Genomic DNA, 55,588 nt, shown 5'->3' with positions numbered 1-55,588 from the left:
GCCTCCAGCGGCATCGCCGACACCGCCTACTTCGGCGCCGAGGCCGAGTTCTACATCTTCGACTCGATCCGGCACGGCACCGGCATCAACGAGGGCTACTACCACATCGACGCGGTCGAGGGCTCCTGGAACACCGGCTCCCACACCGGCGAGAACGGCGGCCCCAACCTGGGGTACAAGACCCGGCCGAAGGGCGGCTACTTCCCGGTCGAGCCCTACGACCACCAGAGCGATCTGCGCTCGACCATGATGAGCAACCTGACCAAGGCGGGCCTGGAGCTCGAGCGGGGCCACCACGAGGTGGGCACCGGCGGGCAGGCGGAGATCAACTACAAGTTCGACACCCTGCTGCGGTCGGCCGACAGCCTGATGCTGTTCAAGTACATCATCAAGAACACCGCCTGGGCCGAGGGCAAGAGCGTCACCTTCATGCCCAAGCCGCTGTTCGGCGACAACGGCTCCGGCATGCACTGCCACCAGAGCCTCTGGATGGACGGCGAGCCGCTGTTCCACGCCGAGACGGGTTACGCGGGCCTGTCCGACATGGCGCGGCACTACATCGGTGGCCTGCTCAAGCACGCCCCGTCGCTGCTCGCCTTCACCAACCCGACCGTCAACAGCTACCACCGCCTGGTGCCCGGCTACGAGGCACCGATCAACCTCGTCTACTCGGCCCGCAACCGCTCGGCCTGCACCCGCATCCCGATCTCGGGTGACAGCCCCAAGGCCAAGCGCATCGAGTTCCGCGTGCCCGACCCGTCGGCCAACCCGTACCTGGCCTTCTCGGCGATGCTCATGGCCGGCCTCGACGGCGTGAAGAACAAGATCGAGCCCCCGGCGCCGGTCGACAAGGACCTCTACGAGCTGCCGCCCGAGGAGGCCCTGGGCATCGAGAAGGTGCCCGCGTCGCTGGACGCCGTCCTCGACCGGCTCGAGGTCGACCACGAGTACCTCATCGACGGCGGGGTGTTCACCCCCGACCTGATCGAGACGTGGATCGAGTACAAGCGGGAGAACGAGATCGACCCGATCCGCCTCCGCCCGCACCCGCACGAGTTCGCGATGTACTACGACATCTGACGAAGACTACCCTCTGGCCTGCAATTTCTCGTGGTCAGGGTTCACCAGTCCGCACCCAGTCCGCACGAGCCGCCAGTACTGCCCCCACGGCGGCTCGTGCGGACTCGTCACTGTCGGGCCACAGATGGCCGTAGGTGTCCAAGGTCGTCTTCGCCGACCCGTGCCGGAGCCGATGTTGGACGACCTTGACGTCGAGGCCGCTACCGATGAGCAGTGAGGCCAAGTAGTGCCGGAGGTCGTGAAAGCGGAACGCTTCCGGCAACCCTTCGACCTTCGGTCGCGCCGCCCGCACTGCCCGTTCGATGGCCCACGTTGAGGATTGCCGGCCAGCGCCGTCCGTGACGACGTAGTCGCCGCCCCACCTGGCCACCGCTGCGGAAAGCTCGAGCGCAAGCTCGGACGGAATCGGCAGCGGCGTCCGGCTGGTTTCGGACTTCAGCGGCTCGCCGTCCCGCTGCTGCACTGGGCTGACGATGCTGCGCATGAAGTCGACGTCCGCTACCCGCAGGCCGACGGCCTCGGCGGTCCGCAGACCGACGAAGGCGCCGAGCAGGATCGCCGGTCGCAGGTGCTCGGCGACGGCATCGTGCAGCGCCCACACCTGCTGAGTGGTGGCGACGTAGGCGCGGGGCTTGCCAGCGCCCGGAGTCGTGCGTCGGGAACAAGGGTTGCGCGCCAGGATGCCGTCATGGACGGCGTCGCTCATCAGCTGCGACAGCCGGTTGTGGAGCGCGTAGACGTAGCTGTCAGCAAGTCCGTCAGCCTTGAGCCTGGCCGTCCAGGACTTCACGTCCGACGGGCGCACCGCGGCCAAGGGACGGTTGCCGAAAATGGTCGTTATCTGCGCGATGTGCACCCGCGCCTGTCGGACGGTTCTGGGACGTCTACTGGCGTAGCCGGAAAGCCACGTCTCACACCACTCCCCGACCGTCGTCTTGACCGCGGCGGGGTGCACGTACGTCCCCGGACCATCTCGGCCGTCTGCTCGTCGAGCCACCGCTGCGCGTCTCGCTTCAGCGCGAAGGCCTTGGTGACCTCATGTCCAGAGGTATCGCGGAGGTGCGAAAGGTAGCGCAACCCCTTGCCGTCGCGCGCAGTGGGAACGAGCTTCCCGGTCGCGCGGTCCCGCCGCCGCCACCGGTCAATGACTACGGCCATCGGGGGCCCTCCTTGTCCTCCTCGGCTCGGCCGTCCCGGGCGACAGAGCGAGCAATCCAGGTCACAGGCACACGTTCGCCTGCGGGTCCGACACAACACTCGACGTCAAGGCCGCTTTCGCTTGCTCTGATCGCGTTGGGCATGGACCGAGGCATGGACGTCGTCGCGGCGCGCGACGTTCCCGGCGGGACGGAGTGGGGGTCATCGGCCGCGGGAGGGACCGATGCTGGGACGGGGCTCGAACAGCGACGGGGGCTCGGGCCGCGGCCGAGCCACACCCGCAGAGGATCTGGGCGGCGGCGGGGCGGATGCGCGGCGCTGGCGCCGTTTGTCGTCGCGCTCTGCGCACCAGGCGTCGCGTTCGACGGCGAGCCGATCGGCGGGCTGGGCCAGGAGCGCCGGCTCGGAGGTCAGCTGCGACATCCGCGCGCGTGCCCCGGTGAGCTGCTGGCGAGCGGCGGCGATGGCCTGTTCGGTGTCGGCCAGCCGCGCCGCGGGGTCGGGGGTCCAGGCGAGGCGCCCGTAGCGGGCGAGCCGGTCCTCGTGCTGACGGCGGGCGTGGGCCAGCGCGGCCCCGGCGTGCCGGTGGGCCTCCTGGGCGGTGACTGCGGTCGCGCGCAACTGAGCGTGCTCCGGGTGGGTGTGTTCGGCGTGGTGGCGGGCGTAGGAGTCGAAGGCGGTCCACAGCCGCGGTCGGTCGTCGGATCGGTCAGCCAGGCGCGCGATCTGCTGCGGGTCGGTGGGCATGGCCGGCAGGTATGGCCGCCAGGTCTCCGCCCAGTCGACCAGCTGCTCGCCGGCCCGGTGCACCGCCGCCCGTCGAAGCCGGAGCCGGCCGGGACCGTCGAGCACGACCCGTGCGGCGTCGCGGGCGGCGGCACGCCCGGTGTCCCAGCTGCCGAGAAGGGTGTCGCGGATCCGGTCGGTCTCGGCGGCGACGGCCGCGCCGCTGGCGTCGACCCGCGCCGCGGCGTGCCGGGCCTCCATCCCGGTCTGCTCGTACCAGGCTTCCAGCGCGGTGAGCTGGTCGGCGTGTGCGGACTCGAGCGCGACGATCTCGCGCAGCGCGTCCCGGCGCGGCAGGTCACGGGCGAGCCCATCCAGGCAGCACTGCTCGACGGTCCACGCCTCGCGCAGGTCGGCGAGCGCCTGCTCCAGCGGCCGGGGCGTGGCGTAACGGGCGGCCTCGGCGGCGGCCAGCCGGGCGGCGTGCGCCGGACCGAGATCGGCGCGGTCGCGGGCGAAAACGGCGAGCCACTGCTCCCGCGCCTCGGCGGGATCGGCCGCCACGAGGTGAGCGGTGTTGGCGGTGCGGCCGCGGGTCATCCCGACGTAGGCCGCCGCCGCGCCGATGTCCTCACCGACCACCAGGTGCGCGGCGGTCACCGTGTCGCCCTGGGCGCCGTGCGCGGTGGTCGCGTAGGCCAGTTCCACGTGCGCGGTGACGTAGCCAGCGGGCAGCACCCGCGCCCGGGTCACAGGCGGGGTGACACTGCCGGGAACGTCCCCGCCGACAGGCTCGACAGGGGTGGCAACCAGCGCGCCGTTTCGGCCCACGGCGGTGACGGTCCAGGTGTCGCGGTTGGCGACGCCGAGGTCGCGGTCGTTGCGGCGGGTGGCGATCCGGTCGCCGACGCCGATCCGCTCCCCGGCCCCGGTGACCACCGCCGCGACGTCGTCGACCCGGCCCTCGGTGACAAGTCGGTCCCGAATGGCGGCGCCGATTCCGGCCGCCTGCTCACGTGTGCCGACCACCACAGCCACCCGTTCACTCGCGGTGTAGCCGTCGGCCACGCCGGCGGCGAGCGCCTCCCACAGCACCGCCGCGTCGGGGTACAGCCGGATCTGCCCACGGGCGAGCAGCGCGTCGAACACCGTCCCGGGGTTCGTGCCGGCGCGCATCGCCAGCGTCAGGTCGGCGTAGTCGGTGTCCAGGATGGTGCGACCGGTGGCGTCGATGCGGGTGAAGCGGTGCACCCCGAGCAGGGTCAGGTGCTCGGTCGGGTCGACCTGGGCCGCGGCGAGGTCGAGGACACCACCGCGACCGACCGCCGGCAGCTGATGCCGGTCACCGAGCAGGGCGACCTGCACCTGGCACTCGTCGGCGACCGTCAGCAGGGCACGGGCGGTGTCCTGGTCCAGCATGCCCGCCTCGTCCACGACGAGCAGGTCACCGGCCCGCAGCCGCGCCCTCTCCCGGTCCGGCATAGGCGCGGCCGGTGACCAGGTCGGTGTGGCCGAGCGGGAGGCGGCTCCAGGCGCCGTCGCCATTCCACCGGTAGCCGTACTGGTAGGCCAGCCGGGCCGCCGACCCGGCGACCGCGCCGACCTCCGCGGCGGCGACCGTGGCCGCCTTCAGCGTCGGGGTGACGACCACCAGCCGGCGCCCCTGCTCGGCGAGCAGGTTCCTGGTGGCGGCGAGGGTGGTGGTCTTGCCGGCGCCGGCCGCGCCCTCGATCACAACCAGGCGCCGCGGGCCGGCGAGCGCGGCGACCGCCGCGGCCTGTCCGGGATCCAGCCGGGTGGCACCGGCTGCGACGTCGACCGGCGGGATCGGGTCGGTGTCCGGGATGCCGGCCGGGCGGTCGGTGGCGCGGGCGGCGAGGCGGGCGGTGAGGTCGGCCTCGACGGCGAGCACCGGTGGCGAGGTCCAGGCCCGGATGTGCTCGGGCGCGCCGTCGCGGTCCAGCAGCGGCACGCACCGGGACATCGTGCGGGCGGTGAGGTCTTCGGCGAGCTCGATGCGCACCGCCGGGTCGGTGACGATGCCGGCGGCGGCGAGCAGCTGTTCGACCTCCCCGCGTACGTCGGCGGCGTTCCACGCCGAGCGGGCCGCGGCCAGCCGGGCGAGCACCCGCTGCACCACCTGCTCCCGGTCCAGGCCGCCGACCGGCGTGGGTGTCAGGCCGACCGCAACATTCCGGTCGCGGTAGCCCAACGCGGCCAGCTCGGCCAGCCACCGTGCCGTGAGGTCCTCCCCGGCTGCGGCCTCACCTTGTCCGGGCGGCCCGCTGCCCACGCTCGCGCGTCCCAGGAGCGGCGCAACCCCGGGCCGGGGTGCTCGCCGGGATGCGCCGCGGTCCATTCTCGTTCGTAGGTGTCGATGTTCCGGGCGATCTGCGCGGTCCGCGCGCTGAAGGCGCCCACGAAATCCGCCAGCTGCCGTATCTCCCCATCGGCACCCAATACATATCCGTGAGCGGCGAGCGCGGCCCGGAAGTGCAGATCGCAGGCGACCGCGGCGTGCCCGATACCGTTGATCGCAGCGAGGAAATCGCGAATACCGACGGTGTGCAGGCCGCGCCATTTCCCGGCCGCGAACACCCGGGCGTTGATCTGCAGGTGCAGATGCCGGTGCGGATCCCCGGCCCGCGACGTGTAGTGCGCCACCGTCACCGCCTCGGCCACCTCGACCGGCACCTGCACCTGCCCGCCGCGCGGACCGACCCGGGTGGTCGCGTGCTCCCCGAGCCAGCCGATGATCTGCCCGGCCGCCCGTGCCTGGGCCGCGTCATACGCCGTCGCGACGTTCGGATGCAGCGCCGCCGCCAGCGACCACGTCTTCGGGCCGTTGACCACCACCTCGACGAACCGCACCGCATGCCCGTCGCCGCGCAGCTGCCCCCGCGGCTCGCCGGTACCGGGGTCACAGCCGGCCACCCACGTCTCGTAGGCGTCACCGGTCAGCGGCGCCAACTCGCTCACCCGCCCGCCGGCAACGCTGAACCGGCGCGCCACACCGGCACCCTCGGCGAGGTAGTAGTCATCCGTCCGGCCCCGGTCGGCCTCCACGTACTGCCGGGCAGCCGCCGGTGAGCCGGCGTAGATCTTCATCCCGCCATGCATTTTCAACGCCACCCGACAATGACCAACAAGTCACCCCTATAGACGCCGATGGCCCCGCAATGCGGGGCCCGATCTACCTCCGAAGGTAGCATGCGTGCCGTTCTTCAGTGACATTTTGACGTTCATTAGTAACAGTTTGAGTGTTATGGGTCAGGGTTGGGCGTTGCGATAAGTAGGTCAGCTTAGCGATGTCTGATTGGCTTCTCATGGCGGTCGTTGATCGCTTTCACGATGACGACTGGCCGGTTCTCAATGATCCTGGCGTTGCGGTTCGCGATGGCCCGGTTCGTCGTCATTAGCGATTCCTGGGTGACGGTGACGTGGGTGTTGAGCGGCCCGGTGGTCGTCGCTGCTTCCCGGACAGGGGTGTCCCGCCTGTCCTACCCGTGCGGGACTGGTCACCGGGCGGGTCTTACGGGACCGCGGTCGAGGGGCGCTGCGTTGTCCCGCGATGTTCCCTTTGAGGTTCTCTCAAGTGAGACGGTTGAACCGAGAGACGGTCGCCGCCGTCTCTGTGGCTGCTGGCACGCCGCGTCGAGCGCGTGATCCAACGACCAGCGCAGCGAGGCACTGATTTCCGCCGAGACGGACCAGGGGCCATAGCTGCGGCGGAGTGCCTGAGCGTCGGATGGCCCGTCGACAGGGCCCCCTGCCCCACCGAACTCAGGGCAGGGGGCGCTGTCGTCGGTCCCGGGCTCAGCGGACCACGACGGTCAGTCGGTTACCCGGCTGGCAGGAACGCCACGTGTGGGTGGTCCATGTGGTTGGCCGTGGCGGATCCGCGGTCTTCCATCGTCTGCCACGCCCAACCGGTCCACGGACCGGCGATCCGTTGCCGCCAGATCACGTTCTCGACGCCGAGTCGAGCCGCGTTGTCGATCACGTACTGGGCGACGGCGTCTCCCTTGGCCCGGTCGGTGTAGACCATGAAGTCAGCCGCGCGGCCTTGGGTGGGGCTGTGCCCGGGGCGGGTGAGGACGGTGGAGACGCCGAACCGTTCGGCGATTTCTTGGACGGCGGGTCGGACGTGCGGGTCCCACGCCCCGTAGGCGCTCGAGGACGCAGCCGGCCTGGGTGACGGCGCCGGCGTCGGGGCGACGGCAGACCGGTCCGATGCTCGGCTGGCGCGCTCGGGGGCCGCACTCGGCGCGGCGGCCGGGGCCGCGTTCCCGCTGAGGACGAGACGTTGACCGACACGCAGGACGTTCGGGTCCGCGCCGATGACCTCGCGGTTGAGGGCGTGCAGCTGCTGCGCGGTGGTGCCGTGGCGGGCGGCGATCTTGTTGAGCGTGTCTCCCGCGCGCACGGTGTACGCGCCCGAGCCGCTGACCGCTGACGGCGTCGAGCCCGAGCCCGAGCCCGAGCCGCCGATGGTGAGCACCTGACCGATGCGCAGGACGTTCGGGTTGGGCCCGATCGTGTCGCGGTTGTCGGCGTAGATCGTTCGCCACGAGGTGCCGTGGCTGGCCGCGAGCTCGCCGAGGGTGTCGCCGGAGCGGACTGTGTGGTCCCCGGAGTGAGCCTGGGCGGGGGCGATCATTCCAACGGAGACGGCCGCTGCTGCCGCGACGACCACGGCGGGTCGTGCCACGGCCGCCACGACAGGGTTGCGGGTGGGACGGCGGTGCCGTCCCTTGTAGCGCTTGGACATGGGTGGTGAGCCTCTCGCCGCCTACGGAGTTAGCTGTCGGGTTCGGGCGAGAGCTGCCCGGCCGCATTCTGCGGCTTCACCCCAAGGCCGGAAGGCCTGGTCCTACGAGGTGGGTCCCCCGCCCTGCCCGTCGTTTTCGACAGGACCGGTGCGACGGTGGGCAGGTTGGGCGGTGCCGTCATCCGGGTCCACCGCTCGGCGAACCTCAGCACGGTATGCAGACCCCGGACGCAGGCAGCAACCCTGAGCCAGCTTTCCCGGGTTCGCCCGCGAGGATTCACAAAGCGTTACCGGGACCCTGCACCGCGTGTGCTTGTCAGCTCCGGCCGACCGCTTCTTCCGGGGGATAGCCGGTCTGAGAAGTCCCACGTCCGGTTGATGGCGATCAACCCGTAGATGACGCGGCGCCATAGCCGGCGGTCAGCCGTAGGCGGGCCCGGCCCGGGCCGGGCCAGGCCGGCACCTCCGATCACGATGTGCACGACGTTGTGGAAGCCGTTGATCTCGAATCCACGTCAGGCGGTCGTTGGTGGCGTGGGTAAAGAAATCGTCGAAACCGGGCGATGAAGACGCCGACGAACCCGACCAGCAGGTAGACAACGCCGACGGCCAGGCCAGCGTCTGCGGCCCGCGGAAGGATCCTCGAGCGGGACGCTGCTCAGGTTGGTCACCGGCCGGTCGTGCGTGGTGATGTGGTCGTGGCCGCGCCGCGCCGCGGTGCGTTGCGGCGACGCCGTTCTGGCGCCACCTGCACCGGCCAGCCCGACCGGGGGCGCGCGGCCTCCGGACACCGGTGTGGTGATGCGGTCCGCCTTCGCCAGACTGTCGGAATGATGTCCGAGGAGCCGGTCTTCGCCCGCGACGCGGCGACGGCGGCGTATTACGACCAGCGCGCTGAGGAGTACGACGAGTGGTACACCGGGCAGGGCCGCTTCGCCGAACGGGACCGGCCCGGTTGGGGCGCCGAAGTGGAGGCGGTGGTGACCCTGGTCCAAGCGCTGCCGGCGGTCCGCACCCTGGACGTCGCCTGCGGCAGCGGCTTCCTCACCCGCCACCTGACCGGCTTCGTGGTCGGATTGGATCAGAGCCTGGCGATGGTGGCCCTGCCCAGTCCCGCCTGCCGGGTGGACGCGCTCTCACAGGTGACGCGCTGGACATGCCCTTCGCCGACGGCGCATTCGACAGGGTGCTGACCGGCCACTTCTACGGGCACCTGCCCATCGGTGAGCGAGGAGCCTTCCTCGCCGAGGTCCGGCGTGTGGCCGGTGAGCTGGTGGTCATTGACTCCGCCCTGCGTCCAGGAATCGACGCCGAGCAGTGGCAGGCGCGGACGTTGAACGACGGCTCCCGGCACCGGGTGTTCAAGCGCTACCTCGGCGCTGAGGAACTGGCCGACGAGATCGACGGAGAAGTGCTGTTCGCGGGCAGCTGGTTCGTCGCCGCCCGCAGCCGCTGAGCACTCTGAAGCGGCCAGGCGCCCAAACCGCCTCCAGGCAGCGCTGTCCGGCAGTCACTCAGGGCGCCGCGGTTGCCTCGGTAGCCGAACCGGCCACAGCTGTGGCCAGCTCGATGAGCGGCCAAGGCCGCGCCGCAAGGGGATCCTCTGCGGGACGTCCTTGTTGGTCCGTCCACCTGCCCGAATGTTGCCGTAGCGGGTTCGTCCAGCGGGACGTCGCAGAAGGCCACCTACTGCGAGCCGCTGATCCGGCAACTGGCAGCCATCGGGCGGCGTGATCCAAGTCGTGTGGACGCTGGGAGGCGCGGCTCTCGGTTGGTATCAAGACGTGGCTGCAAGGCACCCACCGAGGCGTGTCCAAGGAGCACCTGCAGCACACACCGGCGGTGAGTCCGGTGGCGTGCAGAAGGGCCCGCCGCAGATGTGCATGACGAAGAGGCACCGTAGCGGCGGCTCACGGAGCGTCGGCGGAACTACCCTGAGGCGATGGCCACGGACGCCCCCATTGGCAGACCGTCAGTCACGAGCACCGGGACTCCGAGTGCCCGCACAATCACCGACGGCGCGACGCCAACGACAAGGGGGTCATCTGCCTTCGGTGCGGCCAGGCTGTCGAGCCGACACCGACCTACGCTCTCAGGCTCGAAGCCGCTAGGCGGCAGCGGCCGAACCGCGACCGGCGCGGACGTAAGCGGCGGTGAGCGATCCTCTACGGGTGTCGCGAAGTCGACTGTGATCGCGTCGTGCTGTCCGACCGCCGGCATCGGTGCCTACGTTGGGTCGATAGCGATCAACAGCATGCTCTTGCGCCCTCGGGCGGGCGGAAGTAGGCATCCCCGGCCTTGGGCCGCGGGAGCTGCTGCTGCGGCATCGGTGTTGCTCGCGGGCTGCGGGACCAGCGATAGCGAGGCTGAAACCAGCAGCCTGGGCAGTGCTGCAGCGCTCATTGCTTGCTCTGACCACGCCTTCTGGGGGCCGTGGCGAGCACAAGTCAGGAGGCCGACGGCGTGCTCGTGACCTTCGACATCGAGGAGTGGGTTCACCCCATCTCAGGCCCGTCGCAGATCACGCTTGTGGCCGATGACCCGGCCCAGCAGGTGGGAGCTCCGGAATGGACGCTCTCCGAACGAGTCTTCGTTCTTGACGGCAGAGACTCGCCGCTCGACAGGTACGCAGCAGAAGAGGCGGAAACCATCATCACGGCATGGGACGAGTCGAAGTCCACGCCCTCCTGTCCAGATCAGTATTGACAGTCGGACCCACCACACCTTCCGTCTACGGCTGCAGGAAACGGTTACGTCTCGGGGCTCGCCCGGCGGTCGATACCGAGCGTGGCGACGAGGTCCTCGTGGAGTTCGAACCAGACCCGGTGGCAGGAGTCGACGTCGGTGCGGTCCACCCAGCCCGTCTCACCTGACCGAGCGCGCGTCAGTGCGGCGCTGAAGCGGCTGTCGTAGCCGCCGAACCGGGTGAGGATGAGGGCAAGTCGCTCGACCAGTGGAGCGAGGTCCTCGTTGACGGCTTCGAGGACTGCCAGGACGTCGTCGTCCCAGGCGGGGTCAGTGTGGTCGTTGGGCGACAGTCGGTTGCCGGGGGCGGGTCTGAGCTGCCAGTCGGTACAGGCCTGCAGCACACGACCGTTCAGCGGCAGGAACGCGTCGTGGGCGTCGCGGACCTGTTCCGCCCGGCCGGTACGGGCGAGCTCGGCCGCCAGCTGGCGCTCGCTCTCGCGGCGGCCACGGTCGGTCAGGGACCAGCCAGCCGTGCCGGCGAAGGCGGTGTGGGTGACCCACCCGTTCGCCTCGGCGTCGAGCAAATGCTCGCCGGTCTGGGCATGGTCGAGCTCGAACCGCCGGGCGACCGCGGCGGTGTCAGCGAAGCCGAGGACGCGGACAGCGTGGATCGCCAGCAGCTCAGCGGGCGAGGCCTGGGTCACGACTCGGGGTCCTGCCGCGCCGCCAGGCGGGTGTGGTGCTGCTGACAGGCCTGCGGCGACCTGAACCCCATGGCCGACGCGATCTGCGACCAGGTCAACCCCGCTGCTCGGGCGGTGAACAGCAGCCCGGCCCGAGCTGGTCGACCTCGGCGCGGGCGGCAGGCACCAGCGCCAGAGCGCGCAGCAGGTCCTCGGGCTGCAGGTCTGCGGAGCGCCACAGGGCGAACTGCAGGAGGTCGACCGCCGCCGGCGGGACCGACGCCGGCCGCCACGGACGCTCGGTCACCGCCCCCGCGGCGAGCTCGGACAGACGCGTCTGAGCCTGCTGCTCACGCGCCGCCTGCCCCTGATCGTCGAACGATGCGGGCTGAGGCGAGCCGTCATGGTTGCCGACCATGGCCCGAGAGTGCAGGATCAACGAATAGTTGTCAACGATACGTTGAAGGAGAATTAGGGTGCTCATCCCGCTGCGGGACGCCGAGGCCGCGACCTGCGGCGGCAAGGCGGCCGGACTCGGGGCGATGTTGCGCGCCGGCCTTCCGGTGCCCGACGGGTTCGTGGTGCCGTTCGCCGTCTACCTCGCGGTCGCCCATGAGCTCGCACAGCGCGATCCGCTCCGCGGTGGCCTGGCGTTCACGGCTGAGCTGTTGCGGGACCGGTCCCTTCCTCGCCCCCTGCTCGAGGCCTTGGGCCTGGCGCTCGGCCGGCTCGGTGCCCCTGCGGTAGCGGTGCGGTCCTCGGCGACGGGTGAGGACTCCAGGCAGGCGTCCGCGGCGGGGCAGTACGAGACGACGCTGGCTGTGCACGGACTGCCGGCCGTCGCTGATGCGGTCTGCACCTGCTGGGCGTCGCTGCTCTCGCCCCGGGCGACTGCCTACCGGTCCCGCACCGGCCCCGCCGACTTCTGCGGCGAGGAGCTGGCCATGGCGGTTATCGTCCAGCGGCACCTGGACGCCGACGTGTCGGGAGTGATGTTCACCCCGACGAGCTCGGACGGTGCGACCGCGATCGACGCCGCCTGGGGACTCGGCCCCGGCGTCGTCGCCGGTACCGTCACGCCCGACACCTATCGAGTCGCTGCGGACGGCACCGTCACCAGCACTGTGGCCGACAAGCGCACCCGCCTCAACCGGATCGGCACGCACCTGCTCACCCGCGACGTCCCGGCCGAGGACCGCCGGCGCACCACCCTCGACGAGGGCATCGTACGTGAGCTCGCCGCGCTGGGCGCGCAGGTCGTCGAGACGCTGCGGGGTCCGCAGGACATCGAGTGGGCGGTCGCCGACGGCAGGGTCTGGCTGTTGCAGGCGCGCCCGATCACCGTCGCACCTCCACCCATGGGCCCCGCGACCAGCCCTCGATCAGGACCAGTTCTCCTGACGGGGATCCCCGGCAGCACCGGTACCGCCACCGGCGCCGCCCGAACTGTGCGAGGCCCGGACGACTTCGCCCGGGTGCGACCAGGCGACATCCTCGTCTGCCCCTTCACCGATCCCGCCTGGACACCGCTGCTGCGGCTGGCCGGCGGCGTGGTCACCGAGACGGGAGGCGCGCTCTCTCACGCCGCCATCGTGGCCCGCGAACACGGCATCCCGGCCGTGCTCGGACTCGCAGGAGCGCTGACGTCCATCCCCGACGGCGCCACCGTCACGGTCGACGGCACGACCGGCGCCGTGACCACCCGCTGAGCCATGGCCACTCGACACCTCTACCTCGCGCGGCACGGCGCCGCAGACGCGTTCGGAACCCTCACCGACACCGGACGCCAGCAGGCACAACTGCTGGGCCAACGGCTCGCCCATCTACCGATGGACGTGGTGTGGCACTCTCCGCTTCCGCGCGCCGCGGCCAGCGCCGATCAAATCGCCGAGCACCTGCCGGGCGTGCCCGTGATCGAGGCACCCGAGCTCGTCGACCACGTCCCCTACGTCCCACACGGCGACGACACGCCGCCGTCCTGGGTCGGGTTCTTCGACGGCTACACCGAGACCGACGCGGCCGCAGGACAGGAAACCGCGACGACCCTCGTCGCTCGCTTCGGTGGACTGGCAGCGACGACGACCTCCCGGGCCCCGATCGACACGCACGAGCTGCTCATCACGCACTCCTACCCGATCGCCTGGCTCATACGGCACGCGCTCGACGCGCCTCGACACCGCTGGCTGGGCCTCGAGAGCGCCAACGCAGCCCTCACCCTCATCGAGCACCGCAGCGGCCTACCCGCGACGCTCGTCCTGTTCAACGACATGAGCCATCTGCCCGCCGACCTGCGGTGGACCGGGTTCCCCGGCACCGCGAGGCCATGACGGATGCGCACCTGCACCGACGTCCCGACGTCCCGACGGCGATCTGAGCCGGTCACGGCATACGCGAGCACCACGCCAGGCTCACCCGCGCATTCACTGGGTCCCCAACAGCAGGCTCGTTGACCGCAGCGAATCATCCTCGACCAGCACGCGTCCCGGTGGACGATCCCCTGCGGGACACCGCCGCAGCGGCTGCTGGACCGCGCGACATGGCCGTAGCGGGTTCTACTACTGGGATGCAGTGATCATCTGACGCCCGGTCGGTGTCGAGTCGCCCAACGAGCCCTACCGGGTTAGCCGGCACTGTGGGATGGCCGGGGTCGCTATCTCCGACAATCCCCGGACTGGTGTTCTGGGCGACGCCGCCCTGCAGCGGGAGGGGCCCTCGACGCCGCCGGGCAGCGGCCCGCCATCGATGACGCATGCGATAACGCTGCAGGTCAGTCGGCTCCGCCGGCCTGCTGCTCATCACCGCGCGGTTCGACAGCCTCGTCACTGTGGATCACACGGCCGCTGGACTCAGCTCCGGCGTCCTCGAGGCGCCAGATGAGCTCTCCGACGTGCCGTTGAAGCCGCTGCCACTCTTCGACCGGGTGCGTAGCGCCTCCGCCGAGCTCCCGGTGCTCTGCGAATGCCCGCAGGTAGGCCTTCAACCCCGCCTGCAACGTCATCAGTTCGTATCCAGACAGCGTCACGCTGTACGTCGCGTCGCGGTTCATCCAGCGACCGTAGGCAGTCCGTCAACTCGCTCCTCCGAGCGCTCTCGGCGACCTCCGTCGGTTACCTCTGCGCGGTCACCGCCTCGGTGGCGCGTCTCCGGGACGGGATCCTCAACCGGGCTCTCTCCCGAGGTTTGCATTATTGGCGGCCGGCCCAGCGGAACACGGCTCCGCGCGCCCCGGACTGGAGAAGGCGTACAACACTCGTCCGCACGTATCGGTGGAGCGAGCGATTCGCCATCTCGACGGCGACCTCTTCGGGGCTGCTGACGAGGTCGATCTCCGTGCCGTCGAGCGGACCGCCCTCGGCCACGACTCGTTCGCTGAGCTCAGCCATCAACCGAAAGTACGAACAGGCCGTCCCGTGCGGTATCCCTGCGGGACACCGGCCAGGCAGCGGCTGGGCCGCGCGGACGTCGCCGCAGCGGGATCGTCATGCGGGCGGCGTGCGAGATGGCCGGTCAGCCCGGCAGCGTCCGCTGACGGTTCCGCTTCCTGGACGACTACGAAGGCTGGTCCGACATCGGGCCCTGCGACCGCGAAGCCCGCCGGAGTGGTCGAGCCTGCTCAGGCGCTGGAGTACCGGGTGGCGCGTTGACTTCGGCTAGCAACTCGGTGTCTAGTACGGCTCATGTCCCTTCCACAGACGTTGCTGGGCCTGTTGGAGCGCGAGCCCCGGCACGGTTATGACCTCAAGCGGGAGTACGACGCTCATTTCGGTGAGCGGCGCCCGGTCAAGTCGGCCCAGGTGTACGCGACCCTTGGACGGCTCCTCCGGGACGGCGAAATCCTCGTCCTCGGCACCGAGCGTGTCGACGGACCCGACCGGACGTCGTATGCGCTCAGCGCGGAGGGAGTGACGCAGCTGGAGCGCTGGCTCGCCGAGCCGGAGCCCGCGACGCCTTACCTGCAGTCGGCGGTGTACGTGAAGGTCGTGCTGGCGCTGCGCTCCGGGCGGCCGGCCGAACACATCCTGGATGCGCAGCGACAGGCGCACCTCACGCTGATGCGCGAGCTGACCGCTCGCAAACGCGGCGCCGACCTGGCCACGACGTTGGCCTGCGACTTCACCCTGTTCCACCTGGAGGCGGACCTGCGCTGGCTCGAGCACACGGCCGCCCGACTGGACCGGCTCGCGACCGAGCTGACCGGGAACGGGGGCGGGAGGTGAGCGAGCCGCTGCTGGTTGGCGACGACCTGACGCTGTCGTTCGGCCCGACGAACGCCTTGGCCGGGGCCAGCCTCGCCGTCGCCTCGGGCGAGATCGTCGCCCTGCTCGGGCCGAGCGGGTCGGGCAAGTCGACGCTGCTGCACTGCCTGGCCGGCATCCTGCGCCCGGACTCCGGGTCGGTGCACTACCGCGGTCAACGCCTCGACGACCGCTCCGACGAGGCGCGGTCCCAACTGCGCCGCAGTGACTTCGGCTTCGTATTCCAGTTCGGCTCCCTGGTGCCGGAGCTGACTGCCGTGGAGAACGTCGCGCTGCCGCTGCGACTGGGCGGTCTGCGCCGGCGTGCCGCTGAGGCGCGTGCCGTCGAGTGGCTGGACCGGCTGGAGGTCGGCGCGCAGGCCGGGCAGCGGCCGGGAGCGATGTCCGGCGGGCAGCAGCAGCGGGTCGCCCTGGCTCGGGCGCTCGTGACAGGTCCCCGGGTGGTGTTCGCCGACGAACCCACCGGCGCTCTGGACTCGCTGACCGGCGAGCTGGTGATGACCCACCTGGTCGACTCGGCCCGACAACTGGGCAGCGCCGTCGTCCTGGTGACGCACGAGGCACGGATCGCCGCATACGCCGACCGGGAAGTCGTCCTGCGGGACGGTGTGCTCGCCCGGCCCAGCGGGGTGCCGGCGTGACGGGCCGGACGACGACTCTCGCCTTGGGGCTCGCCTGGCCGTGAGCGGCGGACGCGCCGGGTGGAGCCGACTGCTCTTCACGGCCGTCGGCATCGGGCTGGCGGTCGCTCTCCTGCTCGGTGCGGGCGGAGTACTGCCCGCAGCCCACCAGCGTGCCGACGTCGCCGCCGGCCGGTACACCGAGGGACAGGGCACCGCGGCAGCCGGGATCGACAGCCGCACGTCGGTCAGCCTCTGGCGGGGACTACCGGTGACCGTGTTCGAGTTCGACGTGCACGGCGATCCGGGCACCCGGCCGCCGCTGGGCCTCGACGCCGTCCCCGGACCCGGCACGACTTCCGTGTCGCCCGCGCTGGCCCGCGCGCTGTCCGGACCGCGCGCCGACGAGCTGGCCCCGCGCATCCCCGGGCGGGTGACCGAGGAGATCGCTCCCAAGGGGCTGGTCGGGCCGGACGAGCTGTACGCGATCGCGGCATCAGACCTGTCTGACCTCGCCGGTGTCGACGGGATCGCCCGCGGCGCCCGTTTCGCGCAGGCCGCCCCGACCGCCGCCGTGCTCGCCGACGACGAGACCGCCGTAGCTGCTCGGCTCGGGGCCGCCTGTCTGCTGGTTCCGCTGCTCGTACTCGTCGGCGTCTCGGCGCGGTTGTCGGCCGCCACGCGGGAGCAGCGCAACGCGGCCATCCGGCTGGTGGGCGGAACTCGGCGGCAGATGCTGGGGTTGGCCGCGGCCGAAGCGCGGTCGCCGCCGGGCTCGGCTCGGGCATCGGCCTGGGGCTCTTCTTCCTGCTGCGACCCGTCGCCGCCGGGCTGGCCTCCGTCCAGCACGGTCTCTGGACCGCCGATCTCACCCCCGGGCTCGGCTGGACCCTGCTGGTCGTGTTCGGCACGCCGTTGCTTGCCGCGGTGGTGGGGGTGGCCGGACAGCGGCGCGTGCTGACCAGCCCGCTCGGGGTCACGCGGCAGTCCCGGCCCGCCGCGGCCGGGTGGTGGCGGCTGGTCGTCCTGGCCGTCGGCCTCGGGCTGCTCGGTGGCGGCTACCTGGCGCAGCTCGACCTGCTCTCGACCGGCTCGTGGCTGTTCGGCGCCTTGTTGATCACCGGCATGGTCCTGACGCTGCTGGGCCTCGCGCTCTCCGGGGCGACGCTGGCCCGGTTGATCGGCGCCCTCATGGCGCGGCTCGCGCCCGGCCCGGCCGGCCAGCTCGCCGGCCGGCGGCTGATGATGGACCCCGGCGCGGCCGGACGCGCTATCGCGGGCACCTCGCTCGTCGTCGCGGTCGCCGGGTTCGTCCTGGCCTTCCTGCCCGTGCTCGAGCAGGCCCGCACCGGCTACCTGGCCGAGCAGGCGGAGCCGTTGCAGCCTGGCACGCTCTTCGTGACCACCTACCTCGAGGGAATCGACCTCAGCCCCGCCGGGCAGTTGACATCGGCCGACGTCGATCGGCTCTCCGCGGTCCCGGGGGTGGATGCGGTCGTCGTGCTCCCACAGGTCGGGCTGCTGGCGCCCGGCGGCGACCTCAGTCCGGAACGACCCCGCGGCCGGAGGACTTCCCGACCACGGCGCTCGTCGTGTCCTGCGGAACGCTCGACGCCGCCCTGCGCGAGCCCCTGGACACCTGCGCGCCGGGGAGGTGCAGGTGCTCGCTGCCCCAGGGCAGATTCTCGGCGAGGCGCTGCCGCCCGGCACCTATCGGGTGACCGGGGATGACGGGCGACCCGTCCCCGGAGCCACCGTGTCCGTACCTCCGGACCCAGCTCGGCTGGAGGTCGATTCCGGGCTCCGGAACCTGCTCCAGGGCTCACTGCGACTGCCGGCCGACACCGCCGTTCCCGCCGATGCCCTCGGAGGCCCGGGACTGATCACCACCGACGGCCGGCAGGAGACGTTCGAGGCGGTGCGCGCTGTCCTGGCCACGATGCCGGGACCGTACGGCAGCGCCTATACGGCGGTGACTGCCGCCGAGCAGTCCGACCTGGCCGGCCAGCAGGCCGAGACCTACCGGCGCGCCACGGTGGCCGGGCTGGCCGTCGTGATTGTCGTCGGCGGCCTGGTCCTGGCCGTCTCGCTGGCCGACGGGCTCCGGGAGCGAATCCCGGCCCACGCCGCGATGCTGGCGGCCGGCGTGCCAGTCCGAGTGCTGCGCCGCAGTCTGCTGCTCCAACTGTCCGTCCCGCTGGTCGGGACCGTGGCCCTGGCGACAGGTGTGGCCGTCCTGTGCGGCGCCATGTACCAGCGGCTCGACGGCTCGGTCCCAGCCGGCCTCCCATGGCCGGTCTACCTGGCAGTCGCGAGCGCGGCCCTTCTGGCCAGCCTGCTCGCCACCATCAGCGTGCTCCCGTTCCTCCGCGCTGCCCGGCGCCCCGAGTCACTGCGCACTGGCTGACGGGGCCACGCAGTCAGCTGCGCTTTCGCGCTCGTCCGCAGAACCCACAAATGCCGAGGAGACTCGCTTTGACTGACCCAGCCAACGAACACAAGCCGACATCGCCAGAGCCGGCTTCTGTGGTCGCCGCCAGACAACTGGCCGCAGAAGCTCGCTCGCGCAAGAGCCGGCGAGCCCGATTCGTATCCCCATCGGCTCGCTTCCCCTCCGCAGGCAGCCCTCGCAGAATTGCAGATTGCCAGCCGAATGATTGATGGCAAGAGCGCTCGCGCCTGCTGGGATGTGCAAACGACCGATCCACCAAATGCGCACCAGAACCGCATGGACGATCGCGTGCGAACGTGAAGGGCAACTACGCTCTCGCCGTCCACCAGAATGGGTGAAACGATGGCCGGACCTCGCCACGTGCCACGAGGAGTACAGCGTGAATTCTATGTGTCTCGCTGCTCGCAGCGACAGTGGGAGCCTGCAGCAGCCCACGTGCGCCGACCCGACCGGCGTCTCCGGGGCCTGTCACCCCGACCGCGCGTTGCCCGACGCCGGCATGAGGGGTGACTGACCATGCCCTCCTCCTCCCGGAGAGCCCAAGGCCTCATCATAGTCTCGCTCCTGGCGGTCATAGGCCTCGCGGCCTGGTATGGACCATCGGGGTGGGAGGACAGCGGCTCTTTCGTCTTCGTCCTGTTCGGCATACCCCTCGGGTGCGCCACCGTCGCCCTGTGGGCCGAACGCGCGAGCAGGACGATGCTCGCTCCCGCGGTCGTCGCCACCCTGGGCGCCGTTGCACTGGGGTGGTCGTTGCTCACTGCTCTGGGCATCGGCTTGGTGTTCTTGCTGCCATCCCTTCTCCTGCTGCTCGCCGGCGCGGTGTCGTGGGGTCACAGAACACAACGAGAATCTGCTGCGTCAATGCGCGCATGAACGAGGCTTGCGAGGCGCCCGAATGGCGGCCACCGGCCGGCCAGTTATAGACATTGAAATCACCTGCCACCCTGCGCACACAGGACAAATGGGCTCTTCTTACATGAGGCGGGCTGGTTAGCCCGCCGCCTATCAGGAGAGTGCGTAGCCAGTAGTTATCGCGGTCGCGGAACCTCTTGCGACGCAGTCGACGCCATGACATCGGAGCCGATCGGCGTCTCGCAGGGGAGCCCCTGCGGGACGCCGGCGCCGCGGCTACTGGGACCGCGAGGACGTCGCCGTAGCGGGATCGCCCACCGGACACTGCGCAGTCTGCTGATTGAGGCGCGCCGGAAGCGCAGCCCCGGCACCGCGGAACCGGCAAACGGGCTCCGCTCGTGCGGGTGATCTCCCACTGCGCACACGGCATGCAGCAGGCCTGGGTGAGGCATCCTCAGGATGCCGGTCGAAGCGCGGCGCCGAGGGGGTCTCTGTGTCGAACGCCGCGGATGTGCCTCTCGATGAGTTGGCCCTGGTGTACGGCTGGATGCACCGGTTGAGCAACGATGAAGCTGCGGCCGAGGAGTGGGCAATCGAGGTTGTGCTGCGATACCGCCGCCAAGTCGGCCCTCGGTGGCTGCGGCGGTGCGACGCGCTCTTGCATCTGCGTTACCTGTCCGCTCAGGTAGTCCTCGAACGTCGTGGAATTCTTTGATCAGTTAAGACGCCGGCTCGGACAAGTCCCGGGGCGTTGCCCCACAAGAGAGCCGCTTCGCACCAGCGCGGTGATGGTAGGCGCGGTAATGGTAGGCGCGGTAATGGTAGGCGCGGTAATGGTAGGCGCGGTCGAATAGCTGGCCCGGTCCGACTCGCGATGAGGCGCTCTAGGCCGAAGACTCTTGGGGAGCCGCCGGGCGTGGCCCGGGCGACGCCTGCGGTTAGATCCCGTCAGTCGAGTACCCGGCTGACGGGTCGCCGCTGCCGACTGTAGGCCCAACCCGGTGGCAGCCATTCAGATTGCGGGTAGCGCGCCCCAGACGTACTTGCGGGCGTCGCGAACGAACCAGCCGTGTGAGCTGGAGAGGCTGGCGATGATGCGCAGCCCCATGCCGCCCTGCGCCGGGTCGCGGTCGACCGCCGGGCTGGGCTCGGTCTCGATCGCCGGGTCGCTGACCTCGCATATCCATTCCTGCGGGGTGCGCCGTACCTCGGCGGTCACAGGGAGGTGTCCATGGCGGAGCCCGTTGGACAGGAGTTCGTCGAGCAGGAGGATCAGCACCTCGTCGACGTCCTGGGGTGGATGGGTAGGCAGGACGGCCAGACCGGACCGCAGTTCCTGCCGGACGCGGGGAAGCTCCGAGAGCGCTGTCGGTGTCCAACGCCAGTAGCAGCGCCCGCCGGGTGAGGGCTGCGGGACCCATGGGTCGCTGTCGATGTTCGCCACCTTGCCAAAGGAGCGTCTCGACGACGCTTCTCTTGCCAGGTTAGGTGACATACCGAACCGGCGCCGTCCGGAACAGGCGAGCTCATGCCGGGTCGCTCGCGGCCCGACTGGCTTCCTTTCCCATCGATGTGGCGACATTGGTCGGCCGGCACCGGTGACCTAAATCGGCGATCTTGGGCGACTGACTGCATCCACACCCGGGTCCGCAGCCGAAGACAGGACGTGCCCGCGACTTTGCCTGAACGGGAGAGCTGGGTCGTACAACCACTGCTGGACGCTGGCCTCGGAGAGGTCGAGGTGCGTGAACTGCTCTTCCGGCTGGCCTTTCAAGCGATCGTTGGTGACGGGCCGGACGCCGCCGCGACCCTCGCGCATCTCGTCAAGGACCAGCCGTCAGTGGTGCGGGCAGCGTGGCTGACAATGCTCGGCCGGATGCTCGATGACCACCGGGCGTCCGATGCCGCCGGCCTTTGACGTCGCGCCAGGATCTAAGTTCCGAGGGCGGGGATCCGCCACGGCCGGCGGAGGGGCCGACTCTCCTCAGCCATGACGCCATCGGCGCCAGCTGGCCTGGACGAGCCGCTATTGCCCGAGAGGGCGCCATGTGCGACGCCGCGCCGGGTAGGACCGTGCCGTCCTCAGCCCGGCATGGGGCGGGGTGACGGTTCTCGGAAGGCCATCGCCGGAATGACCGAATCATGAGCCGGGGGCTGATCGTCGGGACGGCCGTCCTGGCCGCCATCCGTCACCCCGTCGGGCGAGGGCTCGAACGCCGGAGGTAGGTCGAAGAAAGTGTCGGCGAAACGGTGCAACAACGTCCCTAGCGCGGCGACGTCGTCCGCCTGCCACTCCGCGAGTCGATCCGAGAGCCAGGCCACCCGTGCCCGGGTGGATCGGGCCTGGAGGGCAGCGCCCTCGGGCGTGAGGTGCAGGGCAGTGCGCCGGGCATCCACACTGGAGGGTGCACGGATCAGTAGGCCCTTGGACTCGGCGCGGTCGACGAGTCGGCTGGCCGTGGAGGGCGTGACGTCGGCCATGCGGGCGACGTCACCGATGGCGACCTCTCGGCCGGCGTGTGCGCCTCGGGCGCACGCCTCAACCACCAGCAGACTCGACATCTCGACCGGTGCGCCGTCCTCGGTGACGATGCGTTGTCGGGGTGCGCTCCAGACACGTCGCAGCCTCAACAGTGCGTCGTCCAGGAGGTTGAGCCCTCGCCGCGCATACCTGTACGGTACACACGCCTCCGCGATGGATCTCAGAGCGCGGACGTGTAACCGCCGGCTCGAAAGATGGTCTGCGGCGGCCAGTCAGCGACGAGGGGACCGGAGATGAGGGGCGCCAGGCACCGCGGGTCCTCGCTGGTCGCCGACCCGCTCCGGTCTCCCGACGGTGAGCGGGCAGGCCGCCCACTCCCCGGACCGGTTGGCCGCGGTGCTGGCGACAGGGCTGATGGATACCGCCGCGGAGGAATCTTTCGACCGTCTGACGGCCATGGCGCGAGAGCTGCTGAACGCGCCTTTCGCCTTCGTGACCGTCGTCGATGACCAGCGGTCGTACTGGAAAAGCTGCCTGGGCCTGCCGCAGGATAGTCCGCGGGAGAACACGCTGGAGGAGTCCTTCTGCCAGTACGTGGTGGACAGCGGCGAACCGCTGGTGCTCTCCGACGTCCGGGAGGACGCCCGGACCCGGGACAACCCTTCGATCGCGTCGATGGGTGTCGTTGCATGGGCCGGATACCCGGTTCACACCCCGGACGGGCACGTGTTGGGCACCTTCTGCGTGGTCGACACCAAGCTGCACGAGTGGACCGACAGCGACGTCCGCATTTTGGAAAGCCTGGCTTCGGTGGCCAGCCGGGAAGTCGCGTTGCGAGCGGCCGCCGCACGCGCCGACGATGCTCTGGAAGTCGCACAACTTGCGCAACAGCGTGCCCAGTTCTTCGCTCGAATCGGCGAACTCCTGACCGCGGGGCTGGAACTGAAGGCCGTCTGGTCCGCCATCGCCCGGCTTGCCGTTCCGACACTGGGCGACTACATGCACATCCACACCACCGGCCGCGGCGGCGAGCTGGTGCCCGCGGTGGTGCTGCACCGCGATGCAAGACAGCAGGCCCGACTGGAGGATTTGACCCGCTCGGTCGATCGCCGCGTGGGACAGGGCGCCGGTCCGGGTCAGGTCGCCGTCACCGGCCAGGCGCAGGTCATACCCGCGCTGACCGACGACCTCGGGTTGTTCACCGAACAACAGCGGGCTTTGGTCGAGCAGACGCGCGCCGGAAGCTCGATCACCGTTCCGTTGCGCGCGCGGGGCGAGCTGATCGCCGTTCTCACCGTCGTCCGGCTGATCGGGTCACCGGCCTACGGTGAGGATGACCTCGCCCTGGTGCAGGCCATCGCCGATCGGGCGGCTCTGGCCCTGGACAATGCCCAGTCCTACGACCAGCAGCGCACGGTCTCGCTACACCTGCAGCAGGCCCTCCTTCCCCACGTATTGCCACAGCCCAACCATCTGCAAGTCGCCTCGCGGTATCTCCCGGCCGGCACCGGACAGATGGTGGGCGGGGACTGGTACGACGCGTACCTCGACCGCACCGGCACGACCAGCCTGATCATCGGCGACGTGGCCGGCCACGACATCCGCGCCGCGGCCACCATGGGTCAACTGCGCACTATGGTGCGCATGGCCGGCCACGACGGGAACAACGGTCCCGCTGACGTCCTGCGCCTGGTCGACAACGCCGTCCACACGTTGGATCTCCCCGTCTTTGCCACAGCACTCGTCGCGAAGATCGAACGGCTCGATCAGGACCGTCCCGCCACGGACAGGCGGGTCGTCTGGGCCAGCGCCGGACACCCCCACCGATTCTGCTGTCTTCCGACGGGACGGTGCGCTCACTGACAGGAGCGCCCGGAATCCCTCTCGGCGTGCTGGACGATCCCGCCCGGCCGGAGCACCACGCAGCAATGCCGGCCGAGGGCACCCTGCTGCTGTTCACCGATGGGCTGATCGAACGCTCCGACCGCGACCTGGACACCGGCCTGGCTCAGCTTCTCGCGGCGCTGGAGGACGGGGCGGACCTGCCCCTAGAGCAGTTGTGCGACCGACTCCTCGCCGAGATGCTGCCCGCGGACGGAGCCGCCGACGACGTGGCTCTCATCGCCGTCCGCGCCTACCCGGAGGACGCGCCTCGCCCTTCGGAGGCCCAGACCCGACCGCTCGCTGACTCCCATCCCTCGCGGTAGCGGACGCGCACAACGTCATGCGCCGGCAGTGTCAACCAGCCCGGGCAGCTGGTGCACTGTTGGCGAGCGGAGGCCATCGTTGCCGGAAAACCACCCCGTTGCGAGCGGGAAGGACTCGGTCAGCGACGAGCCAAGAACATGCAGGCGACGTGGGCAGTCGCGATCGGTCCGATACTCACAATGCACGGTCTATCCCGGCGACGAGCTGGGCGACGAATCGACGCCAGATCGGTCACCCACGTCACCGTGGCGCCCGGCTCGTCGACCGATGGGCCCGCGGCGGACCGCCGCGATTCCCCCTCTACTCAAAGAGTGAGCGCACTGATGCCAGGTTGGTCTACAGGTCAGCGAGGATGGCCGGGTGCTCGAAGAACAGCGACGCCTCGCGGAGCTCGCCAACCGCATAGCGGAGGTCCCCGGCGTGGTCGGCGTGGTGCTCGGCGGCAGCCGCGCTCGTGGCGAGCACTACGGCCTGAGTCCCATCACTGTCGGGTGACAGTCCTGCGCCGCAGGCCGCTTGTCCAGCACTCGGTCATACCTGCCTGACAAGATGCGCTCATGAACCGAGTCGCCCGGCTGGTGGACCACCCAGTGTACTCGATGGCCCAGGTCGATCGCATCCTCGGTCTTCATGGCGGGACAGCCCGCCGGTGGATCGACGGCTACGACCGCGGAGCCAAGTCGTATCCGCCGGTCATCAGGCAAGAGCGGACCAACGAGGGCACCGCCACGTGAGGCGAGTTTGTAGAGACCCGGTTGCTTGCGGAGTTCCGTGACGCCGGGGTGCCGATGATCCGCATGCGGCCAGCGGTGGAACGCCTGCGCCGAGAGCTCGAAACGCCGTATCCGCTGGCCTCAGCGCGGACGTGGCTGTATGCGGAGGGTCAGGAACTGGTCCGAGCGGTGCAGGACGAGGTCGGCCTCGACAGCGCGTTGCAGCTCGTCGTGGTGAGGAGCAACCAACGTCTTCTCTGGTCTCAGCATGCCGAGTCGTTCCGGGGTCGCTCGAGTGGACGAACGACGATGTTCCTGAGCCCCGGCTACTGCATCCCATGCCGGACATCGCTGAGGTACAGGTCGATCCGCTTCGCGGCTACGGGGAGCCAGTGGTCCGCAATGTTCCTACTGAGGTCATCGCAGAGCTGATCCGCGCGGGAGAAACACCTGAATCTGTGGCAGGCATGTACGAGCTAAATCGCTCTCTCGTCGACGCCGCGGTCCGATACGAACTACAGCGCGCGGCCGCCTGACGTCTCGTGGTGGCCGATCGCGAACGTCTGCGCTTCTACGTGGACGAGAGCGCGCTCGGGCTCGGCAAGGCTCTCACCGCCGCTCGTTCTGACACCGTTCATGTCGGCCACCCACTGGTCCCCGAATGCCCATACGGCACGCTGGACCCCGACTGGATGCCAGCTGTGGCGGCACGAGGCCTCATCGCCATTGGCCGGGACAGGCGAATGCGTACCCGGCCGGCCGAAGTGCACTTGATCCGGGAGTCGGGCCGAGTTCAGGAACCGCAGCCAGCGGGCGTCGCCAGTGCCGGGGTTGCGCCAGGACTGGCGGTGCAGGCCGGACTCGATGGCGCCGGCGACGTGGGCCAGCAGCGCCACGGCGAGCCGGGCGTCGGGAACTTGTTCGCCGCTGGTCAGCGTGAGCGCGGGCTTGTCCCGGGTGGCCCACCACTGGCCGGGAGCGTCGATGCCGAGGTCGGCGGCGGCGGCGTCCTGGGCGCGGTTGGGTTGCCCGGACAGCCACCGGGACAGCGCCGGGGGTCGGCGGCCATCGTCTCGACGGCGAACCGCAGCGCGGCCTTGGGCGCGGTCTTGCGCTGCAGCAGCCCCTTGATCCACTCGCGGCGGGTCTCGTTGGCCGCCGCCATCGCCTTGTTGTTCTCGATGGTGGCCCGCCGCTCGGCCGAGGCTGCTTCCCGCTCGTCCTCGCTCGGCTCCTCGCCTGCTGCGCCCCCGGGTAGGACGGTGGCCGTCCAGCGGTCGCGGTGGCCGGTGCCGGCCGGGTCGATGCACACCTCCACGGCTTGCGGCCCCTGCCAGCCGCCGGTGGCGACGTAGACCGCCGAGCCGGGGCAACCGGCGTGGCCGTCGGCGGTCAGCGACTCGCTGTCGTGGGCGAGGTCGGCCAGCCGGGTGGCGGCGCGGCCGGTGTCCTCGTCCAGGACGGTGCGCCCAGCGGCGGTCAACTCAGCGAGCAGGGCTGCTGCCCGCTCGGCTTCTGCTCGGGCCTGTTTGGCGCGGGTCAGCGCATGGGCGAACCACCCCGGCCCCTCCCCGCCGCCGCGATCAGGGCGGCGGCGGTGCCGGGGTCATCGGCGTAGTGGGCGACAGCGGCGGCCTGGTCCAAGGTCAGCCCGGCACCGGCGACCGCGGCGGCATTGTCGCCGTCCAACCAGGCACTCCGCGGGCTTCCTCCACCGCGGACAGACCGCGGCGGTGCAGGTTCTCGGCCAGCATCGCCCCTACGTGCCCGGCCTGGGCGGCCCGGTCCCCGTCAGCGGCATCACTGTCAGGGGCCAAGTCGGGGCGCAGCACGCACGGCACCGCGGTGACTCCGGCGAGGACCGCGGCGGCCGCCCGGCGGTGCCCGGCCACAAGCTGATGGCCCGGCGTGCCGTCGGCGGCGGCGCGCGGGATCACGGTGAGTGCCTCCAGCACGCCCTGGGCGCCGATGGAGTCGGCCAGCCCGGACACGTCGCCGAGGTCGTCGCGGATGTTGCGGGGGTGCACGGCCAGCTCGCGGGGATCCAGCCACACCAGCCGGTGTGCCCGGCCGCTGTCCTCGGCCGTGTCGGCGCTTGCGCTGTCGGTGGCGGCCGGGCCGACGTGCTCGGTCTCGCGCTGCTCGGTCCCGGCACTTCGGGCGTTTTCGGTCGCGGAGGGCTCGTCGGGCGTGCTCTCCCGGCCGGTGTGCAGGGCGGTGACTGTCGTGGTCGTGGTCATGGCGGGTTCTCCTTCGATGCTCTGCGGGGTGGCGATGCGTTGCGGGGTGGCGATGCGTTGCGGGGTGGCGATGCGTTGCGGGGTGGCGGTGCTCTCGGTGGGGGTGCAGTCGGCGGGGGTGCTGGCGGCGGGCATGTCGCGCTCTCCCCGCTCAGGCGGTGGCGAGGACCCGGGCGCCCCCGGGCTGCGCGACCGGTCCGGCGGGCGGGACGGTTCCCCATCCCCCGGCGGGTTCTGGGTGCTCTCGGCGCCGTCGAGGTGGTCGAGGATGCGGCGGGCGGCGGCGGTCACCGTGGCCGCGGCGGCGCGGACGATGGCGGTGTCCCCGGCCGACCAGGCGGCGACGTAGGGGACGGTGTAGGCGCCGGAATCCAGCCCGGCCCAGGCGGTGACGATGTAGGCGACCGACTCGGCTTCGGCCTCCGCCCGCCCGCGGCAGCCCCGGTAGTCATAGCCCTCGGCGGTGTGCCCGCACTCGATGTGCGCGAGCTCGTGGGCGAGGGTCTTGACCGCCTGCGCGTCGTCCACGTCCGGGCGGACCCGCACGGTGCGAGCGGCCGGGTCGGTCAGGCCGTTGGCCTGCCCGCAGGCCTCGCGGATGAGCGTGTAGCCGTGCGCGGCGACCTGGGCGGCCAGCGCCTCCCACAGGGCGGCGGGGGCGTCACCTGTGAGCAGCTCGGGTGTGATCTCGGGCAGCGGGTCGCCGTCGGTCTGGGAGACGTCGAAGACGTGCGCGACCCGGAACCCGCGCAGCGCCCGCGCCCCGGCACGCTGGTCGGCGTCCCCGCCGGCCGGCTCCCCGCCGTCCCCGTCGACGTGCCCGTCGCCGTCGCGGCGGCGGGTGCCGCCTGGCCGGGGTCGGTGCTCTTGGGCGTGTAGGTGCACGGCGCCAGGACCGCGAGCCCGGTGGAGCCCTTGACCACGGCGCGGCCCAGCGCCTTCCAGGTGCCGAACCCGGCGACCCGGGTCGGGCTGATGCCCAGCCGCGCGGCCTGCAGCTCGATCAGCAGCTGGTTGCCCAGGCTGTAGGTGTGGAACTTCGCGGCGGCATCGAGCATCGCCCGCCACTGCGGGTCGGCGGTGAGCGCCTCGACCTGCTCGCCGATCCGCTCGTGCAGGGCTGCGATCCTCGCCGACCGGGCGGCGTCGGCTGCCTCCCGCTGCGCCGGACTCAGCTGCGACCGCCGACTCCGGCTCCCCTGCTGCTCGTGCCGCTGGCCGCGCTGCTGCGTGTGCTGCTGGTGCTGGTCATCTGGACCCTCCCGGAACTGGAGCCGAAGCCGGCACGGGAGGAACTGCGGAACAGGTGTCCTGCCACCCATTCCCCGGCCCGTCCGGCACAGAGCTCTGCTCAGGGGCCGGGAGCGACGGCGGGGGACGACCGGACCAAGACTGCTTCCGCAGCGGAGCGCCGCAGGGCGGAAGGATCTTGGTCCGGTCGGGAGGAGGCGGCGCGGGAGGCCCCTACGCTGAGCTGCCGGACGGGTCGGGGGACCAGCAAGCGCAGCCCGCCGCAGGCGGACCTTGACGACGGCGCAGCCGGCGCCACGCGCAGCGTGGCCCGAAGGGTGCTCCTGGCCCGCCCCACCGGCCGCGGCGCGGCGACGTCGACGGCGCGCCCACCGGATAGCGAGCCCCGGTCACCCGGCACGTCGCGGCGGCTCTTGGCCGGCCGGCCGCGGGCTCCGCGGTCTCGCCGTGCTCCGAATGCGATGTCGCGCGCCATGGGTCGAGCCTGACCAGGTCAGCACCCGCCCGAGGGCGCACGTCCGGATGTTGTGGACAGGAGACGTCGTCCACAGGAACGCATTGCGCGGACCCCCGGTGCCCCGCGCCTGCATCGGCTGACTGGAGGACAACAGGAGGACAACAGGGGGACAACTGGAGGACCCCAGGTCAGCAGAGGACCTCCAAATGGTTCTCCAGTCCATGTGGGCACAGGGGTCCTTTGACTGTCGTCGACCTCCCGCAGAAGGCGCTTCAGAAGCGCGGGCGGCGCGGGTCGGTCAGCGACCGCGTCGCAGAGAACGCCCCCGGGCATTGGCCGGAGACGAACTGGAGGCGGTCCCGGGAGACCGCTGATCGGGACGGGGTCGACCCCAGCCGCAGGACCGGGGCTGTCCCCGGCTGTCCCGGCACCGGCCCCCGGCGTCGGCAGATGCAAGGCCTCCGTCGCTGGCAGGTGACGCGTCAGGAGGGGCCGCTACAGGAGAACAACCGGAGACAGTCAGGCAAGGCTGGCTGTGCAGTGTCACCAGCGGGGCCCGAAATAGCGCCTTCTGTGGTGACGGCACCGCCACCGACGACCCCGGGAGCCAGCCATGCCCGATCCCGCCTTAGACCACGAGCCCGAGTTGCTCACCATCACGGAAGCGGCGGACGTGCTCCGCGCCCCCGTCGCCACTCTCCGGTACTGGCGACACCTCGGCACCGGACCGAACAGCTTCCGGCTCGGCCGGCGCGTCCTCTACCGCCGCGCCGACCTGCACACCTGGATCGACGCACAAGCAGACCAGTCCCCGCACCGATAGCCGCCGCCTCCGAAGAGCGGCTAGACGGGACGCGGGGCCGCTGGCTACCCGGGCACACGGTGCGGCCCGGCGGCCAGCCCCGGCTGTGGACGACGACGGGCGCCCACAGAAGCCGCCGGGACAGGCCGGCCCAGCACGGGAACGGCGACGCTCACATCACCGAGAGGAGGAGCGATGGGATGGATGGGCCCGGTCGTGGACGGCCAGGCGCACGAGGGCTGGGTGGTTCCGCTGTTCGCCGACGGCGCGCAAGGCGCCGGCACCAGCAGCGCCCGCGGTCTGCTGGTGGCCCGCCGACCCGACGACGAGCCCTGCGACGGCTGCCGGGTGCGGCTGACCTACCGCGACGGCTCCACCGCCGAGGGCATCTTGCAGGACGGCACGCTCATCGGCGGCGAGGAGATCGTGCACTCCCACACCAGCGGCCAGGTCCGCCTCGAGGTGATCGACCAGGCCGAGGAGTGGCGTCCGGACGCCGCCGTTGTCGGCTGGGTCGCCGGCTGTACCTGCGGCTGGCGCGGCACCCCTGGACCCGGGTGCCCGTACCGGAGCTGGCCGACCCGCGGCGCGGCGGCTCGCCGTCACCGGCCCGTGGGCCGATATGGAGGCCGCCGACGAGAACCGGGTGAGACAGGAATGGCGCCGCCACATCGCCGGATGGCAAGCCCTCGAGGACGTCGAGGCGGCCGCCGCCCGGGAGGCCGCCGCCGCCCGCGCGCTGGACGAGGCAGTGCGCGTCGCACTCGCGGCCGGAGCCTCGTGGGCCGACATCGGCCGGACCGCCGGCATGACCGGCCGGTCGGTCACCGAGCGGTGGTCCGCCCGTGACTGACCAGGCGACCGGCCACCCCGGACCGGGCGAGGACACCCCGCCAAGGGAGCGGACGGTACTCGTCGTCGACCTCGACGGCGAGCCGCTCGCGCCGCTGCGCGCCCTGGAAGAGATCCTGCTGTGCCTGGGCGCGTGGGAGGACGACGACCGGCGGGATCCGAGCGCCGGCACGGAGCCGCTGCGGTTGCCACCACCACTGGCCGACCGGATCGCCCTCGCCGCCGCTCAACGGCTGCTCAGCGCGCTGGCGCCCACTCAGTCCCGGGGAACCACGGCACGGCCGGCTGCTCGCCCCGGACGGCCGCTACGAGCACGCGCCGATGACCGCGCTCACCCTGCATTCCGCCGACGTCGAGCTTCTCTCGGCAACCGCCGCCGCCCTCGGCCACCCTGGGCTGGATCCCGACATCCCCGAGGTGGTCGACGAGTACGCCGAGCAGCTCGGCGACACCTACCGCTCGGGCGGCCGCACGGAGCTGGCCTTGCTGCTCGCCCGGCTGGCCGGCCTGCTCGACCTCTCCCCCACCGACGACACCCGACTACTCACCGCCCGACTGCGGGCCACCCTCCCGGCACCGACTGCGTGCTCAGCGACGCCGAGGAAGCCGCCCACGCCCGCACCGCCGACCGCATGAACCACCTGTGGGCGCACGGCTCCGGCATCGACCGCTATCTCTACTGAACCCGCGGCCAGCGCACCGAGGGCCAGATGCGCCGGCCAGCCCACCGTCCGCCGTGACCAGCTCGCAGTCCGACAGCTCGGCCACGGCCACGTAACAGGTGTCGCAGGAGCGGACGTTGGTGCGCAACTCGAAGGCGCGCTGCATCACACGCAACGTCCAAACACGCTCGAACTGCAGCTGTCGCAGATGCGCGACGGCGGCCCCGAAACGTTGATCGGTCAGCGTGCGGTTCAGCCAGCGTTTGGCAGCACCGACACGGTCTCGACATCGACCAGATCTGGAGCGGTGACCCGATCAGCGGCTCGCAGCAGCTCACGGGCAGCGTCGCCCTCCACATGATCGTCGGCAACGGCGTTGAGCACATATGCCTGCGCGTCATGGTGCGCCGCGTTCGTCGGCGCTCGGCTTCGCCGGAACCTCTGGAGGTCGGCAGCGTGTCCTACCGATGCGCCGCCGCAGCGCGCAGCAAGCCGCGTCGGATCTATCCGCCCAGCGTGAGCTCGACGCGAAGGCCGCCCTCGGCGCGGTTGTCAGCGGTGACACTGCCGGAGTGCGCGGTGGCGACGGCGGAGACGATCGCCAGTCCGAGTCCGGCTCCGCCGGGCGTGTGCCGTGCGTCGTCGACGCGACTGAAGCGGTCGAAGAGCGTGTCGAGCCTTTCGGGCGGGACGCCGGGGCCGGTATCGCTCACGGCGATGACCGCTCCCGCCTCACCGACCGGGCGCACTTCGACGGTGATGAGGCCCCGCCAGGGGTGTGCCGTAACGCGTTGTCGACGAGGTTGGCCAGGGCTCGTTCCAGGCCGGAGAAGTCGCCTCGGACGACCGCCACCCCGGTGGACTCCAGCCGCACGCCACGCCGGCTCGCGAGAGTGGTGAACCGGGCGATGACGACGTCGACCAGTTCGTCGAGGTCGACGGGACGGTGATCCTCGAGGTCACCGGAGTCCGCCCGCGCCAGCACGAGCAGGTCATCGACGAGCCCCGACAGGCGGGCGGCTTCCTCCAGGGCGGTGTCGAGTGCCGACTGGATGGACAGGTCGTGGGCCCGATCGCGGGCCAGCTCGATCTCGGCACGGAGGATGGCCAGCGGGGTGCGGAGTTCATGGCTGGCGTCGGCGGTGAAGGCGCGTTCCCTGCCGATGGCCGCGTCGAGGCGGGTCAGCATTCCGTTCAGCGTCCGCGCGAGTCGTCCGACCTCGTCGAGGCGGCCAGGAGCAGACAGTCGACGGGACAGGTCCGACCCGCCGATGTCCTCCGCCTCGTCGGTCATCCGGCGGACCGGCGCCAGACCGCGCCGGGCGATGACGTATCCCAGCAGGCCGGCCACGGCCACGCCGAGCAGCGCCACCGGGCCGTAGACCGCGACCAGGGCGCGCTGCGCGTCCTGGACTTCGTCGAGCTCCGCGGCGAGGACCGCGACGAGCCCTTCGTCGCCGTAGGGCACGGCCAGTACCCGCAGCGGATCGTCCTCGTCTGCGCTCTCGGGAACCGTCCGCAGCACGGCATCGCCGTCACGGGCCTGGTCGAGATCGGCCCGTTCGAGGAGTGGTCGAGGGGAATCTGCGTCGTCGCTTGCTGCGATCAGCTGTCCCCGCTGGTCCACGAGCTGGATCAGCCGGTCACTGAGTTCCAGCTGGTCGAACTCGTCGTCGTCCGCTTCCTCGGGGAATCCGTCCTCCGCGAGGCGAGGCGGCAGAGATCCAGCAAGGTCGGCGAGCTGCTGATCGATGCCCGCGCGAAGTCCGGCACCGAGCTGCTGGTACACCACGATGCCGACCAGGGCCAGCAGCGCGCTCAGCGAGGCGGCCGAGAGAAGGGCCAGTCGCGCACTGATCGGCAGCCGGGACACCGGGGTCACCGATCCGGATCCGTACAGGCCAGCCGGTAGCCGGCTCCCCGGACGGTCTGCAGCAGGTCGACGTCGAACCGCCGGTCGATCTTGTCACGCAGGTACTTCACATAGACGTCGACGACGTTGGAGAACCCGTCGTAGTCAAGGCCCCACACGTGCTCCACCAGCACGGGCCGCGACAGGACCCGCCCCGGGTTGCGAAGCAGAAACTCCAGCAGCGCGAGCTCACGCGCGGACAGCTCGACGGGCTCGCCGCGGCACTCCACCATGCGGGTCGCCGGATCCAACGACAGCGGCCCGCACCGCAACACGGCAGGCCGCGGCAACCCGCCACGCCGCAGCAACGCCCGGAGGCGACCGAGCAGCTCGGTGAAGGCGAAAGGCTTGACCAGATAGTCGTCCGCGCCGTGGTCGAGCCCCGGACCCGATCGGGAACCGCATCCCGGGCGGTGAGCATGATCACCGGCGTCCAGACCCTCGATCCCGCAGCGTCCGGCACACCTCGAACCCGTCCATGCCCGGCAGCATCACGTCGAGCACGACCGCGTCGTAGGTCCGCGACGCGGCGTAGGACAGGGCGGCCGCGCCGTCACCGACGGCGTCGACGGCGTAGCCGGCCTCGGTCAGCCCCGCTCCAGGACGTCGCGCATCTTGTCGTGGTCCTCGACGACCAGCACGCGCATGCGCCGAGCCTGGCACGGCCCGATGAGACGACGGTGAGACGCGGCGACGGTGAGAGCAGCTGCCAATTGCAGCTCATCGCTCTCTCACCAACGGCCGGGATCGTGGAGGAAGAGGAACCAGCACCCCGCCGGATCCCGTAGGGAGGAACACCTGATGCGTAGTCGCAAGCGAGCCACCGTCATTACCGCCGCGACCGCCCTGGGGCTCGCCGCCGCCGGCGGTGTCGCACTCGCCACCGGAGGCAGCGGCGACGACCTGCCGGGCACGATCACCGTGCAGGAGTCGGCCCTGCCCGAGGACGATGCGGCGGAACAGGCGGCGCTGGCCGAGCTTGCCTCCGTCGACGAGGCCGCCGCCGGAGCTGCTGCGGTCGAGGCGGTCGGCGGCGGGGAGGCCGCCTGGAGTGAGCTGGAGGACGAAGACGGGTTCGTCGTCTGGGAGGTCGCGGTCCGCGCCGACGACGGGTCGATCCACGAAGTCACCGTCGACGCCGGGGACGCGAGCGTCCTGGGAACCGAACGTGACGACGACGAGGACGAGCTACGCCAGGCGGGCACGGTCACCGTGGACGAGTCCACTCTCCCCGAGAACGACGCAGCCGAGCAGGCGGCGTTGGCCGAACTCGCCTCCGTCGACGAGGCCGCCGCCGGCACCGCGGCGATCGAGGCGGTCGGCGGCGGAGAGGTGGCCTGGAGCCACCTGGAGGAGGAGAACGGGTTCGTCGTCTGGGAGGTCGGCGTCCGCGCAGCCGACGGTTCCTTCCATGAAGTCACCGTGGATGCCGGCGACGCCAGCGTCCTGGGGACCGACCGGGATGACGACGACGATGACGGGGACGACGACTGACCCACGCAGGCCACCGGAGCCATGCAGGTAGCGGCGGTAGTGCTCCCGGCCGCAGCGATGAAGCTCGGGTCGCGGGCTTCGCTACTGCTCGCCGCCCTGGTGGTCGCCGTGCCCTTCACGCTGCTGCTCGGGCTCGTCGAGGCGCAGTGGGAGCCGCTGATCGACCTGGATCAGGGCATCACCGCGGCTCTGTACGGCGTGGCAACCGGCCATCCCGTGGTCGTCACGGTGATGCAGGCGGTCTCCGACCTCGGTAGCAGCGTGACGTGGTGGGTGCTGCATTCGGTGTCCACGCTGTACCTGCTGGTACGCCGACTCCCCGCCTCGCGCTCTTCGTGGTCGTCACCGCCGCCGGTGGTGGGCTGCTCAACCTGGCCGTCAAGGCCGTCGTGGCCCGTAGCCGGCCGGACCTGGCGGAGCCGGTGTCGTACGCATCCGGGTTCGCTTTCCCAAGTGGGCACACCATGGGCAGCGCGATCGGGGTGAGCGTGCTGCTGCTCGTGTTCCTCCCGGTGATGGCGCCGAGTTGGCGGCGTCCCGCCGTGGCCGTGGGGACGTTGTTCGCTGTCGCCGTCGGCCTGAGCCGAGTCGTCCTGGGAGTGCACTGGGCCAGCGACGTCCTCGGGGCGTGGCTGCTGTCCCTGATATGGGTGCTCGCGATGATGGCGGTCTTCCGAACGTGGCACCGCCAGGAGCAAGCGGCCACATCCGCCACAGCTCACTGTGTCCCTCGCCCGGGCCCGGAGGTGCATGAGCCGCCGTCGACGGACCCGAACCGCGGTGCGGCCTGACAGACGAAGCTTCTTGCCCGAGAACGCTCGGAATGGAGATGCTGTGGACCGTCGCACGTTCCTGATGGCGTCGGCACTCGGTGCCGGATCGGTCGCCTTGAGCGGTTCCCTGTGGCGCACCCTCGGTAGCCCCTTGGACAGCAGCCCCTCGATGAGGGGCCCATCCCGGACGGTCCTCTGCTGCCGGCCGACGCCAACGGCGTCCGGCTGCCCTGGGGTTTCACCAGTCGGGTCATCGCCCGGTCCGGCCAACCGGTCGGCACCACGTCCTATCGCTGGCACCCCGCACCGGACGGCGGCGCGTGTTTCCCCGACCGAACCGGCTGGATCTACGTGTCCAACAGCGAGGGGCAGGACGTCGGCGGCGCCAGCGCGATCCGGTTCGCCGCCGACGGATCCATCACCCACGCCTACCGAATTCTCGACGGAACCAACCGCAACTGCGCCGGCGAGCCCACCCCGTGGGGCACTTGGCTGTCCTGCGAGGAGGTGTCGCGCGGCCGCGTCTACGAGACCGATCCCCGTGGACAGCAATCACCGGTCGAGCTGCCTGCCATGGGGCGGTTCACGCACGAGGCGGCGGCCGTGGACCCGGTCCGGCAGGTTGTCTACCTGACCGAGGACGAACCCGACGGCTGCCTCTACCGCTTCCGGCCATCGGTCTGGCCCGATCTGACCGACGGCATCCTCGAGGTCCTGTGCCAACGTGACAACAGCCGGTCCGTGACCTGGAAAGCGGTGCCGGATCCTTCCGCCCGTCGACGATCCACACGCGACCAGGTTCCAGCCGCGAAGCGCTTCGACGGTGGCGAGGGCGCGTGGTACGCCGGCGGGCGGTGCTGGTTCACCACCAAGGGCGACAACCGGGTGTGGTGCTACGACGCGACAACGGAACAGGTAGGGGTGATCGCCGAGCCGGCGACGACGCAACTGCACACCGTCGACAGCATCGTCGCCGCGCAGACCGGTGAGCTGTTCATCGCCGAGGACGGGCCGGAAATGCGGATCTGCAGCCTCGCCACGAGCGGTCGAGCCACGCCCTTCCTCAGCATCTCAGGGCACTCGGACTCGGAGATGACCGGGCCGGCGTTCAGCCCCGACGGCACCCGCCTGTACTTCTCCAGTCAACGGGGGCCGACCGGCGAGGACGGCAACGGCATCACCTACGAAGTCACCGGCCCCTTCCTCTCCCGGAGACCGTCTTAATGAGCAGATGCCGACCATGCGAGCCGGCGATTCCTGTCATTCCGTTCCAGTCCCACGCGCTACTCGAACGCCACAGTCCTCTCGGACTCAAGCCTGTAATGCTCCGCGGGACAGCCACGGTCCGCGCACTCCAGGAGGATTAGAAGTGCCCCGGAACAGCACATTGCGACCCCTGCGTGGCGCGCCATCCAATGGTCCGCGAATCAGACGAGTAGCCAGTTCCCTTCTAATCCGTCTCTCATTGCCCGATGCGAGAATCAGGACATTCGGCCGCAACCGCACAGAGGAGTCCGGAGCCATGACCTTGTCGCCACACGCCGGAAACGGTCCACTGCCTATGCCTTTGCAGCCGCACGGACCACGGCAGCTGGAGCGGGCCTCCGACGCCGATCGAGAAGCCGTGGTGCACGTCCTCCACGACGCCGTGGCCCGCGGGATGCTGACCCTGGCCGAGGGCGACGAACGCATGACCGAGGCCTACCGCGCCCGGTATCGGGACGATCTACCCCCGCTGATCACGGACCTGCCGCCAGCGCCCGCTCCCGCGATGACCGCTCCCGGCTGGCGGGCCTTGACCACGCTGGCCCTCCTGCAAGTCCGCACGTCGCTCGCCCGGATTCCTGGCGGTGGGGCGCTCCGTTCGCGGCCCGGGTTAGCCGGCGTCGGCATCGCTTTGCTGTTCGTGCTGCTGGTACTGGGAATTCTAGGAATGGACGAGCCGTTTGGGCTCGACTTCGACTGATCTGCAGCACTCACGACGCCACGGAGCAGCGTCCGGCGCGACCGAGTTCCGGCTGACATGGCTCGGTCAGCCAGTGCTCAGAGAGCACGCCGGACGTGGGACCTGAGGGCTGAACGAAAGAGGTCGGGACGTCTGGCGCGCCCTCCATCACCTGATCGATCGCGAGGCGATTGCCAGCGCACCCCGTCGCAGCCCACGTGTGTGACCTGCCCTGTCGGGTAGGCGGTTCCACCTGACCGAAGGCGTCGCGATCCCGAAGCTTGCCGGCGCAGCTTCCTCACCGGCGGCGGCGCCCGATGCACAGGACGCGACCTCGGCACGTTCACTACCTCAGTTGCGTCAACGAGCAGCGCAGTCGCGCCAAAGGAGCTTCAGACCGTGACATCCAGCGAACCTGGCGTGCTGCCGGAAGATCCGATCCGGCAACTGCTCCGGGAAAGTCATCTCCTCTCCGCCGACCAGGTCGCGCCCACGGTCGCTGCCCGCGCCGCCGACCTCGGCTTCCTCGAGACGGTCATCTATCTGGCCGACTACGAGCAGGTCTCGCTCCTGCCTCTTCCCGGGTCCGGTGTTCCACCACGTCAGGAGCTGTCGATCGAGGGGACTGTCGCCGGGCTCGCCTACCGGCGGATGGAGTTGGCGCACACGGACAGGCCCGGCAGTGGACACCACTTGTGGCTTTCATTAGTCGACGGCGCCGAACGCCTGGGTGTCATCGAACTTCGGGTCGAGACCGCCACGGCGGCCGTGGAGGACGAGGCACGCATCCTCGCGTCCTTGGTGGCCGAGCTCATCGTCGTCAACGACCTGTACAGCGACTTCTTCTCCCGGCTGCGCCGACGGAAGGTCATGACCTTGGCTGCTGAGATCCAATGGGATCTGCTGCCTCCTCTCACCTTCGCCACGGACCGCGTCGTGATAGCCGGCGCGCTGGAGCCGGCCTACGAGATCGGGGGTGACACCTTCGACTACGCCGTCACCAACGACACCGCCGACCTCCTCGTGCTCGACTCCGTCGGGCACGGTCTGGCCTCCGCGCTGCTGTCCAGCGCGGCCGTCGGCGCATACCGGCATGCTCGGCGCAGCCAGCTCGATCTGCCCGAGATCAGTCAGGCCATGAACACCGTCATCGCCCAGCAGTTCGGCGCCAGCCAGTTCGCGACCGCCGCGATCGTGCGCCTGGACTTGGACACGGGTCAACTTCGTTGGGTCAACGCCGGCCACCCCGCTCCGCTCATCCTGCGGCGTGGGTCGCTCATTCATCTTCCCGCCTGCCTTCCAGCCCGGCCGCTGGGACTGCAGTCGGGCAAGCCGCTGGAGTGTGAGACCCGGCTGCAGCCCGGCGACCAGGTGCTGCTGTACACCGACGGGATCGTCGAGGCGCGATCGCCCACAGGCGAGTTTTTCGGCGAGGAACGCCTGGCTGATTTCATTCTGCGTGCCGCGGCTGCCGGTGACCCCGCCCCGGAAACTATCCGGCGCCTGATGCGTCACGTTCTGGTGCACCAGGCCGATCAGCTGCAGGACGATGCCAGCATCGTCCTGCTCGAATGGCGGACCGGACGCGAGCTACACCTGCTCGAATGAGCTGCGCGACCGGCATCGGGGTCCCGTTGGGACCAGCCGTCCGTCTGTGCGCGGTAGCGACTGTTGCCGGCATGCAGCATCGGCTTGGGTCGCCAAGGTGCTGCCGCACGTGAGCCGTGCTGGCGACACGCAGGTCGGGCTGGTCGCAGCCGATGAGCATCTCAAGCTCAACGGGAAGATCTGCCGTCACTTGAGGTGGGACCGCGCCGCGGCATGGGGTTCAGTCGGTCATCCGCCAGTGCGTGGCGACTACGTGCACGCAGTCGGCGGCTGCCGGAACCTGCCCACCGCGGGGCCCACCGGGATCGACCCACCGGAACCGGAAACGGGGGCCTTGCGTCGGAGGCGCGGTCCTTAGGGTCCGCGGAGCGGCGGCCAGACGAAGGCAACCTCGCAGTCAAGAAGGCCTTCAGCGGCTGGCCACTCTCACACGATCGGCAACGTGATGATCCGCGGCGTATGGCCTTCCGCTTCCTTTAGCTCAACGGAGCCGGCGCCATTGGTCCGCAATGGAGTCCGCAAAAGTCCGCAGGACGTCAACAACTGGCCGTCGACTGCCGACGGCCTCCAATGCACATACACGCAGGTCAGCGCGCTGCTACGGGGATTTTGCCAGGTCGGCGGTTTGCCCCAGAATCATGTCGGGGATGACCGTGCGCCAGGCCAAGCGGTCGGTCCACGCCTCGCTTTCGGGACGGATCTGGGTCAGCACCAGTGGCAGCGCCCGCCCGTCGCAGACCTCCTGGACCATGCCCGCCGCGGCCGAGCGGCTGTAGCCGCGGACGTTGGGTCAGGACTCCGCGAAGACCACGAAGTTCTCGGTGGAGGCCCGGCCTCCGCCGCGCTGGAAGCAGGTGATGAGCACCAGCCGTCCCGGCGCGGCCTCCCATACCTCGGTGGCGTCGTCCAGCTCGCCCTTGGCATAGCGCTCGGTGCGTTCGACGGTGTAGTGAACCGTGCCCCGTGGAGTGCTGACCTCGATGACGTCGCCAGCCTCCAGGGTGCCGCCCCGCCGTCGGTGTCGATCAGCGGGTCGAAGCCGTACTTGCCGGTGCCGGTCGAGTGGGCGGCGAGGTAGAGCGTGTTGTCGGCCTCCCCGGGCGTGCCAACCGGTTCACCGTAGGGCTGAATCCAGTAGGCCGCGGTGAGCGTCGGTGGGTTGATCACGCCGCGGCGCGGGTGTGCGGGAGCACCGGCAGGTCCAGGCTTACTGCCGGGACGGTCACGTGAACGTCCGAGGCCGGCGTGGGCAGCGTCGTCCCCTCGGGTGGCAGCGTCGGCTGGGCCTCGTCGGAGTGCGGGACCGCGGCGACCGTGTCGACCGGGTCGGATGACCCGGTGGCCGCGGCCGGCTGCTCGCCGTCGGCCAAGCCGACGGCGAGCAGCGTTCCCCGGTGATGCCGAGGGCGGCGACCGCCGCGACGGCGGTGCGCCGGCCTCGCTGGGTCAGAACTCGCACGTCCCGCCCTCAGCGGCCGGACGGCGACGGGTGCGGACGAGGGCGAGTCCGCCCGCGGCGGAGAGGAGCAGCAGGCCGGCACCGGCGGCCACGGGAAGGGTTCCCGACCCGGCTCCGACGATCTCGACACCGGTGTTGGAGCTCAGCCCGGCGTTGACGGCCGGGGTCACCGCCACGGGCGCCGCCTCGGCCACGATCGAGACCTCCACCAGCACGATGGACAGGGAGCCCGACGGCGCCTGCTGCGCGATGACCAAGCCGTAGGAGCCGGCCGCCGCGCCCGCCGGCACGACGAAACTCGCCGTCGCCCCGGTGACCTGGACCGTCAGTGCCACGGGTGCGCCCACGGGGTCCCCGTTCGCGTCCAACTGCTGCAAGCCGACCTGCACACCGGTGAGGTCGGTGATCCCGAGCTCGCGCAGCACCGAACCCGCGGTCAGGTCCAGCGTGACGGTCGAACCGACGGTTACCGGGCTCGGGAAGGCGCACCGGGTGGCGGAGGAGATGTCACAGGGCACCTGCGAGGCGGCGAGCAGCGCGGGCTCCACGGTCACCGCAGCGGCTGCGCCGGCGGCGGCCAAGTCGAGGGCGTAGACGACCGGGTCGTAGTAGGTGAACGCCGGGCCGAGCGTCGGGGTGGTGAGCGGCTCGAGGTAGAGGGCGGCGAGGTCCGTACCCGAACCGTCGTCAGCGGGCAGGGTCACCTCGATGCTCCCGGTCCCTGCGCCGGCGATGGCGAGGTACAGCGGGTCGGCGGGCGCCAGGGCCGACGAGTAGGTGACGTCTGCGGTGCCGTCGCCGTCGTCGTCGAAGTCGAGCTCGGCCACGACAGCGGAGTCGTCCAGCTCCGCCGGCAGATTCACGGTGATCGTGCCGCCGTACTGCACTCCCACGGAGGTCAGGACAGGCGCGGTGTTCGGGTCTGCCATGGGATCCATGGCGCCAAAGTTCTCGACCGGGAAGGCCTCCAGGGCGACCTCGCCCGGCGCGAGCGGGATGACCACACCGGGCGCGGCACTGGCACCGGACGCCGTCCCGGCGAGGAGAGCGGCGGCGCCGAGACCGACGACGGTAAAGCGCTGCCTCTGCGGGCGGCGCTTCTGGGTGTTGCGTGACATGGGGCACCTTCCGGCGACCGCAGCGCCCCAGCGGCGCTGTCCAGGGCGGCAACGTAACGTCACCAACCGGTTCAGATCCGTAAAAGACACACCCTGCGGAACTGGTGTGGCCGGATGTGACAAGAGTGTGACCTGCGGCCCCTGGGTGACTGTGCGTTTTGTCCCACACCGGACCCGGGCCAGCGTCGACATGGTGTCAGATCTTGTGCCAAACTTCCACCCTTCACGGCACTTTCCGCACCATCGCCCGCCGCGGCGTTGTCGGGATTCGGTGCACGCCCGGCCGGGTTGCCATCCAGCCAGATCACGAGCGGCCCCAACCCGCGGGCGCCCCTGCGTGGGCACCTCGACGATCGATCGTCGGCGAGCGTCACCAGGTGCCGCAGGAGCCCGCGCTGCGACCAGTGTTGGCCTCCATGGCAGCCACGATTGCGGTGCCCTACGCGGTGCTTTCTTCGTCGGTAGCCAGCTCCGGCGGCGGCCCCGCACGTGGCGTTGTCCCACCGTGAGCGCGCAGTAGCCACTCCGATGCGGTCAGCCGGCTGCGGCGGCCAGCGCGTGCGCGCCCGCACTGGGGGCGCCACCGCCGTGGCGAGGCAGCAGGTCCTTCCCCGAGTGCCCCGCGCACCACCGCGTCCACCGGCCCAGCCGCGCGTAAAGTACCGGCGCTGGGTCAGGACTGAAGCTCGTAACGGTCGCCCAGGAGTCGTCCCCTCGGTTCCATCGAACTCCCTCCTGCGCGTGGGCCCTACCCCGGTGCGCCGTCATCCGTGTCGTCCAGGTGGCCAGAGCCAGTGTGGGCGGTTTCCCACGGACGGGGTGCCTCAGCTGACCGGCGCGCCAGGGCGGAAGGCGTAGACGGCGGCGAGCCGCCGCCGGGTCGCCGCCGCGTAGGCGGGTAGGCGGGTGAGCGTGGCCGCGGAGGGGCGGTACGCCTCGAGCACCGCGGCGCGCAGCACCCCGCGTCGGGCAGCAGACCCTGGTGCTCGCGCAGCTCCAGGTGGACGAGCAGGTTGGCCAGGTCCACCGCCGGCTCCCCGGCCGCGAGCAGGTCGAAGTCGAGCAGCCCGACGGAGCCGTTGTCGGCGACGAGCACCTGCCGGTCGTGCAGGTCCCGGTGCAGCAGGACCGGCGGCCCGGCCGGCGCGACCGCCAGTGCGCGGACGACCTCCTCAACCCCAGGAACGTCGGCCGCGCCCCACGTGCGGGACAGGTCCGTCCACCGGCGGAGCACCGCCACTTCGGCCGCTGCGTCGTGCACCGGCGTGCCGTGCGGTACCGGCGCCGCATGCAGCGCGGCCAGTGCGGTTCCCAGCGCCCGGCAGGCCGTGACCGCTGCAGGTGTGTCGAGCAGCTCGTACAGCGGCCGGCCGGGCAGTGCCGCCGTGGTGAGTCGGCCGAGCCGGGGTCGGACCGGAGCAGCCGCGGCGTGCGCACCGGCAGCCCGCTCACCCGCTCGGCGGCGAGGAGGAGTGCCGGTAGCCGATCCGGCCGCACGACCTTCGTGTAGGCCGTCGCACCGCCGGGTTCGGAGTGGCGGAGCACGGCGCGCCGCTCCGGGTGATGGGCCAGCAGTGTGGCGCCCGTAGCGGCGAGCAGGTCGCCGAGGCCACGCAGCCGCCGATCGGCGCCCCCGGCTGTAGCACGAGCCGCCCGCGCACGGTCGCGCCGACCGTCCCCGCGGCGACGGCCCGGGCCCGTTCCGGGTCGCCGAACCACTGCCCGGCGGTCGGCGTCCCGCCCAGCGCCACCTCCAGCAGCACGTGGTCCGGACCGCGCGGCCAGGCCCTCAGCAGCCGACCGCCCCGGCTCGCCACGTCTGCGCAGACGGTGGCGAGGCGGGCGGTCGCTCCCCGCCGTCCCCACCGCTCATGACAGGGCCTTCTCGGCCGCGTCCAGGGCGTGGACCACGCCCTCCTCCCACGAGGGATCGGCCAGCCGGAACGGCTCGGGCGCTCGGCGCAGCAACGCCGCGGCCGTGTGGGCCGCCAGCTGACGCGCCGGAGGAAGGGCGCGGATGGTCGCGTATCCGGCGAGCACGGGGCCGACGTCGCTGTCGTGGCCGGCCTCGTCGAGGCGGGCGCCGGCGGTCATCGACGCGAGGTCGACGGCGGGGTCGTCGAGAGCCACCTCGTCGAGGTCGGCGAGCGCCGGGCCGGTCGGACCGACGACCACCTGATCGGCCGAGAAGTCGCCGTGGCACACCCGCAGCCCTGGCGGCGGCCGCAACTGCGCACCGATCGCATGGGCCAAGTCCCGGGCGCGGTCGGCCTGGGCGGGGAGCAGCTGCGCCACCAGGGCGGCGCCGGCCCGCGTGCTCTCCGCCGCCGTCCCCGCGGGACGTCGGCGCAACCCCGGCGCCGGGTGCTGGTGGAGCTGGGCGAGGACCCGACCCGTCGTCCGCAGGTGCTGCCCCCGGTCGCCGACGGGGACGTCGCTCAACGCCTGGCCGGGAAGCCATTCCATGATCGTCAAGCCCATGCTGATGTTCGCGGCGACGAGCCCAGGGGTACGCACCCGGGCCGTGCCGAACGCGGTGAGCGCAGAGACCAGGTCGGCGGTGACGGCCGGCCGGTGAACCCTCAGCAGCACCGGCTCCCGGCCGGCCGCGGCGAGGACGCCGACCCACCGGCGGGCGGGCTTGTAGCGCAGCACCTGGATCGTGGCTGCGGAGAGCGGCCATCCGGGCAGCAACGGACCCAGGACGACGGCCGGGCCGTCCGGCCCGGTCAGTGCGGCGATCGCCGGGAGGTCGCGGTCGGCCTCGCCGGTGGTGAGCAGCAGGTGGCACCTCTCGTCGGCGGCGAGCACGGTTCCGCGGGGAGCCTGGATGCGGGTCTTGCCGAGCTTGGGCGCGCTGTTCTCCGACCAGGCGCTGAGCACGGCCGGGAGCGGGCCGTCCCCGGTGCACAGCTCCAGGCCGAGGACGCAGCTGGTGCCGGGCTTGTACCGGAGGTAGCGGCGTCGCGCCGCCCCGAGACCGTGCCCGGCCAGCCAGCCGGCCAGCACCTGCTCGTCCAGCAGCACCGGCAGGCCGGGCAGGGCTGGATCACGGGCGGCGAGGTCGGCGTCAGCGGGCCGCACGGGGAACTCCTCGGGACGGTGGGGGTTCGCGGGAGCGACGGGAATCGGAGCGCTGGTGGGTTGGTCCGCCGGCAGCGGGACCGGGCCGGACGGCAGAATCTCCTCGGGCCGTCCGGCGCGGACGATCCGGCCGTCCTCCATCCAGAGCACCCGGTCGGCGTTCCGGGCGGCGGCGAGGTCGTGGGTGATCACGAAGGTGGTGCGCCCGTGCGTCAGCCGGGCCAGCGCCGCGGTGACCTCCGCCTCGGTGTCCTCGTCGAGTCCGGTGAGGGCCTCGTCGAGGACGACGATCGGGGCGTCGCGCAGGGCGGCCCGCGCGATGGCGATCCGCTGCCGCTGGCCGCCGGACAGGGTAGAGCCGCGCTCGCCGACCACCGTGTCGTAGCCCTGCGGCAGGGCGGTCACGAAGTCGTGCGCGCCGGCGAGCCGGGCGGCCGCCTCGATCTCCTCCTGGGAGACCTCACGTTCGACGCCCAGGGCGATGTTCTCCCGCACCGATGCGGCGAACAGAACGCTCTCCTGCAGCACGATCGACACCTTCGAACGCACCGATGCGATGGTGAGGTCGCGGAGATCGTGTCCGTCGAAGGAGACGGTGCCGGTGTCGGGGTCGCGCAGCCGGGAGAGGAGCAAGACCAGGGTGGACTTCCCCGCCCCCGACGGGCCGACGACGGCGATCCGCTCCCCGGCCGGATGCGCGCGCTCAGCCCCGCAGCACCGGGTGACCGGGCACGTAGGCGAGGTGGACGTCGTCGAACTCGACGTAGCCGAGGACCGCGGGGCACGGGCGCGCCCACGGGGCGTCGCGCAGTTCCGGCTCGACCTCCAGGACGTCGACGATCCGTTCCCCGGACGCGGCGGCCTTGGAGATGCGGCCGGTGTACTTGGCGATGTCGCGCATCGGCTTGAACGCCGTCTTGAGGTAGGTGAGGAAGACGGTCAGCTCGCCGGGGGTGAGGTCGCCGGCGAGGACCTGGCGGGCACCGACGTACAGGACGATGCCGGTGGCCAGGCCGACGAGGACGTCGGTGCTGCGCTCCAGCCCGGCCGACAGCCGCTTGGCCTGCACGCCGTCGCGCAGGCTGCGCTCGTTGCTGCCACCGAAGCGCTCCTGCATGCGCTGCTCGAGGAGTAGCTCTGCACGACGGTCATCGCGCCGAGCGACTCCGTGGCCAGCGAGGCCAGCGCCCCTCGGCCTTGCGCTGGGTCCGGGAGACGCCGCTGATCCGCCGGGTGAGCCGCACGCTGACCAGGCCGAAGAGCGGGAAGACCAGCAGCACGACCAGCGCCAGCTGCAGATTGAGCACGGCGATGACGACGAGCATCCCGAGCAGGGTGACGAGGTTGCCGAACAGGGGCAGCGCCGCGGTGACCGTCGCCTCCTGCAGCCGGCCGACGTCGCCGGTGACCCGCGTGACCAGGTCACCGGTGCGGGCACGGTCGTGGTAGGCCATCGACAACCGGTTGAGGTGGGCGTACAGCTCGCCGCGGACACGGGTGAGGACCCGGTTCCCGGCCAGCGCGAAGCAGATGGTCATGCCGAAGGAGGCCAGCGCCCGCAGCGCGATGACACCGAACACGGCGATCGACGCGACCACCAGCACGGTGCCCAGGTCGTCGGGTGGCGCGATGGAAAGGTCGGCGCCGGCGGCGACCACGACGGAGTCGATGACCCAGGCCAGCGGCCAGGGCTCGAGCAGCCGCATGGCCACCTCGGCGAGCAGCGCGAGCAGGCCCAGGACGAGCAGTCCGCGCTGGCTGCGCACGTGCGGGGCGAAGCGGCGCAGCGTGCGCCGCAGCCCCGGCACCGCCGAGCGCAGGCCGGTCGGCCGCTTTCGGCGGATCGACAGGCCGGTCCTCACCGCGGTTTCCCCGCACCGGCTCTGGTGCCCCGAGTGCGTGCGCCAGCGAGCGGGCGACGACATCCCGCCACGTGTGCCGGGTCACCGCGGCGGCGCGCCCGGCGGAGCGCAGGCGGATCCGTTCGGCGACGTCCATGCGCAACGACGCGAGCGCGGCGGCCAGCGCACCGGGGTCGCCGGGCGGGACGAGCAGGCCCAGCGATCCTCCGTCCGGGGCGTCGCCGAGGATGCGCGGCACCTGCCCGACCCGGCTGGCGACGACGGGGATCCCGGCGGAGAGGTACTCGTACACCTTGAGCGGGGAGAAGTAGCTGTTCTCGTCGGCGGGATAGGGCGCCACACCGATGTCCATGCGGTGCAGCTGGGCCGGCACGTCCTCCGGCGGCAGGGCACCGGTCGCCTCGACGACGGCTCCGGCGCCCAGCCGCGTGGCGCGTGCCAGCAGCGCGGCGGCCATCGGCCCGTCGCCGACCAGGAGCAGCCGCCAGGTCGGGTCGTGCGCCGACAGGGCGGCGACGGCGTCGACCAGCGTCTCCACGCCGTGCCAGGGCTTGAGGGTGCCGACGAAACCGACGGTGAACGGTGCGCCCGCGGCCGGGGTCACGGGCCCGGTGGTCGGCTGCACCCGATCGACGTCGACCCCGTTGGGCTCGGTGTGCACCCGGTCGGGACGACGGGAGACCGACCGGGCCCAGGCGGCGACCGGGTCGCTGACGCACACCACGGCCGTCGCCGCGGAGAGGGCCTCGACGGCGACGGCCTCAGCGCATGCGCGGTCGGTCAGCGACCGGTGCGCGGCCTGTTCCTCGGGCAGCGGCGCGTTGACCTCCAGCACGCTGGGCGCGCCGGCTGCCTGCGCCCACGCGGTCGTGGTCCGCCCCCACAGCGAGTACCGCTCGTAGACCAGGTCGGGCCCGATCCGGTCGAGGCAGGCGCCGACCGCGGCATCGCACTCCTGCGCGGAGCGCTCCCGGTCGCCGTCCTTCCCGGTGACCGGCGGCAGGCAGTACAGCCGGAGGCCGGGCAGTGGATCGCCTCCCAGGCGGGGGCTGGTGACGTGCACCTCGTGCCCGCCGGCGACCAACTCGCGCAGCACCGCCTGCAGGTGCACCGATGCGCCCTTGCGGCCGAAGACCGGGATGCCCGGATCGGTGCAGACGACGGCGATGCGCATCAGCCGGCCACCACGACATGCCGGCGGCCTCCCGGCGCGTCGACCGGAGGAGCGTCCGCGGGCGTCGGGAAGCCCGCCGCCACACCGGCTGCCTGCCGGCGAGCGTCGAAGTCGGCCTCGACGCGGGATCGCGCGGCCGTCGCCAGACGGGTGCGCAGGCCGGCATCGCCCAGCAGCCGGTCCAGAGCGACCGCGAGGGCGACCGGGTCGCGCTCGGGCACCAGGAGGCCGGTCTCCCCGTCCCTCAGGACCTCCGGGATGCCGGTCACCGGCGTCGCGACGCACGGCGTCCCGAGCGCCATGGCCTCCAGCAGCACGGTGGGCAGCCCGTCCCGGTTCCCGTCGGCGCCGACGACGCAGGGCGCGGCGAACACGGCGGCCGAGGCGACCACCGTCCGCACCTCGTCTTGGGTCAGCGCCCCGGTCATCGTGACGGCGTCCTGCAACCCCAACCGGACCACCTGCGCGGCCAGCGCGGAGGCCAGCGGTCCGGTGCCGACCAGCTGCATGGAGACCTCCCGCCCACGGGCACGCAGCAGGGCGACGGCGTCGAAAAGGTCCTCGAAACCTTCTTCTCCACCAGCCGGCCCACCGCGGCCACCACCGGCGGGCGGTCCGCCGGCGCGGTGTGCGGGAACGCCGCCAGTTCCAGGCCGTTGTAGACCCGCCGGACCCGATCGGCAGCGGGCCCGAAGCGGTCGCGCAGGTGGCCGAGGTTGAAGTCGCTGATCGTGACGACGTCGGCGGCGTCGACGAGCTTGGCGCGCAGGTCCTCGTCGCGGACCTCGCTGTGGAAGATGTCCTTGGCGTGGGCGGTGAACGAGTACGTGATCCCGGCCAGCCGCGCGGCGAGCCGGGCGACCGTGGTGGCGGCCGACGCGAAGTGGGCGTGCAGGTGCGCGACTCCCCGGCGCGGACGGCGAGGGCCAGCTCCACCGCCTGCACGGCGTCGCGCGCGTCGGCGTCCCACAGCTCGTCGGCGTGCCGGGCCAGGTCGGGCAGCTCGGCACGGGCGTCGCGGAACGCCGTCCAGACGTCGTCGACGCGGATGCTCGAGGAACGCAGGTAGGTGACCGGCGTCCGCAGGCGGGCCAGCGACTCGTGGAAGCGGCCGTCGGCCGGTGGCCGCAGGGAGAACACCGCCAGATCGAGGCCGCGCTCCTGATGGGCGAGCAGCTCGGTGACCACGAAGGTTTCGGAGAACCGGGGATACATCTTCAGCACGTAGCCGATCCGGGGCCCATGGCCGATCGGCTCAGGCGGCGGCACGGGAGACCCCTCCAGCTCGGTGCGGGCTCCACCGCCGGTGACGGGAGCAGTGCGCCCGTGGACCGGAGAGGGCTGCGCGCCCAGCAGGCGGCCGGCCAGGTGCGGCACCCGGCGCAGCCCGTCGAGGTCGACCGGGATGCCGGCGGGCGCGGGGGTGCTGACCGCGGCCGCCAGCCAGTCGCCGAGCACGGCGCTGGTGAGCTCGGCCGGGTGGCAGTAGTCGAGCAGCCCCCGCCCGGCGAGCCGTCCGGCCCGCAGCAGCTGCTCCTCCCGTGGGCTCACCCGCGGGACGACGAGCGCCCGACTGCCGGCGGCCAGCAGTTCGCAGACGCTGTTGTAGCCGCCCATCGACACCACGGCGGCCGCGCCGGCGACGAACTCCTCGCAGTCGGGCACGAACTCGAGGACAGTCATGCGGTCGTCGGCCGCCGCGGCCGCCGTGACGGCGTCGCGCACGGAGCTCTTCATGAACGGGCCGGTCAGCAGCACGCCCCGGTGGCCGTCGGGCAGCGGTGCCGACGCGAAGGCCCAGGCGAGCTCCTGCCCGTCCTGCCCCCGCCCACCGTGCACAGGACGTAGGGCTCGGCGGGCGGGGCGACGCGGGCGGTGAGGCGGGTGCGCGGGCGGACGGTCTCGCTTCGGCCGTGACCGAGATATCCGGTGTACTCGACCATGGCGGCGACCTCGGGCGGCAGGCGGTACTCCACGACCGGGTCGTAGACGCTGGGGTCGCCGTAGACCCACACCGCGTCGTAGTAGTCGGTGAGGACCTCGGTGGTGGCCGAGCGCTCCCACTCGTCGATCGCCACCTCCGGGCGGTCCAGCACCTCTCGCAGGCCGAGGACGACGCGGGTGCCGCCCTGCTCGCGCAGCGTGTTCAGCGCCGGCAGCAGCTCGCCGCGGATCCCGGCCGGGACCTTGTCCACCACCAGCAGGTCGGGGGCGAAGGAACCGAGCGCGGCATCCAGGATGCGCGCCCGCACGTCGAGCACCACCTCGAGCGGACTGGCCAGCGCCCGAGCGGCATAGTCCCCGTCCTCGGTCTTCCGGATCGTCGGCAGGGTCAGGACGTCGGTGCGCGGCGGCAGCGGCAGCATCGCCGCCTCCGGGTTGCCGGTCAGCAGCAGCACGTCCGTGCCGGGCTGGGCCTCCACCAGCGCGGCGGCCAGCGCGATGTTGCGGCGGGTGTGCCCCAGACCCTGAGTGTCGTGCGAGTAGAAGGCGACCCTCCGCAGCCGCGGTGAGACCTCGGTGGGACGGGAAGAGGGTGCGGCAGCGACATGAGGTCCTCCGGCGACGAGGACGTGGACGTCCGGTGTCGAATGGGTGACCTCACGGTGCCCATCTCACGTGGGCTACCGGTGAGGAACGGATGAGAAGCCCCTAATGCGGCGAGTGGTTTGAGCGGCGCGCGGCCCGCGGGCTCCGGCGAGCCCGGGCGTGGTGGGCGGCGTTCGCAGCCAGGGTGTCTAGCCTGCCGCTGTGGCTCCCCGACTGGCTGGCAGCCGCGCTGGCTCGGTGCCATGCGCGTACGCATCCTCGCCGTGGTGGTCCTCCTGCTCCTCGCGGCCTCGGCCGGATCGGTGATCCTCCTCAGATCGGCTCTGCTCGACCGGCTGGACGAAGAGGTGGCCGAGCGGCTCGAGCGGGAGGCCGAGGAGTTCCGCCTGCTCAGGACGGGCAACGACCCGAGCACCGGCCGGCCGTTCGGCGACGACGTCCGCGCGGTGTTCGACACCTACTTCGCCCGCGAGATCCCCGACGAGGGCGAGTCCCTGCTGGCCTTCGTCGATGGTCGGATCTACGAGTCCCGCCGGGCGCAGGACGCGTTCGACCCGGACGACATCGCCGCCGCGACGCGGTTCTGGCTCGCCCTCGACCAGCCCAGCCGCGGCGTCATCGAGACCGACGTCGGCGAGGCGTACTACGTGGCGCTCCCGCTGCCCAGCCCGGAGGGCGACGGATTGTTCGTCGTGGCCAACTTCCCGGAGTTCGAGCGCAACGAGATCGACGAGGCGGTGCAGGTCCACATCGGGATCCAGCTCCTCACCCTGGCGGTCGCCAGTGCTCTGGGCGCCGTCCTCGCGGGTCGGGTCCTGCGCCCCTGGCCCGATTGGCGACCACCGCGCGCACGATCTCGGAGACCGACCTGTCCCGGCGAATCCCGTTCTCGGGCCGCGACGAGGCGTCGATGATCGCCCAGGCGTTCAACGACATGCTCGGCCGCCTCGAACAGGCGATCACCACCCAGCGCCAGTTCCTGGACGACACCAGCCACGAACTGCGCACACCCCTGACCATCATCCGCGGCCAGGTGGAGCTCCTGGAGTTCGACCCTTCTCCTGCCGAGCGGCAGGAGACCGTGGCGCTGGTCCTGGACGAGGTCGACCGCCTCTCGCGGATGGTCGACGACCTCTTCCTGCTCGCGCACGCGCAGCGACCCGACTTCCTCCGGAGACGGCGCCTGGACCTCGGCGAACTGCTGCAGGACGTGCACCGCAAGGTGACCGCACTGGGAGATCGCAGGTGGCACATCGACCCGCAGGGCGAGGTGTGGGTGGACGGCGATCCTCAGCGCCTCACACAGGCGATCATGCAGCTGGTCGCCAACGCCGTCCGCCACACACAGGACGGGAACGACGTGTGGCTCGCCACCTCGTCACGCGACGGCTGCGCCGTCGTGACCGTCGCCGACAGCGGGCCCGGCGTCGACCCCGAGGACGCCACGCGCATCTTCACGCGGTTCAGCCGGGGCCGGGCAGCCGAACCGGCGAGCGGCGCCGGCATGGGCCTGGCGATCGTCCTGGCCATCGCCGAGGCCCACGGGGGTACAGCGCGGCTCACGGCCCCGGGCAGCGGGGTGCCCGTTTCGAGATCCTCGTGCCTCTCGCCGACGCCCGCTCACCCACCGACGCCCGCCTCGGGCGCTGACGCCACACCGGGGATACTGCCGCCGGGCCGATCGTCGGGCTGACCGGCCGGTAACCCGGCGGTTGAGCCGGCGCGTATCCGCCAGGTGACGTCGCCGGCAGGGATCAGGAACGACCACCGGATCACGTCGCAGCGGTCAGGGGTGCGCTCGGCGTCGAGCAACTCTGTGTCTCGGCCAGGGCGCAGTCGATCACGTGCTGCGCGGGCGGCTCGAACGGCCGCAGCGACCGTCCGTCCTCCACCCGCAGCCTCTCCATCGCACGGACCAGCGAAATCACGGCCGGGACCGCACAGCCGAATCCGGGACGGCGCAGGCATGGGTCTGTCCATCGTCCTGGCCATCGCCAGGCTCACCGAAGAACGGGCACGACTGGCCCCAGGAGGGAGCGGTCGCCCGCTTCATGATGCTCCTGCCTCGGTCAGACACCTCCGCATCCGCCGACCACCGCCGCTCATACCACCCCATTCCCCACGAGCAAGATCGTCCCCTCGTCGTGCGTGGCGCCGCGACCCGACCTTCGTTGGACCAGGGTGATGCCCTGCCGCGCAGCCGGCTCCAGGAAGTTCCAACGGCCACCCGGAAAATCACGCTGGGCGGTGCGCTACTGCCTGGCCTGGGACGATTGGGGCTGGCCCGGTTCACCCGCCGCTAGGTACCGGGCGGCTCAGAAGTCCTGCAGATCACCTTTGGGTGTGACGGCTGTGGCTTGCTCGTCGGCAGCGAGGGATCGCGAAATTCAGGCTCGTCGGCGCCGGCGTTCGCCTGATCGACAAGATGTCATGTCTTGCGAGGAAGGCCCGGCGGCTGGTGCCCGTCCAGCCAGACGATGGGAGGGGTGACAGTCACAGCCAGTCAGCGGCTGTTACTAACCGCACGGGCGGGGACGCTCCGCTCGCCGCCGACGAAACCGCTCATTGATCAACATGAGCGTGGGTGCGGGATCCCGGAGGTTCCACACGCTCGTGACAGCACCCGGGAACCAGCGCAGCGTGGAGCTGATGTCTTCGAGTACTCCCCCGGCGTTCGACACAAGCGCGGCGCAGGTCCCCCGCTGTCCACAGAAAGCGCACGCTGGGTCGGGCGTCACCCAATGCGGGCATGGGTTCGCCGAGCACTTGACGCCCCCAGGCGTCGGCGAGGTTGGGTCCGGCAGCGTTCGCGAGTGCCATGGAACCGAAGAACCGACCGTTGAGGTCGATCAAGTACGGCACATCGTCGCTGTTTCGCAGGAACTGGAGCTGCACGAGCCCCGACCAGCCGAGGTCCGCGAGCAGGCGTGTGGCACGGGCAGCGAGGTTGTCGTCCACGGGAATCGTCCGGGCACGGCAGGTGACACCGCTCGGTGTGGGCCACAGCGCCAAGGCCTGCTGGTGAACGCGACCGAGCAGGCGACCGTCGTGAACGATTCCGATGAGCGCCTCGAGCGTGCCGTCGATGGGTTCCTGGAGCACCGGCTCGAAGCCGGCGTCGGTAAGCAACCGGACGCGATCCACAGAATTAGAGACGTCTGGGTATCGGCGGGCCTCGATGCGCAGCTCGTGCCCCTGGTTGGGACGCCAGTGGGCCCGACACTTGACCACGACCGGACCCCGCCAGGCGGTCAACGCGGCCGGCGTTGCCAGCTGCGTCCGCGGGGCACGGATACCCGCCGCAGTGGCTCGGTGGGCCAGACCCACCTTGTCGAGAGCCGCGTGGACCACGTCGGCGGGCGGGTGCGCGACGGCAACCGGAATGCCGTCGCGGTAGGTGGCCAGTGCGGCCATCCAGTCGTCACCGCCGCCGAAGACGATATCGTAGCCGCCTTCGGCGACGGCGCGCCGGACGGCGTCGACGAAGCAGGCGGCGTCACCGCGTGGTCGAGGCACGGCGTGGCGACGACTACAGCCGCGTGAGGCGCTGACCATTCCCGTGCCGTCGGGTGTACCGACCCCGACGAACCAGCCGGCGCGGTCGAGCGCCCGGACGGCGGCCAGCGAACCCCGGTCCCGACCCGAGGTCACGACGAGCGCGCGCTTGATCACCGGCACACCGGCAAGCTAGCCGCCCGATCATCCGTCTCATGCCGACGTGAGAAGGATCTAATGGACATCCCATGTGCGGATCCAGGGCTTCGTCAGATCGTCGGATGCCCCTGCATCCGCCGTCAATCGCCGGCGTCGGCGCAGCAATCCGCTGCTCGCCACCGCCCGTACGTCACCGATCTCGGGACCGCGCAAGGCCCAGAGAACGAGGGTGTAGACCGCTGTAGTTCGCTAATCTCTCCGGCTCCCTGAGGACGACCCGAAGTAGGCGCACCCTGAAGCTCATTGGTGTGAGCGTGCCTCACTCTTCGTAGTGGGACCTACGCCGGCTCGCCACAGTCGCCATACGCTCACAGCGTCCGCAGACTCTGTGAGCGCCGCAGGGCCCGCAGTCCGGCCTGCGGACAGACAGCGATGGAGGGCGACACCGATGGAACGTGGTACGCGGTGACTGATCCCTTGGAGAGCCTTCCCGCGGCCGACGAGGGAAGCGCGTTCCGCAATGCGCCGACAGGCATGGCCTTCACCACCACCGCGGGTGTACTCGCCGGCATCAACGCAACCTTGAGCTGCCTGTTGGGACGAACACCGGAGGATCTCCGTGGCACATCACTGTTCGACCTGATACATCCCGACGACGTGACCGCAGCCCAACTGTCGCGCCGCAGCCTGCAGGCTGACCACAGCCGACCGACGCGATACGAATGCCGGCTACTACGGCCCGACGGCAGCTCCGTGCTCGTGCAGGTCATCACGTCCTGGGTGGAAGCCACACCGAGCGGCGATCCGGCCCACCTGGTCAAGGTGATCGAGGACATCACCGAACGGAAGGCACTCGAGGCAACCCTCCTCCACCAAGCCCTGCATGACCCGTTGACCGGCCTTCCCAACCGCGTCCTTTTCGGTGACCGGCTTCGCCATGCCCTCGACCGTGGGCACCGCGAAAACACCCCAACCTGTGTGCTCGTCATCGACCTGGACAATTTCAAGGCCGTCAACGACGCCCACGGCCACGCGGTCGGCGACCAGCTCCTCGCCACCTTCGCCGAGCGGCTTCGCTCAGTCATGCGGGCCAGCGACACCGCCGCGCGCCTCGGAGGCGACGAATTCATGGTCGCCTGCGAGAGCACCGAACTCGCCGATGCCGAGCTGCTAGCCCAGCGGCTTCGGACGAAGGTCGCCCAACCGCTGAAACTCGACAAGATTGTCATCTCCGTCGGGCTGAGCATCGGGATCGGCTTCGCCGCCGGCGGGATCGACCCCCAGCTCGCCTACGAGCGCATCATCCGAGACGCCGACCAAGCCATGTACGCAGAAAAGGCGAGGCGCCACCAGTAAACCGAGGGAAGCGCTGGACTCAACGCCGGTGCATCCCAGGGGCTTCCAGCAGCTCGATGTCGGTCTTGACCCGCCGAACGTCCAGGCCGAGCCGGGACCGGGGGCCTAGCAGAAGCTGTTCGGGGTCAAGGCCGGCGAACAGAGCCACCGCGGCCGACAGCAGGAACGACGCGTGATCCCGCGAGGTGCGGGCGCCCGGCCGCTGGTGTCAGGCGTAGAGTCGATTTCGCAGTGTGCGGGAGCTTGGACACGCCGGGCTGAGAGGGTGGCTGCACGTGCCACCGACCGCTGGAACCTGACCGGGTAATGCCGGCGTAGGGAGCACGAGCCATGCACACGTCTGGTACCGCTCATCCGCCGGCCGTCCCTTCGCCGCTGCCGGCGGGACGGCGGGACGCCCCGATCACGCTGGCCGAGGCGGCGGTGAAGACGCTGGGCCTGGTGGACGCTCTGGGCCTGTGGGGCAGGTCGGGCGTCCGGTCGGAGGCCGTTCGGTGACGGGCCGCCGGATGCGCGCCGCGGTGCGGACCGACTCGCCGTTTCCCACCGGCCCGGAACGGGCGGCCGAGATTCGCCGGCGGATCGGCGGGTTGCACGTCCTCACCGACGCGCGTGAGGGCAGGGATGCCCTCGGTGTCGTCTC

60 protein-coding genes, 6 pseudogenes and 2 riboswitches (2 of these 68 only partly in view) are annotated in these 55,588 nt (G+C 71.2%); of the genes and pseudogenes, 31 read left to right on the top strand and 35 right to left on the bottom strand.

The features are described from left to right. On the top strand, window positions 1–1,080 hold the 3' portion of the coding sequence (gene glnA / locus U6N30_RS10535; RefSeq protein ID WP_324277261.1) for a type I glutamate--ammonia ligase. Its footprint begins 354 nt before the window's first position; the window shows 1,080 of its 1,434 coding nt (coding positions 355–1,434); its start codon lies off the left edge, out of view; it ends in the stop codon at window positions 1,078–1,080. Between the two features lie 34 nt (window positions 1,081–1,114). Here glnA and U6N30_RS10530 read toward each other — a convergent pair whose 3' ends face one another. The 5 genes from U6N30_RS10530 to U6N30_RS10510 all read right to left on the bottom strand — a co-directional run bounded on the left by U6N30_RS10530 (window position 1,115) and on the right by U6N30_RS10510 (window position 7,735). Continuing rightward, complete coding sequence (locus U6N30_RS10530) at window positions 1,115–1,936, bottom strand: site-specific integrase (protein WP_324277260.1); 822 nt, start codon at window positions 1,934–1,936, stop codon at window positions 1,115–1,117. A 503-nt stretch (window positions 1,937–2,439) separates the two neighbouring features. Then, window positions 2,440–4,509, bottom strand: coding sequence for an AAA family ATPase (locus U6N30_RS10525; RefSeq protein WP_324277259.1), 2,070 nt, complete (start codon window positions 4,507–4,509; stop codon window positions 2,440–2,442). After that, window positions 4,409–5,176 carry an AAA family ATPase gene (locus U6N30_RS10520; protein ID WP_324277258.1) on the bottom strand — a complete coding sequence of 256 codons (768 nt, stop codon included), beginning with the start codon at window positions 5,174–5,176 and terminating at the stop codon, window positions 4,409–4,411. Before U6N30_RS10520 ends, U6N30_RS10525 begins: the two co-directional genes overlap by 101 nt. Next, window positions 5,140–6,072, bottom strand: a complete 933-nt coding sequence (locus U6N30_RS10515; protein ID WP_324277257.1) for a relaxase domain-containing protein — start codon at window positions 6,070–6,072, stop codon at window positions 5,140–5,142. The genes U6N30_RS10520 and U6N30_RS10515 overlap by 37 nt, the downstream gene beginning before the upstream one ends. A 733-nt stretch (window positions 6,073–6,805) precedes the next feature. Continuing rightward, window positions 6,806–7,735: a LysM peptidoglycan-binding domain-containing protein gene (locus U6N30_RS10510; protein WP_324277256.1), complete on the bottom strand. Its 930-nt coding sequence runs from the start codon at window positions 7,733–7,735 to the stop codon at window positions 6,806–6,808. A 6-nt stretch (window positions 7,736–7,741) separates the two neighbouring features. Then, window positions 7,742–7,896, bottom strand: a riboswitch (cyclic di-AMP (ydaO/yuaA leader). Window positions 7,897–8,433: 537 nt separating this feature from the next. On the opposite strand from U6N30_RS10510, the gene U6N30_RS10505 reads away from it, so the two are divergent. The 3 genes from U6N30_RS10505 to U6N30_RS10495 all read left to right on the top strand — a co-directional run bounded on the left by U6N30_RS10505 (window position 8,434) and on the right by U6N30_RS10495 (window position 10,441). Next, a complete protein-coding gene (locus U6N30_RS10505; protein ID WP_324277255.1) occupies window positions 8,434–8,928 on the top strand; it encodes a class I SAM-dependent methyltransferase in 495 nt (164 codons plus the stop codon). Next, window positions 8,892–9,191 carry a class I SAM-dependent methyltransferase gene (locus U6N30_RS10500; RefSeq protein WP_324277254.1) on the top strand — a complete coding sequence of 100 codons (300 nt, stop codon included), beginning with the start codon at window positions 8,892–8,894 and terminating at the stop codon, window positions 9,189–9,191. Before U6N30_RS10505 ends, U6N30_RS10500 begins: the two co-directional genes overlap by 37 nt. Before the next feature lie 1,013 nt (window positions 9,192–10,204). After that, a complete protein-coding gene (locus tag U6N30_RS10495) occupies window positions 10,205–10,441 on the top strand; it encodes a hypothetical protein (protein WP_324277253.1) in 237 nt (78 codons plus the stop codon). Window positions 10,442–10,485: 44 nt separating this feature from the next. Here the strand turns inward: U6N30_RS10495 and U6N30_RS10490 are convergent, their stop codons facing one another. Both U6N30_RS10490 and U6N30_RS10485 read right to left on the bottom strand, forming a co-directional pair. Continuing rightward, complete coding sequence (locus tag U6N30_RS10490) at window positions 10,486–11,127, bottom strand: hypothetical protein (RefSeq protein ID WP_324277252.1); 642 nt, start codon at window positions 11,125–11,127, stop codon at window positions 10,486–10,488. Window positions 11,128–11,221: 94 nt separating this feature from the next. Next, window positions 11,222–11,413 carry a hypothetical protein gene (locus U6N30_RS10485; protein ID WP_324277251.1) on the bottom strand — a complete coding sequence of 64 codons (192 nt, stop codon included), beginning with the start codon at window positions 11,411–11,413 and terminating at the stop codon, window positions 11,222–11,224. Between the two features lie 169 nt (window positions 11,414–11,582). Here U6N30_RS10485 and U6N30_RS10480 point away from each other — a divergent pair, with 169 nt between their 5' ends. Both U6N30_RS10480 and U6N30_RS10475 read left to right on the top strand, forming a co-directional pair. Further along, the gene (locus tag U6N30_RS10480) at window positions 11,583–12,815 is read left to right on the top strand and encodes a PEP/pyruvate-binding domain-containing protein (protein ID WP_324277250.1); all 1,233 of its coding nucleotides are present in this window, start codon (window positions 11,583–11,585) and stop codon (window positions 12,813–12,815) included. Window positions 12,816–12,818: 3 nt separating this feature from the next. Then, a complete protein-coding gene (locus U6N30_RS10475; RefSeq protein ID WP_324277249.1) occupies window positions 12,819–13,433 on the top strand; it encodes a histidine phosphatase family protein in 615 nt (204 codons plus the stop codon). Between the two features lie 440 nt (window positions 13,434–13,873). Here U6N30_RS10475 and U6N30_RS10470 read toward each other — a convergent pair whose 3' ends face one another. Continuing rightward, on the bottom strand, window positions 13,874–14,152 hold the full coding sequence (locus tag U6N30_RS10470) for a hypothetical protein (protein WP_324277248.1): 279 nt from the start codon (window positions 14,150–14,152) through the stop codon (window positions 13,874–13,876). 631 nt (window positions 14,153–14,783) lie between these two features. Between U6N30_RS10470 and U6N30_RS10465 the strand changes: the two genes are divergently transcribed. From U6N30_RS10465 to U6N30_RS10445, 5 genes are read left to right on the top strand one after another with little or no spacing between them, the layout of a single operon-like run. Next, window positions 14,784–15,323 carry a PadR family transcriptional regulator gene (locus U6N30_RS10465; RefSeq protein WP_324277247.1) on the top strand — a complete coding sequence of 180 codons (540 nt, stop codon included), beginning with the start codon at window positions 14,784–14,786 and terminating at the stop codon, window positions 15,321–15,323. Then, entirely contained in the window at window positions 15,320–16,003 is a 684-nt protein-coding gene (locus U6N30_RS10460; protein WP_324277246.1) for an ABC transporter ATP-binding protein, read from the top strand. Before U6N30_RS10465 ends, U6N30_RS10460 begins: the two co-directional genes overlap by 4 nt. Before the next feature lie 40 nt (window positions 16,004–16,043). Then, window positions 16,044–16,943: a hypothetical protein gene (locus U6N30_RS10455; protein ID WP_324277245.1), complete on the top strand. Its 900-nt coding sequence runs from the start codon at window positions 16,044–16,046 to the stop codon at window positions 16,941–16,943. Further along, the gene (locus U6N30_RS10450) at window positions 16,883–17,713 is read left to right on the top strand and encodes a hypothetical protein (RefSeq protein ID WP_324277244.1); all 831 of its coding nucleotides are present in this window, start codon (window positions 16,883–16,885) and stop codon (window positions 17,711–17,713) included. Before U6N30_RS10455 ends, U6N30_RS10450 begins: the two co-directional genes overlap by 61 nt. A 25-nt stretch (window positions 17,714–17,738) precedes the next feature. Next, on the top strand, window positions 17,739–18,389 hold the full coding sequence (locus U6N30_RS10445) for an FtsX-like permease family protein (RefSeq protein WP_324277243.1): 651 nt from the start codon (window positions 17,739–17,741) through the stop codon (window positions 18,387–18,389). A gap of 1,912 nt (window positions 18,390–20,301) precedes the next feature. Here U6N30_RS10445 and U6N30_RS10440 read toward each other — a convergent pair. Next, entirely contained in the window at window positions 20,302–20,568 is a 267-nt protein-coding gene (locus tag U6N30_RS10440) for an ATP-binding protein (protein WP_324277242.1), read from the bottom strand. 462 nt (window positions 20,569–21,030) lie between these two features. Here U6N30_RS10440 and U6N30_RS10435 point away from each other — a divergent pair, with 462 nt between their 5' ends. Beyond that, window positions 21,031–21,207 (top strand): hypothetical protein, encoded by a 177-nt coding sequence (locus U6N30_RS10435; protein WP_324277241.1) that lies wholly within the window; start codon window positions 21,031–21,033, stop codon window positions 21,205–21,207. Window positions 21,208–21,371: 164 nt separating this feature from the next. Here the strand turns inward: U6N30_RS10435 and U6N30_RS10430 are convergent, their stop codons facing one another. Beyond that, complete coding sequence (locus U6N30_RS10430; RefSeq protein ID WP_324277240.1) at window positions 21,372–21,851, bottom strand: MarR family winged helix-turn-helix transcriptional regulator; 480 nt, start codon at window positions 21,849–21,851, stop codon at window positions 21,372–21,374. A gap of 334 nt (window positions 21,852–22,185) precedes the next feature. Here U6N30_RS10430 and U6N30_RS10425 point away from each other — a divergent pair. Beyond that, a pseudogene (locus U6N30_RS10425) lies at window positions 22,186–23,978 on the top strand (SpoIIE family protein phosphatase). Window positions 23,979–24,315: 337 nt separating this feature from the next. Here the strand turns inward: U6N30_RS10425 and U6N30_RS10415 are convergent. After that, the gene (locus tag U6N30_RS10415; protein ID WP_324277237.1) at window positions 24,316–24,444 is read right to left on the bottom strand and encodes a hypothetical protein; all 129 of its coding nucleotides are present in this window, start codon (window positions 24,442–24,444) and stop codon (window positions 24,316–24,318) included. Between the two features lie 92 nt (window positions 24,445–24,536). Here U6N30_RS10415 and U6N30_RS10410 point away from each other — a divergent pair, with 92 nt between their 5' ends. The 3 genes and pseudogenes from U6N30_RS10410 to U6N30_RS33700 form a co-directional block, all read left to right on the top strand. After that, window positions 24,537–24,713: a hypothetical protein gene (locus U6N30_RS10410; protein ID WP_324277236.1), complete on the top strand. Its 177-nt coding sequence runs from the start codon at window positions 24,537–24,539 to the stop codon at window positions 24,711–24,713. A gap of 317 nt (window positions 24,714–25,030) precedes the next feature. Beyond that, entirely contained in the window at window positions 25,031–25,228 is a 198-nt protein-coding gene (locus tag U6N30_RS33705; RefSeq protein ID WP_422678062.1) for a DUF433 domain-containing protein, read from the top strand. Between the two features lie 6 nt (window positions 25,229–25,234). Beyond that, a pseudogene (locus U6N30_RS33700) lies at window positions 25,235–25,420 on the top strand (hypothetical protein); the annotation flags it as partial. Between the two features lie 203 nt (window positions 25,421–25,623). Here U6N30_RS33700 and U6N30_RS10400 read toward each other — a convergent pair. Continuing rightward, on the bottom strand, window positions 25,624–26,175 hold the full coding sequence (locus U6N30_RS10400) for a hypothetical protein (protein ID WP_324277234.1): 552 nt from the start codon (window positions 26,173–26,175) through the stop codon (window positions 25,624–25,626). Here U6N30_RS10400 and U6N30_RS33695 point away from each other — a divergent pair. Beyond that, window positions 26,071–26,310 (top strand): hypothetical protein, encoded by a 240-nt coding sequence (locus U6N30_RS33695; RefSeq protein WP_422678061.1) that lies wholly within the window; start codon window positions 26,071–26,073, stop codon window positions 26,308–26,310. The two genes, U6N30_RS10400 and U6N30_RS33695, sit on opposite strands and share 105 nt — an antisense overlap. A 28-nt stretch (window positions 26,311–26,338) precedes the next feature. Here the strand turns inward: U6N30_RS33695 and U6N30_RS10395 are convergent, their stop codons facing one another. Then, window positions 26,339–27,817, bottom strand: a complete 1,479-nt coding sequence (locus U6N30_RS10395; protein WP_324277233.1) for a ParB N-terminal domain-containing protein — start codon at window positions 27,815–27,817, stop codon at window positions 26,339–26,341. Between the two features lie 29 nt (window positions 27,818–27,846). Beyond that, window positions 27,847–27,990, bottom strand: a pseudogene (locus U6N30_RS10390) (ArdC-like ssDNA-binding domain-containing protein); the annotation flags it as partial. 1,263 nt (window positions 27,991–29,253) lie between these two features. Between U6N30_RS10390 and U6N30_RS10385 the strand changes: the two are divergent. After that, on the top strand, window positions 29,254–29,463 hold the full coding sequence (locus tag U6N30_RS10385) for a helix-turn-helix transcriptional regulator (protein WP_324277232.1): 210 nt from the start codon (window positions 29,254–29,256) through the stop codon (window positions 29,461–29,463). A gap of 338 nt (window positions 29,464–29,801) precedes the next feature. On the opposite strand, the gene U6N30_RS10380 is transcribed toward U6N30_RS10385, so the two are convergent. Beyond that, a complete protein-coding gene (locus U6N30_RS10380) occupies window positions 29,802–29,987 on the bottom strand; it encodes a hypothetical protein (protein WP_324277231.1) in 186 nt (61 codons plus the stop codon). A 101-nt stretch (window positions 29,988–30,088) separates the two neighbouring features. On the opposite strand from U6N30_RS10380, the gene U6N30_RS10375 reads away from it, so the two are divergent. Together U6N30_RS10375 and U6N30_RS10370 are read left to right on the top strand one after the other, a co-directional pair. Further along, a complete protein-coding gene (locus U6N30_RS10375; RefSeq protein WP_324277230.1) occupies window positions 30,089–30,295 on the top strand; it encodes a hypothetical protein in 207 nt (68 codons plus the stop codon). Between the two features lie 320 nt (window positions 30,296–30,615). Next, window positions 30,616–30,930: a hypothetical protein gene (locus U6N30_RS10370; RefSeq protein WP_324277229.1), complete on the top strand. Its 315-nt coding sequence runs from the start codon at window positions 30,616–30,618 to the stop codon at window positions 30,928–30,930. Between the two features lie 278 nt (window positions 30,931–31,208). Here the strand turns inward: U6N30_RS10370 and U6N30_RS10365 are convergent, their stop codons facing one another. The 5 genes from U6N30_RS10365 to U6N30_RS10345 all read right to left on the bottom strand — a co-directional run bounded on the left by U6N30_RS10365 (window position 31,209) and on the right by U6N30_RS10345 (window position 33,531). Further along, on the bottom strand, window positions 31,209–31,340 hold the full coding sequence (locus U6N30_RS10365; protein WP_324277228.1) for a hypothetical protein: 132 nt from the start codon (window positions 31,338–31,340) through the stop codon (window positions 31,209–31,211). 119 nt (window positions 31,341–31,459) lie between these two features. After that, window positions 31,460–31,669: an ATP-binding protein gene (locus U6N30_RS10360; RefSeq protein ID WP_324277227.1), complete on the bottom strand. Its 210-nt coding sequence runs from the start codon at window positions 31,667–31,669 to the stop codon at window positions 31,460–31,462. Next, window positions 31,666–32,838 carry a histidine kinase dimerization/phospho-acceptor domain-containing protein gene (locus U6N30_RS10355; protein ID WP_324277226.1) on the bottom strand — a complete coding sequence of 391 codons (1,173 nt, stop codon included), beginning with the start codon at window positions 32,836–32,838 and terminating at the stop codon, window positions 31,666–31,668. Before U6N30_RS10355 ends, U6N30_RS10360 begins: the two co-directional genes overlap by 4 nt. After that, window positions 32,835–33,176 (bottom strand): winged helix-turn-helix domain-containing protein, encoded by a 342-nt coding sequence (locus tag U6N30_RS10350; protein WP_324277225.1) that lies wholly within the window; start codon window positions 33,174–33,176, stop codon window positions 32,835–32,837. The genes U6N30_RS10355 and U6N30_RS10350 overlap by 4 nt, the downstream gene beginning before the upstream one ends. A gap of 115 nt (window positions 33,177–33,291) precedes the next feature. Continuing rightward, window positions 33,292–33,531: a response regulator gene (locus U6N30_RS10345; RefSeq protein WP_324277224.1), complete on the bottom strand. Its 240-nt coding sequence runs from the start codon at window positions 33,529–33,531 to the stop codon at window positions 33,292–33,294. A gap of 138 nt (window positions 33,532–33,669) precedes the next feature. Here U6N30_RS10345 and U6N30_RS10340 point away from each other — a divergent pair, with 138 nt between their 5' ends. From U6N30_RS10340 to U6N30_RS10320, 6 genes are all read left to right on the top strand, one after another. Continuing rightward, window positions 33,670–34,362 carry a PepSY domain-containing protein gene (locus tag U6N30_RS10340; protein WP_324277223.1) on the top strand — a complete coding sequence of 231 codons (693 nt, stop codon included), beginning with the start codon at window positions 33,670–33,672 and terminating at the stop codon, window positions 34,360–34,362. Between the two features lie 57 nt (window positions 34,363–34,419). Next, window positions 34,420–34,848: a hypothetical protein gene (locus U6N30_RS10335; protein ID WP_324277222.1), complete on the top strand. Its 429-nt coding sequence runs from the start codon at window positions 34,420–34,422 to the stop codon at window positions 34,846–34,848. After that, a complete protein-coding gene (locus tag U6N30_RS33690) occupies window positions 34,752–35,153 on the top strand; it encodes a phosphatase PAP2 family protein (RefSeq protein ID WP_422678103.1) in 402 nt (133 codons plus the stop codon). Before U6N30_RS10335 ends, U6N30_RS33690 begins: the two co-directional genes overlap by 97 nt. Before the next feature lie 333 nt (window positions 35,154–35,486). Beyond that, window positions 35,487–36,359, top strand: coding sequence for an alkaline phosphatase PhoX (locus U6N30_RS10330; protein WP_324277221.1), 873 nt, complete (start codon window positions 35,487–35,489; stop codon window positions 36,357–36,359). A 7-nt stretch (window positions 36,360–36,366) separates the two neighbouring features. Next, window positions 36,367–37,101 carry a DUF1707 SHOCT-like domain-containing protein gene (locus U6N30_RS10325; protein WP_324277220.1) on the top strand — a complete coding sequence of 245 codons (735 nt, stop codon included), beginning with the start codon at window positions 36,367–36,369 and terminating at the stop codon, window positions 37,099–37,101. Window positions 37,102–37,479: 378 nt separating this feature from the next. Further along, window positions 37,480–38,688: a PP2C family protein-serine/threonine phosphatase gene (locus tag U6N30_RS10320; protein ID WP_324277219.1), complete on the top strand. Its 1,209-nt coding sequence runs from the start codon at window positions 37,480–37,482 to the stop codon at window positions 38,686–38,688. Between the two features lie 705 nt (window positions 38,689–39,393). Here the strand turns inward: U6N30_RS10320 and U6N30_RS33685 are convergent. The 13 genes and pseudogenes from U6N30_RS33685 to U6N30_RS10255 form a co-directional block, all read right to left on the bottom strand. After that, window positions 39,394–39,855, bottom strand: a complete 462-nt coding sequence (locus U6N30_RS33685; RefSeq protein ID WP_422678060.1) for a hypothetical protein — start codon at window positions 39,853–39,855, stop codon at window positions 39,394–39,396. Beyond that, window positions 39,852–40,058 (bottom strand): hypothetical protein, encoded by a 207-nt coding sequence (locus U6N30_RS10310; protein WP_324277218.1) that lies wholly within the window; start codon window positions 40,056–40,058, stop codon window positions 39,852–39,854. The genes U6N30_RS33685 and U6N30_RS10310 overlap by 4 nt, the downstream gene beginning before the upstream one ends. Window positions 40,059–40,134: 76 nt before the next feature. Next, window positions 40,135–41,265: a hypothetical protein gene (locus tag U6N30_RS10305; protein ID WP_324277217.1), complete on the bottom strand. Its 1,131-nt coding sequence runs from the start codon at window positions 41,263–41,265 to the stop codon at window positions 40,135–40,137. Between the two features lie 748 nt (window positions 41,266–42,013). Continuing rightward, a complete protein-coding gene (locus tag U6N30_RS10300; protein WP_324278236.1) occupies window positions 42,014–42,643 on the bottom strand; it encodes an aminoglycoside phosphotransferase family protein in 630 nt (209 codons plus the stop codon). Between the two features lie 70 nt (window positions 42,644–42,713). Beyond that, entirely contained in the window at window positions 42,714–43,028 is a 315-nt protein-coding gene (locus tag U6N30_RS10295; protein ID WP_324277216.1) for a hypothetical protein, read from the bottom strand. A 106-nt stretch (window positions 43,029–43,134) separates the two neighbouring features. Continuing rightward, window positions 43,135–45,030 (bottom strand): annotated as a pseudogene (locus U6N30_RS10290) (ATP-binding cassette domain-containing protein); the annotation flags it as partial. A 22-nt stretch (window positions 45,031–45,052) separates the two neighbouring features. Continuing rightward, window positions 45,053–45,466 carry a 6TM ABC transporter family protein gene (locus U6N30_RS10280; protein ID WP_324277215.1) on the bottom strand — a complete coding sequence of 138 codons (414 nt, stop codon included), beginning with the start codon at window positions 45,464–45,466 and terminating at the stop codon, window positions 45,053–45,055. Window positions 45,467–45,497: 31 nt separating this feature from the next. Then, a complete protein-coding gene (locus tag U6N30_RS10275; RefSeq protein WP_324277214.1) occupies window positions 45,498–46,055 on the bottom strand; it encodes an ABC transporter transmembrane domain-containing protein in 558 nt (185 codons plus the stop codon). Between the two features lie 217 nt (window positions 46,056–46,272). Next, window positions 46,273–47,319: pseudogene (locus tag U6N30_RS10270) on the bottom strand (glycosyltransferase); the annotation flags it as partial. A 65-nt stretch (window positions 47,320–47,384) separates the two neighbouring features. After that, a complete protein-coding gene (locus U6N30_RS10265; RefSeq protein WP_324278234.1) occupies window positions 47,385–47,921 on the bottom strand; it encodes a glycosyltransferase in 537 nt (178 codons plus the stop codon). Continuing rightward, window positions 47,810–48,355 carry a glycosyltransferase family protein gene (locus U6N30_RS10260; RefSeq protein ID WP_324278671.1) on the bottom strand — a complete coding sequence of 182 codons (546 nt, stop codon included), beginning with the start codon at window positions 48,353–48,355 and terminating at the stop codon, window positions 47,810–47,812. Before U6N30_RS10260 ends, U6N30_RS10265 begins: the two co-directional genes overlap by 112 nt. 548 nt (window positions 48,356–48,903) lie before the next feature. Continuing rightward, a pseudogene (locus U6N30_RS33680) lies at window positions 48,904–49,068 on the bottom strand (glycosyltransferase); the annotation flags it as partial. Between the two features lie 65 nt (window positions 49,069–49,133). Further along, entirely contained in the window at window positions 49,134–49,808 is a 675-nt protein-coding gene (locus tag U6N30_RS10255; protein ID WP_324277213.1) for a glycosyltransferase family protein, read from the bottom strand. A 369-nt stretch (window positions 49,809–50,177) separates the two neighbouring features. Between U6N30_RS10255 and U6N30_RS10250 the strand changes: the two genes are divergently transcribed. Both U6N30_RS10250 and U6N30_RS10245 read left to right on the top strand, forming a co-directional pair. Then, window positions 50,178–50,849, top strand: a complete 672-nt coding sequence (locus tag U6N30_RS10250; protein ID WP_324277212.1) for a hypothetical protein — start codon at window positions 50,178–50,180, stop codon at window positions 50,847–50,849. Then, window positions 50,768–51,628, top strand: a complete 861-nt coding sequence (locus tag U6N30_RS10245) for a sensor histidine kinase (RefSeq protein WP_422678059.1) — start codon at window positions 50,768–50,770, stop codon at window positions 51,626–51,628. The genes U6N30_RS10250 and U6N30_RS10245 overlap by 82 nt, the downstream gene beginning before the upstream one ends. Window positions 51,629–51,707: 79 nt before the next feature. Here U6N30_RS10245 and U6N30_RS10240 read toward each other — a convergent pair whose 3' ends face one another. Together U6N30_RS10240 and U6N30_RS10235 are read right to left on the bottom strand one after the other, a co-directional pair. Then, entirely contained in the window at window positions 51,708–51,842 is a 135-nt protein-coding gene (locus tag U6N30_RS10240; protein ID WP_324277210.1) for a hypothetical protein, read from the bottom strand. A 655-nt stretch (window positions 51,843–52,497) separates the two neighbouring features. Next, window positions 52,498–53,613 carry an ATP-grasp domain-containing protein gene (locus U6N30_RS10235; protein WP_324277209.1) on the bottom strand — a complete coding sequence of 372 codons (1,116 nt, stop codon included), beginning with the start codon at window positions 53,611–53,613 and terminating at the stop codon, window positions 52,498–52,500. Between the two features lie 408 nt (window positions 53,614–54,021). Between U6N30_RS10235 and U6N30_RS10230 the strand changes: the two genes are divergently transcribed. The 3 genes from U6N30_RS10230 to U6N30_RS10220 form a co-directional block, all read left to right on the top strand. After that, the gene (locus U6N30_RS10230; RefSeq protein ID WP_324277208.1) at window positions 54,022–54,945 is read left to right on the top strand and encodes a diguanylate cyclase domain-containing protein; all 924 of its coding nucleotides are present in this window, start codon (window positions 54,022–54,024) and stop codon (window positions 54,943–54,945) included. Window positions 54,946–55,170: 225 nt separating this feature from the next. After that, window positions 55,171–55,283: riboswitch (TPP riboswitch) on the top strand. Next, on the top strand, window positions 55,276–55,443 hold the full coding sequence (locus U6N30_RS10225; protein WP_324277207.1) for a hypothetical protein: 168 nt from the start codon (window positions 55,276–55,278) through the stop codon (window positions 55,441–55,443). (Overlaps the previous riboswitch by 8 nt.) Beyond that, window positions 55,440–55,588, top strand: the beginning of a protein-coding gene (locus U6N30_RS10220) for a bifunctional hydroxymethylpyrimidine kinase/phosphomethylpyrimidine kinase (protein ID WP_324277206.1). Its footprint extends 457 nt past the window's final position; only the first 149 of its 606 coding nucleotides appear in the window; its start codon is at window positions 55,440–55,442; its stop codon lies beyond the right edge, outside the window. Before U6N30_RS10225 ends, U6N30_RS10220 begins: the two co-directional genes overlap by 4 nt.

The organism is Blastococcus brunescens (genome assembly GCF_035320885.1).
Lineage (GTDB): Bacteria > Actinomycetota > Actinomycetes > Mycobacteriales > Geodermatophilaceae > Blastococcus_B > Blastococcus_B brunescens.
This window is presented reverse-complemented; position numbering and strand designations above follow the sequence as displayed.

Coding starts and splice junctions, on each gene's coding strand:
- U6N30_RS10525 (WP_324277259.1), bottom strand. CDS start 4,509: ATGGCGACGGCGCCTGGAGCCGCCTCCCGCTCGGCCACACCGACCTGG.
- U6N30_RS10515 (WP_324277257.1), bottom strand. CDS start 6,072: ATGAAGATCTACGCCGGCTCACCGGCGGCTGCCCGGCAGTACGTGGAG.
- U6N30_RS10510 (WP_324277256.1), bottom strand. CDS start 7,735: ATGTCCAAGCGCTACAAGGGACGGCACCGCCGTCCCACCCGCAACCCT.
- U6N30_RS10500 (WP_324277254.1), top strand. CDS start 8,892: ATGCCCTTCGCCGACGGCGCATTCGACAGGGTGCTGACCGGCCACTTC.
- U6N30_RS10475 (WP_324277249.1), top strand. CDS start 12,819: ATGGCCACTCGACACCTCTACCTCGCGCGGCACGGCGCCGCAGACGCG.
- U6N30_RS10470 (WP_324277248.1), bottom strand. CDS start 14,152: ATGAACCGCGACGCGACGTACAGCGTGACGCTGTCTGGATACGAACTG.
- U6N30_RS10465 (WP_324277247.1), top strand. CDS start 14,784: ATGTCCCTTCCACAGACGTTGCTGGGCCTGTTGGAGCGCGAGCCCCGG.
- U6N30_RS10430 (WP_324277240.1), bottom strand. CDS start 21,851: ATGTCGAGTCTGCTGGTGGTTGAGGCGTGCGCCCGAGGCGCACACGCC.
- U6N30_RS10410 (WP_324277236.1), top strand. CDS start 24,537: ATGAACCGAGTCGCCCGGCTGGTGGACCACCCAGTGTACTCGATGGCC.
- U6N30_RS33705 (WP_422678062.1), top strand. CDS start 25,031: ATGCCGGACATCGCTGAGGTACAGGTCGATCCGCTTCGCGGCTACGGG.
- U6N30_RS10385 (WP_324277232.1), top strand. CDS start 29,254: ATGCCCGATCCCGCCTTAGACCACGAGCCCGAGTTGCTCACCATCACG.
- U6N30_RS10370 (WP_324277229.1), top strand. CDS start 30,616: ATGACCGCGCTCACCCTGCATTCCGCCGACGTCGAGCTTCTCTCGGCA.
- U6N30_RS10340 (WP_324277223.1), top strand. CDS start 33,670: ATGCGTAGTCGCAAGCGAGCCACCGTCATTACCGCCGCGACCGCCCTG.
- U6N30_RS10335 (WP_324277222.1), top strand. CDS start 34,420: ATGAAGCTCGGGTCGCGGGCTTCGCTACTGCTCGCCGCCCTGGTGGTC.
- U6N30_RS10325 (WP_324277220.1), top strand. CDS start 36,367: ATGCCGACCATGCGAGCCGGCGATTCCTGTCATTCCGTTCCAGTCCCA.
- U6N30_RS10305 (WP_324277217.1), bottom strand. CDS start 41,265: ATGTCACGCAACACCCAGAAGCGCCGCCCGCAGAGGCAGCGCTTTACC.
- U6N30_RS10280 (WP_324277215.1), bottom strand. CDS start 45,466: ATGCAGGAGCGCTTCGGTGGCAGCAACGAGCGCAGCCTGCGCGACGGC.
- U6N30_RS10275 (WP_324277214.1), bottom strand. CDS start 46,055: ATGCGGCTGCTCGAGCCCTGGCCGCTGGCCTGGGTCATCGACTCCGTC.
- U6N30_RS10250 (WP_324277212.1), top strand. CDS start 50,178: ATGCGCGTACGCATCCTCGCCGTGGTGGTCCTCCTGCTCCTCGCGGCC.
- U6N30_RS10240 (WP_324277210.1), bottom strand. CDS start 51,842: ATGGAGAGGCTGCGGGTGGAGGACGGACGGTCGCTGCGGCCGTTCGAG.
- U6N30_RS10230 (WP_324277208.1), top strand. CDS start 54,022: ATGGAGGGCGACACCGATGGAACGTGGTACGCGGTGACTGATCCCTTG.
- U6N30_RS10225 (WP_324277207.1), top strand. CDS start 55,276: ATGCACACGTCTGGTACCGCTCATCCGCCGGCCGTCCCTTCGCCGCTG.